This window comes from Pseudomonas sp. KD5, from assembly GCF_012932895.1.
GTDB lineage: Bacteria > Pseudomonadota > Gammaproteobacteria > Pseudomonadales > Pseudomonadaceae > Aquipseudomonas.
On sequence record NZ_JDWJ01000016.1, the window covers coordinates 57,672 to 108,538 of the forward strand.

At 59.8% G+C, this 50,867-nt stretch carries 48 protein-coding genes (1 of these 48 only partly in view); 25 read left to right on the top strand and 23 right to left on the bottom strand.

The features are described from left to right. Positions 1 to 208, top strand: the 3' end of a protein-coding gene (locus tag AF70_RS27060; protein WP_007937731.1) for a DUF1289 domain-containing protein. It extends 263 nt beyond the left edge of the window; the window shows 208 of its 471 coding nt (coding positions 264–471); the start codon falls outside the window, past its left edge; it ends in the stop codon at positions 206 to 208. Positions 209 to 312: 104 nt separating this feature from the next. Here AF70_RS27060 and AF70_RS27065 read toward each other — a convergent pair whose 3' ends face one another. After that, on the bottom strand, positions 313 to 1,176 hold the full coding sequence (locus tag AF70_RS27065) for a universal stress protein (RefSeq protein ID WP_018929653.1): 864 nt from the start codon (positions 1,174 to 1,176) through the stop codon (positions 313 to 315). A gap of 159 nt (positions 1,177 to 1,335) precedes the next feature. Between AF70_RS27065 and AF70_RS27070 the strand changes: the two genes are divergently transcribed. From AF70_RS27070 to AF70_RS27080, 3 genes are all read left to right on the top strand, one after another. Then, complete coding sequence (locus tag AF70_RS27070; RefSeq protein ID WP_008010271.1) at positions 1,336 to 1,944, top strand: tRNA-(ms[2]io[6]A)-hydroxylase; 609 nt, start codon at positions 1,336 to 1,338, stop codon at positions 1,942 to 1,944. Between the two features lie 160 nt (positions 1,945 to 2,104). Then, positions 2,105 to 2,812 carry a winged helix-turn-helix domain-containing protein gene (locus AF70_RS27075; RefSeq protein WP_028940441.1) on the top strand — a complete coding sequence of 236 codons (708 nt, stop codon included), beginning with the start codon at positions 2,105 to 2,107 and terminating at the stop codon, positions 2,810 to 2,812. Further along, positions 2,813 to 4,099, top strand: a complete 1,287-nt coding sequence (locus tag AF70_RS27080; RefSeq protein ID WP_019579349.1) for an ATP-binding protein — start codon at positions 2,813 to 2,815, stop codon at positions 4,097 to 4,099. A 120-nt stretch (positions 4,100 to 4,219) separates the two neighbouring features. On the opposite strand, the gene AF70_RS27085 is transcribed toward AF70_RS27080, so the two are convergent. The 4 genes from AF70_RS27085 to AF70_RS27100 all read right to left on the bottom strand — a co-directional run bounded on the left by AF70_RS27085 (position 4,220) and on the right by AF70_RS27100 (position 7,455). Next, entirely contained in the window at positions 4,220 to 4,708 is a 489-nt protein-coding gene (locus tag AF70_RS27085) for a GFA family protein (RefSeq protein ID WP_019579348.1), read from the bottom strand. 98 nt (positions 4,709 to 4,806) lie between these two features. Continuing rightward, positions 4,807 to 5,424: a DNA-3-methyladenine glycosylase gene (locus AF70_RS27090; RefSeq protein WP_028940442.1), complete on the bottom strand. Its 618-nt coding sequence runs from the start codon at positions 5,422 to 5,424 to the stop codon at positions 4,807 to 4,809. A gap of 75 nt (positions 5,425 to 5,499) precedes the next feature. Beyond that, positions 5,500 to 6,312 carry an isocitrate lyase/phosphoenolpyruvate mutase family protein gene (locus AF70_RS27095; RefSeq protein ID WP_019579343.1) on the bottom strand — a complete coding sequence of 271 codons (813 nt, stop codon included), beginning with the start codon at positions 6,310 to 6,312 and terminating at the stop codon, positions 5,500 to 5,502. A gap of 60 nt (positions 6,313 to 6,372) precedes the next feature. Beyond that, positions 6,373 to 7,455 carry a bifunctional transcriptional activator/DNA repair enzyme AdaA gene (locus AF70_RS27100; protein ID WP_028940443.1) on the bottom strand — a complete coding sequence of 361 codons (1,083 nt, stop codon included), beginning with the start codon at positions 7,453 to 7,455 and terminating at the stop codon, positions 6,373 to 6,375. Between the two features lie 126 nt (positions 7,456 to 7,581). Here AF70_RS27100 and AF70_RS27105 point away from each other — a divergent pair, with 126 nt between their 5' ends. Further along, positions 7,582 to 7,995, top strand: coding sequence for a VOC family protein (locus tag AF70_RS27105; RefSeq protein WP_028940444.1), 414 nt, complete (start codon positions 7,582 to 7,584; stop codon positions 7,993 to 7,995). 3 nt (positions 7,996 to 7,998) lie between these two features. On the opposite strand, the gene AF70_RS27110 is transcribed toward AF70_RS27105, so the two are convergent. Further along, positions 7,999 to 8,619 (bottom strand): LysE family translocator, encoded by a 621-nt coding sequence (locus AF70_RS27110; RefSeq protein ID WP_028940445.1) that lies wholly within the window; start codon positions 8,617 to 8,619, stop codon positions 7,999 to 8,001. Positions 8,620 to 8,791: 172 nt separating this feature from the next. Further along, positions 8,792 to 9,004, bottom strand: coding sequence for a DUF1059 domain-containing protein (locus tag AF70_RS27115; protein WP_007937743.1), 213 nt, complete (start codon positions 9,002 to 9,004; stop codon positions 8,792 to 8,794). A 241-nt stretch (positions 9,005 to 9,245) separates the two neighbouring features. On the opposite strand from AF70_RS27115, the gene AF70_RS27120 reads away from it, so the two are divergent. Continuing rightward, positions 9,246 to 9,833, top strand: coding sequence for a LysE family translocator (locus AF70_RS27120; RefSeq protein WP_019579339.1), 588 nt, complete (start codon positions 9,246 to 9,248; stop codon positions 9,831 to 9,833). 24 nt (positions 9,834 to 9,857) lie between these two features. On the opposite strand, the gene AF70_RS27125 is transcribed toward AF70_RS27120, so the two are convergent. The 3 genes from AF70_RS27125 to AF70_RS27135 all read right to left on the bottom strand — a co-directional run bounded on the left by AF70_RS27125 (position 9,858) and on the right by AF70_RS27135 (position 15,084). Further along, positions 9,858 to 13,541 carry a hypothetical protein gene (locus AF70_RS27125; RefSeq protein ID WP_028940446.1) on the bottom strand — a complete coding sequence of 1,228 codons (3,684 nt, stop codon included), beginning with the start codon at positions 13,539 to 13,541 and terminating at the stop codon, positions 9,858 to 9,860. Between the two features lie 171 nt (positions 13,542 to 13,712). Further along, positions 13,713 to 14,546: an AraC family transcriptional regulator gene (locus AF70_RS27130; protein WP_028940447.1), complete on the bottom strand. Its 834-nt coding sequence runs from the start codon at positions 14,544 to 14,546 to the stop codon at positions 13,713 to 13,715. Positions 14,547 to 14,580: 34 nt separating this feature from the next. After that, on the bottom strand, positions 14,581 to 15,084 hold the full coding sequence (locus AF70_RS27135; protein ID WP_018929635.1) for a VOC family protein: 504 nt from the start codon (positions 15,082 to 15,084) through the stop codon (positions 14,581 to 14,583). Positions 15,085 to 15,336: 252 nt separating this feature from the next. Here AF70_RS27135 and AF70_RS27140 point away from each other — a divergent pair, with 252 nt between their 5' ends. From AF70_RS27140 to AF70_RS27155, 4 genes are all read left to right on the top strand, one after another. Then, on the top strand, positions 15,337 to 15,792 hold the full coding sequence (locus tag AF70_RS27140) for a (2Fe-2S)-binding protein (RefSeq protein ID WP_007937751.1): 456 nt from the start codon (positions 15,337 to 15,339) through the stop codon (positions 15,790 to 15,792). A gap of 36 nt (positions 15,793 to 15,828) precedes the next feature. After that, the gene (locus tag AF70_RS27145; protein WP_028940448.1) at positions 15,829 to 17,997 is read left to right on the top strand and encodes a xanthine dehydrogenase family protein molybdopterin-binding subunit; all 2,169 of its coding nucleotides are present in this window, start codon (positions 15,829 to 15,831) and stop codon (positions 17,995 to 17,997) included. Position 17,998: 1 nt separating this feature from the next. Further along, a complete protein-coding gene (locus AF70_RS27150) occupies positions 17,999 to 18,577 on the top strand; it encodes a hypothetical protein (RefSeq protein WP_028940449.1) in 579 nt (192 codons plus the stop codon). 74 nt (positions 18,578 to 18,651) lie between these two features. Beyond that, positions 18,652 to 19,260 carry a GGDEF domain-containing protein gene (locus AF70_RS27155; protein WP_028940450.1) on the top strand — a complete coding sequence of 203 codons (609 nt, stop codon included), beginning with the start codon at positions 18,652 to 18,654 and terminating at the stop codon, positions 19,258 to 19,260. Here the strand turns inward: AF70_RS27155 and AF70_RS27160 are convergent. Both AF70_RS27160 and AF70_RS27165 read right to left on the bottom strand, forming a co-directional pair. Next, positions 19,251 to 20,528, bottom strand: coding sequence for an amidase (locus AF70_RS27160; protein WP_028940451.1), 1,278 nt, complete (start codon positions 20,526 to 20,528; stop codon positions 19,251 to 19,253). The genes AF70_RS27155 and AF70_RS27160 overlap by 10 nt on opposite strands. Beyond that, on the bottom strand, positions 20,525 to 20,950 hold the full coding sequence (locus AF70_RS27165; RefSeq protein ID WP_019579332.1) for a VOC family protein: 426 nt from the start codon (positions 20,948 to 20,950) through the stop codon (positions 20,525 to 20,527). The genes AF70_RS27160 and AF70_RS27165 overlap by 4 nt, the downstream gene beginning before the upstream one ends. 113 nt (positions 20,951 to 21,063) lie before the next feature. On the opposite strand from AF70_RS27165, the gene AF70_RS27170 reads away from it, so the two are divergent. Together AF70_RS27170 and AF70_RS27175 are read left to right on the top strand one after the other, a co-directional pair. Further along, positions 21,064 to 21,930 (top strand): LysR family transcriptional regulator, encoded by an 867-nt coding sequence (locus tag AF70_RS27170; protein ID WP_028940452.1) that lies wholly within the window; start codon positions 21,064 to 21,066, stop codon positions 21,928 to 21,930. Positions 21,931 to 22,124: 194 nt separating this feature from the next. Then, entirely contained in the window at positions 22,125 to 23,354 is a 1,230-nt protein-coding gene (locus AF70_RS27175) for a hypothetical protein (RefSeq protein WP_028940453.1), read from the top strand. A gap of 72 nt (positions 23,355 to 23,426) precedes the next feature. Here the strand turns inward: AF70_RS27175 and fabI are convergent, their stop codons facing one another. The 8 genes from fabI to gloB all read right to left on the bottom strand — a co-directional run bounded on the left by fabI (position 23,427) and on the right by gloB (position 34,248). Next, complete coding sequence (gene fabI / locus AF70_RS27180; RefSeq protein ID WP_007937760.1) at positions 23,427 to 24,221, bottom strand: enoyl-ACP reductase FabI; 795 nt, start codon at positions 24,219 to 24,221, stop codon at positions 23,427 to 23,429. 22 nt (positions 24,222 to 24,243) lie between these two features. After that, the gene (locus tag AF70_RS27185; RefSeq protein WP_018929627.1) at positions 24,244 to 25,854 is read right to left on the bottom strand and encodes an ABC transporter ATP-binding protein; all 1,611 of its coding nucleotides are present in this window, start codon (positions 25,852 to 25,854) and stop codon (positions 24,244 to 24,246) included. Position 25,855: 1 nt separating this feature from the next. Further along, positions 25,856 to 26,875 carry an ABC transporter permease gene (locus AF70_RS27190; protein ID WP_007906755.1) on the bottom strand — a complete coding sequence of 340 codons (1,020 nt, stop codon included), beginning with the start codon at positions 26,873 to 26,875 and terminating at the stop codon, positions 25,856 to 25,858. 1 nt (position 26,876) lies between these two features. After that, positions 26,877 to 27,950, bottom strand: a complete 1,074-nt coding sequence (locus AF70_RS27195; protein ID WP_018929626.1) for a microcin C ABC transporter permease YejB — start codon at positions 27,948 to 27,950, stop codon at positions 26,877 to 26,879. Between the two features lie 4 nt (positions 27,951 to 27,954). Next, entirely contained in the window at positions 27,955 to 29,796 is a 1,842-nt protein-coding gene (locus tag AF70_RS27200; protein ID WP_028940454.1) for an extracellular solute-binding protein, read from the bottom strand. Continuing rightward, positions 29,793 to 31,625, bottom strand: a complete 1,833-nt coding sequence (locus tag AF70_RS27205; RefSeq protein ID WP_019579328.1) for an extracellular solute-binding protein — start codon at positions 31,623 to 31,625, stop codon at positions 29,793 to 29,795. Before AF70_RS27205 ends, AF70_RS27200 begins: the two co-directional genes overlap by 4 nt. A gap of 301 nt (positions 31,626 to 31,926) precedes the next feature. Further along, the gene (locus AF70_RS27210; RefSeq protein WP_019579327.1) at positions 31,927 to 33,381 is read right to left on the bottom strand and encodes a transglycosylase SLT domain-containing protein; all 1,455 of its coding nucleotides are present in this window, start codon (positions 33,379 to 33,381) and stop codon (positions 31,927 to 31,929) included. A gap of 99 nt (positions 33,382 to 33,480) precedes the next feature. Continuing rightward, a complete protein-coding gene (gloB, locus tag AF70_RS27215; protein WP_019579326.1) occupies positions 33,481 to 34,248 on the bottom strand; it encodes a hydroxyacylglutathione hydrolase in 768 nt (255 codons plus the stop codon). Between the two features lie 65 nt (positions 34,249 to 34,313). Here gloB and AF70_RS27220 point away from each other — a divergent pair, with 65 nt between their 5' ends. The 5 genes from AF70_RS27220 to AF70_RS27240 all read left to right on the top strand — a co-directional run bounded on the left by AF70_RS27220 (position 34,314) and on the right by AF70_RS27240 (position 39,541). After that, a complete protein-coding gene (locus tag AF70_RS27220) occupies positions 34,314 to 35,072 on the top strand; it encodes a methyltransferase domain-containing protein (RefSeq protein WP_019579325.1) in 759 nt (252 codons plus the stop codon). Between the two features lie 93 nt (positions 35,073 to 35,165). Further along, positions 35,166 to 35,618 carry a ribonuclease HI gene (rnhA, locus tag AF70_RS27225; protein WP_003180633.1) on the top strand — a complete coding sequence of 151 codons (453 nt, stop codon included), beginning with the start codon at positions 35,166 to 35,168 and terminating at the stop codon, positions 35,616 to 35,618. Between the two features lie 91 nt (positions 35,619 to 35,709). Beyond that, positions 35,710 to 36,468 (top strand): DNA polymerase III subunit epsilon, encoded by a 759-nt coding sequence (dnaQ, locus tag AF70_RS27230; RefSeq protein ID WP_019579324.1) that lies wholly within the window; start codon positions 35,710 to 35,712, stop codon positions 36,466 to 36,468. A 188-nt stretch (positions 36,469 to 36,656) separates the two neighbouring features. Continuing rightward, positions 36,657 to 38,912 (top strand): Orn/Lys/Arg decarboxylase N-terminal domain-containing protein, encoded by a 2,256-nt coding sequence (locus AF70_RS27235; protein ID WP_018929620.1) that lies wholly within the window; start codon positions 36,657 to 36,659, stop codon positions 38,910 to 38,912. A gap of 14 nt (positions 38,913 to 38,926) precedes the next feature. Then, positions 38,927 to 39,541, top strand: a complete 615-nt coding sequence (locus AF70_RS27240; RefSeq protein WP_028940455.1) for a GNAT family N-acetyltransferase — start codon at positions 38,927 to 38,929, stop codon at positions 39,539 to 39,541. On the opposite strand, the gene AF70_RS27245 is transcribed toward AF70_RS27240, so the two are convergent. Continuing rightward, positions 39,507 to 40,400, bottom strand: a complete 894-nt coding sequence (locus tag AF70_RS27245; protein WP_019579322.1) for a LysR substrate-binding domain-containing protein — start codon at positions 40,398 to 40,400, stop codon at positions 39,507 to 39,509. The genes AF70_RS27240 and AF70_RS27245 overlap by 35 nt on opposite strands. Positions 40,401 to 40,488: 88 nt before the next feature. Further along, complete coding sequence (locus AF70_RS27250; RefSeq protein WP_018929617.1) at positions 40,489 to 40,725, bottom strand: hypothetical protein; 237 nt, start codon at positions 40,723 to 40,725, stop codon at positions 40,489 to 40,491. Positions 40,726 to 40,909: 184 nt separating this feature from the next. On the opposite strand from AF70_RS27250, the gene AF70_RS27255 reads away from it, so the two are divergent. Both AF70_RS27255 and AF70_RS27260 read left to right on the top strand, forming a co-directional pair. Continuing rightward, a complete protein-coding gene (locus AF70_RS27255) occupies positions 40,910 to 41,470 on the top strand; it encodes an NADPH-dependent FMN reductase (protein WP_018929616.1) in 561 nt (186 codons plus the stop codon). A 144-nt stretch (positions 41,471 to 41,614) separates the two neighbouring features. Continuing rightward, a complete protein-coding gene (locus tag AF70_RS27260) occupies positions 41,615 to 42,898 on the top strand; it encodes an arsenic transporter (RefSeq protein ID WP_018929615.1) in 1,284 nt (427 codons plus the stop codon). 22 nt (positions 42,899 to 42,920) lie between these two features. Here AF70_RS27260 and AF70_RS27265 read toward each other — a convergent pair whose 3' ends face one another. Beyond that, positions 42,921 to 43,871 (bottom strand): DUF1853 family protein, encoded by a 951-nt coding sequence (locus AF70_RS27265; protein ID WP_019579320.1) that lies wholly within the window; start codon positions 43,869 to 43,871, stop codon positions 42,921 to 42,923. A gap of 112 nt (positions 43,872 to 43,983) precedes the next feature. Here AF70_RS27265 and AF70_RS27270 point away from each other — a divergent pair, with 112 nt between their 5' ends. Genes AF70_RS27270 through pepN form a run of 6 tightly spaced genes read left to right on the top strand, consistent with a single transcriptional unit; the run spans position 43,984 to position 50,498 of the window. After that, positions 43,984 to 44,874: an NAD(+) kinase gene (locus AF70_RS27270; RefSeq protein ID WP_007906781.1), complete on the top strand. Its 891-nt coding sequence runs from the start codon at positions 43,984 to 43,986 to the stop codon at positions 44,872 to 44,874. Beyond that, a complete protein-coding gene (locus AF70_RS27275; RefSeq protein ID WP_172901237.1) occupies positions 44,871 to 45,845 on the top strand; it encodes a metallophosphoesterase in 975 nt (324 codons plus the stop codon). Before AF70_RS27270 ends, AF70_RS27275 begins: the two co-directional genes overlap by 4 nt. Beyond that, complete coding sequence (locus AF70_RS27280) at positions 45,842 to 46,711, top strand: rhomboid family intramembrane serine protease (protein ID WP_019579319.1); 870 nt, start codon at positions 45,842 to 45,844, stop codon at positions 46,709 to 46,711. Before AF70_RS27275 ends, AF70_RS27280 begins: the two co-directional genes overlap by 4 nt. Before the next feature lie 31 nt (positions 46,712 to 46,742). Continuing rightward, positions 46,743 to 47,003, top strand: coding sequence for a YeaC family protein (locus AF70_RS27285; protein ID WP_019579318.1), 261 nt, complete (start codon positions 46,743 to 46,745; stop codon positions 47,001 to 47,003). Next, positions 47,000 to 47,830, top strand: a complete 831-nt coding sequence (locus tag AF70_RS27290; RefSeq protein ID WP_018929611.1) for a DUF2797 domain-containing protein — start codon at positions 47,000 to 47,002, stop codon at positions 47,828 to 47,830. The genes AF70_RS27285 and AF70_RS27290 overlap by 4 nt, the downstream gene beginning before the upstream one ends. A 10-nt stretch (positions 47,831 to 47,840) precedes the next feature. After that, entirely contained in the window at positions 47,841 to 50,498 is a 2,658-nt protein-coding gene (gene pepN / locus AF70_RS27295; RefSeq protein ID WP_028940456.1) for an aminopeptidase N, read from the top strand. The last annotated feature ends 369 nt before the right edge of the window (positions 50,499 to 50,867 follow it).

The following is a 50,867-nucleotide window of genomic DNA, read 5'->3' on the forward strand; positions in this document are numbered from 1 at the left end:
GTATTGCTGGGCTTATCAGCTGATCGCCCGGGGCGCGCGGGTCATCAATAATCTGGAAGCCTACGGAATGGTGCTGCTGCCGGAGTTCCGCGACTGGAACCTGCCGGAATTGCGCGATGCCATTGATCGGGAATTTTTCCTGCTCTCGGAAGCGCATTACCAGCGCTACATTGCGCCGGGGTTCCTAAAAGACGCCTTCGGCGGCTGATTTTTAAAAGCTTCGCGGGCAAGCCTCGCTCCTACAGTCTTGCGTTGCTTACCCTGTAGGAGCGAGGCTTGCCCGCGAAGGCGATCGACCCGACGCCGAAAATCTCAATGCCGGGTCACGATCTCTTCCAGGTGATCCATGATGTCGTCCGGCTTGAGCACCAGCACATCGCTTTCCAGTGCATCAAGCACCACTTCCGCCGTATTCCCGATCAACGCCCCGGACAACCCGGTCCGCGCCACCGTGCCGATTACCGTCACGGAGGCCCCCAGCTTATGGGCCATGAACGGAATCAATACATCCGCCGGGCCTTCCTCGATGTGCAGGTGGTCGTCGTCGATGTCGAACTCGGCCTGGAACGCCTGGCACTGCTCGCGGTAACGGGCCTCGATGGTTTCCTTGAGCTGCATCGTCGGGTCGGCCGCCGACAGCATCGGCGACGGATGGGCGCTGATCACGTGCAGATGGGCCTTGGCCAAGCTGGCAATGTCGTAGCCATGATCGATGATGCTGGCATGCAAGGTGCGGTGTTCGCCGTCCATGTTGCCGACATCGATGGCCGCCAGGATCACGCCACCGGTCCAGGGTTTGGCGGTTTTCACCAGCAGCACCGGAGTCGGGCAGTAGCGCAGCAGTTTCCAGTCCGCCGGGGTCAGCAGGGCCTTTTTCAGTGGGCTGTCGGGATAATGCTGCTTGACTACCAGCCCGCAACCTTCAGCCTGCTGCACATCGATAATGGTGTCGTGCAGGCTTTCGTTCCAGGCTTGCTCGGTGGTGACGTTGTACCCGTCCGCCAGCAGGGCCGCCTTGAGCACGCCGAGCATCGCGCTGTGATCATGCTTTTTATCGCAGACCAGCAGGTGCAGATGAGCCTGGGTCACGCCAGCGATCAATTTGGCCCGTTTGAGCGCCAGGCTTTCCGAGTGTTCGGGTTCAATGACCACCAGAATGCTGCGAATGGCTTGCATGGTCGGGATCTCCAGGAAGGTAAAAACACTGCGTTGGACAACTATAGTTGCTGGTCGGGCATTCGCGACTTGATGCATATCAACGGTGGCGACTGGTGGTCTGTCGGCAGGCCGGTATAATCGGCGCCCTTCGTTTTGAACCTTTTATCCGTGAGCCCCATGATCCTTCCCGAAATTCACGAGTTCCTCGGCTGCCGCACGCCCGACGGTTGGGTCCAGGCCGCGCTGGCCGATCAGGAAACGCTGCTGATCGACCACAAAAACTGCGAATTCAAGGCGGCCAGCACGGCGTTGAGCCTGATTGCCAAGTATCACTCCCACGTCGATCTGATCAACCTGATGTCGCGTCTGGCCCGGGAAGAGCTGGTGCACCACGAGCAGGTCATGCGCCTGATGAAAAAGCGCAAGATCGAGCTGCGTCAGTTGTCCGCCGGGCGTTACGCCTCGGGGCTGCGCAAAGTGGTGCGCAGCCACGAGCCGGTGAAACTGGTGGATACGCTGGTGGTCGGCGCGTTCATCGAAGCCCGCAGTTGCGAGCGTTTCGAGGCGTTGGTGCCGCATCTGGATGAGGAACTGGGCAAGTTCTATTTCGGCCTGCTGAAAAGCGAGGCCCGGCATTTCCAGGGGTATCTGAAATTGGCCTATCAATACGGTGACGCCAAGGACATCGCCCAGGTGATCGACAAAGTGCGCGACGCCGAACAGGCGTTGATCGAGTCGCCGGATGTGGAGTTCAGGTTTCACAGTGGTGTGCCGGTCGCGGCGTGACAATGTTTCATCTTCAATAATTGTTAAAAACTCTTAAAAGAATGAAACATCGCCAAAAACCGGCCCCCGTGGCCGGTTTTTGCTGTCTGCGATAACCGTCCCTTCACCGATTGGCGCCATAATGCCGGCCATTTCATTCAAGGGTTGGCAGACGGTCATCATGGAGAGTCTGGGTTTTGGCAAAGTATTGCTGGTGGAAGACGACGAGAAGCTCGCCGGGCTGATTGCGCATTTCCTGGCCCAACACGGTTTTGAAGTTCGACAGGTGCACCGCGGAGACCTCGCGGTAGCCGCTTTCCTTGAATTCAAACCGAAAATCGTCGTACTCGACCTGATGTTGCCGGGCCAGAGCGGCCTGCACGTGTGCCGCGAAATCCGCAGTGTGTCCGACACACCCATCGTCATTCTCACCGCCAAGGAAGACGACCTCGATCACATTCTCGGCCTGGAATCCGGTGCCGACGACTACGTGATCAAACCCATCAAGCCCCCCGTGTTGCTCGCTCGTCTGCGTGCCTTGCAACGCCGTCAGCTGCCGGACAGCAGTGTGTGCAGCTCACTGGAATTCGGTCATCTGAGCATCGATCGTAGTTGCCGCGAAGTGCGCCTGGCGGGCGAGGGCATCGAGCTCACCACCATGGAATTCGAACTGCTGTGGTTGCTGGCCAGCGCCGCCGGCAAGACGCTGTCCCGCGACGACATCCTCAACCGCATGCGCGGTATCGCCTTCGACGGCCTCAACCGCAGTGTCGATGTGTACATCAGCAAACTGCGCGGCAAGCTCAAGGACAACCCGCGCGAACCGGTGTGCATCAAGACCGTGTGGGGCAAGGGTTATCTGTTCAATCCGTTTGCGTGGGAGCTGTAAATGCTGCGGTTATTTTTGGGACTGTTTCTGGTGATGACGGTTGGCCTGGTACTGGGGCTGCAAACCGTCGAGCGCACGTTCGATGCGTTGCTCGACGGTCAGATGCGCAGCTACAACCAAGAGGCGGTGCGTGGTCAGGCCTGGTCGCTGGTCGAGCAATTGCGCGGCCTGGACAGTCCGGCCCGGGAGCGCCAGCTGGAAGCCATACGCCCTCACTACGGTTTGGGCCTGGCTCTGGTCGAGACCGATCAATTGTCTCTGACCGATCAGGAACAAGCCGAGTTGGCCCAGGGCCTGCTGGTGATGCGCGACAAGTACACGCAGTTCATTTCGCGCATTGACGACGGTTCGCAACTGCTCAGCATCAAGCTGCCAGCCGAGCCGAGTCTGATGCCGTTCTACATTGCCGCGGCCTATCTGATGATCGCGGTGATGATCGGTTTTGTATTGTTTTTCTGGGTGCGCCCGCATTGGCGCGATCTGGAGACACTGCGCCTGGCCGCCGAGCGCTTTGGCGACAACGACCTGTCGGCGCGTATCCAGCTGTCCAAGCGCTCGAACATTCGTGACCTGGCCGAACACTTCAACCTGATGGCCGCGCGCATCGAGGGGCTGATCGCCAACCAGCGCGAGCTGACCAACGCGGTGTCCCATGAGCTGCGCACACCCATCGCGCGGTTGTCGTTCGAACTCGACCAACTCAAGCAACAGCCCGACCCAACCCAGAACCGCGAGTTGATCGCCGACATGTACGCCGACCTCGGCGAGCTGGAAGAAATGGTTTCCGAGTTGCTGACGTACGCCAGTCTTGAACGCGGCGCCACGGTGATTACCCGGGAGAACATTCAGGCCAGCCATTGGCTAGACAGCGTGGTGGGCAGCGTGACGCTGGAGGCTGAAGCCGCCGGGGTGCAACTGCTGATTGTCGAATGTCAGGTTGACGAAATTCGTATCGAACCGCGCTTCATGGCTCGGGCAGTGATCAATTTGCTGCGCAATGCCATTCGTTATGCCGATCAGCGGGTGGAAGTGTCGTTGGTGCGCACCGGTGATCATTACGAAGTGCAGGTCAACGATGATGGGCCGGGCGTGCCGCTGGACGGGCGGGAGAAAATCTTCGAGCCGTTCTCGCGCCTCGATGCCAGCCGCGACCGCCGCACCGGTGGTTTTGGCCTGGGCCTGGCGCTGGTGCGGCGGGTGTCTCAATCCCATGGCGGGCAAGTGGAAGTGGCGGATTCGCCGTGGGGCGGGGCGTCGTTTCGCATGACCTGGGCGCATTTGGATTAGCTCGGGGTTGCTCTCACTGACGCCATCAACAACACCGCATCATCAAAAGGTATAAACCACCTGACCAGCCAACGACATCTGCATCCGCCGCTCCACAATCGTCAAAGACTGTGAACGGGATTACCGACTTAAGCCCAGGCGAATATGCCACTGGGCAATGGACTCTACGGGGTAGACCTCGAATTGCTGGTCCCCCGGATACACCTCGACTTCCACCCACGGCGCCTTGGAGCCGAGCATCAGATGCGTGTGCTCGGGCGGCACCGGCAACGGGGTGTCGATGGCCGAGGCAAACGGGTGAATCAGCTCCGGCCATTCAGGGCTGAACAGCCATAGCCCCGAACCGCACAGGGAGCAGAAATGTCGCTCGGCGGTGCTGCGCCGGGCGCGTTTATCGCCTTCGTCCTTGAGCCGCGCATGGTAAATCGAGATGTGCTTGCGACCACGCACCTTGAGGCTCTGGGCGTCGCCCGCCAGGTTGATCGCATAACCGCCACCGCCCTGGGTCTTGCGACAGATGGAGCAGTAGCAACGCTGATAAGGGTAGGGGTGGGCGCTGGTCAGGCTGAACGACACCGCGCCGCAATGGCAGGAGCCTTCGAGCTGCATGGGAGCCTCCGATGGGGTTGGGATGACTCAAGACAGACTAGACCGTAAGCGTTTCTGGACAGTTGAATTTATGGTGGTTGTGCTGGCGCCTTCGCGGTCTACCGGTTAGGCACCCGCCACAAATACCACGACGCCACCGTCCGATAAGGGCTCCATGCCAACCCGATATCAATCATCTGCTTGCGACTCGGCTGTTGTTCCAGCCCCTTCAACCGGCGATAACCCTCTCGCACTCCAAAGTCATCGGCCGGCAAAACGTCCGGGCGCTCCAGGCTGTAGATCAGCAGCATTTCCACGGTCCAGCGGCCCACTCCGCGCAAGGTGATCAAACGCTCGATCAACGCTTCATCGTCCATCGCCAGCGCCGTGGCGTAGTCCGGCACCACGCCGTCCAGAGCCGCTTGGGCGATGCCCTGGATGGTCGCGATCTTGCTGGCGGAAAAGCCGCAACCGCGCATCTGCTCGAAGTCAGTCGCCAGGATCTGCTCGGGTCTGGGGAAGGTGCTCGCGGGAAACAACGCCAGTAGCCGACCGACAATCGCATCGCCGGCCTTTGCATGCAGTTGCTGATAGGCAATCGCCCGCACCAGCGATTCATAAGGATCGCGCGCCGCATGGGGCTGATGCAGGCAGGGGCCGATGGCGCTGATGTGGCGCTGCCAGTCGGCATCGAGGGCCGAGAGGAATTGGCTGGCCAGTTGATAGTTGTCGGGCATGGAGCATCCTGAGGGGGCGGGTGGCAGCGGGAAGACTAGTCGTCTCCCCGCAGCGCCGCACTCCATTGCTTGCGGTCAAACTTTCCCGGTCGGGGCCAGCAGGGCGTTCACTTGGCTGTAGGTGAAGGCCTTGAGGTGACTGCTGTCGAGCGTGCCGGTTTGCAGAAAGCTTTTGGCCAGGCCGGCCATGGCGCCGTAGAGGAATTCGGCGATGCCCGAGCCGGCGCTCAAACGGCGTACGCCAAGGGCTTGCAGTTCTTCAGGCGACGGCAGGCCCGGGAAGCCGAGTACGTTCAGCGGCAGCGTCGTGCCGTGGCACAGGGCGTCGATCTCGTACGCCGCCGTGACGCCAGCGGCGAACAGCCCGTCGGCACCGGCCGCCTGATACAACGCGGCGCGTTTGAGCGTCTCGGCGACACGATCTTCAGCCGGCACCAGCCCCCTGAGGTACACGTCAGTGCGGGCATTGATGAACAGCTTCACATCCCGACGATTGGCAACCTGGCGCGCGATTTCGATCTTGCGGGCCAGCAGGTCGGGCGGGGCAGCACCGTCCTCGATATTGATCCCCACGGCACCGGCGGCGATCACCGCGTCGACCACTTGCGCAACTCGCCCCAGGTCATCGGAATAACCCGCCTCGATGTCCACGCTCAACGGCACGCTGATGACCCGGGCGATGGATTCGACGGTGGAAACCAGCCGCTCAAGCGGCAAGGTGTTGCCATCCGGATAACCATGCACCCAGGCCACCGCAGCGCTGCTGGTGGCCACGGCTTTACTGCCCAGCTGTTCCACCAGTCGCGCCCCGGTGGCATCGGCGACGTTGGTCAGAATCAACAGCCCGCTCTGGTGCAGTTGATGGAATTGAGTGTCGAGTGTGTCCATCGAATGTCCTTCCTTATGACTCTTTATTGGAAAACCTTTTTTTGAAAAGCCGTGGAGTGATCAGAATGCCAGTTGTTGGGTGATTTGCACCGCGGCGCTTTCCAGCCTGAGCAGAAACGCTTTACGCGGTTGTCCACCACCATAGCCGGTCAACGAGCCGTCTGCGCCGATCACCCGATGACAGGGCAGCACAATCGCCAGACGGTTTTGTCCGTTGGCCATGCCCACGGCGCGACTGGCGCCGGGCTTGCCCAGTTGCGCGGCAATCGCGCCATAGGTGCTGGTCTGGCCGTAGGGGATCTTCATCAATTCGCTCCACACCTGCTTGGCGAACGCGCTGCCGGGCAGGTGGAGGGGCACGTTGAATTCGCTCCGTTTGCCGGCGAAGTATTGCGCCAGTTCCTCTTCGATCTGCTGCAAATGCCCGTTGTGGCCGGGGGCCACGGCGTAGCCATAATGGTTCTGCAGTTCTTCGATTTCCTTGGTCAATGCCGGTCGGTCGAGAAACTCCAATAGCACCAGCCCACGCTGTTCGGCCATGGCGATCATCGGCCCCAGCGGCGTGGTCAATCGGGTGAACAGCAGCGGCTCGCTGTGGGCGGCGCGACCGGGCGTGATGTGGAATGACTTTTGAAACGCATCGCGAAAACCGCTCAAGGATTCGTAGCCGGAATCGAACGCCGCGTTGTCGATGGATTCGCCTTGCTTGATGCCACCGAGGGCGATGCCCAGGCGTCGGCTGCGCAGCCAGGCGTGAAAGGTCATGCCGAAATGCTGCTTGAACCAGCGCCGCAGTTTCAGCGGCTCGATGCTCTCGGCGAGCAATTGGGCATCGGTCCAGCGCTGGTCGGGGTCGGCGTCGACGGATTTCAGCAGTCGTTGCACCCAATCCGGCGCAATGGCCGCGGCGTCCAGCGGCTTGCACCGCAGGCAAGCCCGATAACCCGCCGACATCGCCTCATCGGCATGGGCGAAGAACTCGACGTTTTCCGGCTTCGGTTTGCGCGCCGTGCAACTGGGGCGGCAGAAGATGCCGGTGGTTTTGACCGCGGTAAAGAACACCCCCTCGTAGGCGGTGTCGCGTTCGAGCATGGCGCGAACCATCTCGGCGTGGGGCGGAAGCACAGCGTTTTGTAGGTTCATGGACTGAGCATAAGCCGCGTTGCCTGGCGCCTCCACCGGAAAATCGACAGAGAATTTTTGTACCCTGAGCTACAGTCATCGGGGCACTGGCAATGCTGTAAACGATATTTTCAGGAATCCATCCCAATGCAAGCATTCAAGATTAAACACATCGATCACATCGTCCTGCGCGTCGAGGATCTCGAACGCAGCATCGCGTTTTACGGCGAGGTTCTCGGCGCCGAACTGGTCAAGCGCCGCGACGATCTGGGCCTGGTGCATTTGCGTGCGGGCACCTCGATGATCGACCTCGTCGACATCCAGGGCGAAATCGGCCGCACGGGCGGTGCTGCCGCTGGTCGCGAACGGCGCAACGTCGACCACTTCTGCCTGCGCATCGAACCGTTTGACGAGGAAGCGCTGGTCAGTCACTTGCAGTCCTTCGGCCTGAAACCCGAGAAAGCCGCCGTGCGTTTCGGTGCCGAGGGCAACGGGTTGTCGATCTATTGCTTCGATCCGGACGGCAACCAGGTCGAACTGAAAGGACCGTCACAAGCGTAAAGGTCAGGCCCGTTTCGCCATCAACAGCACCGAAGCCGCCGCCGACAGCAACCCCGCGCAGCAACGGTTGAACATCCGCTTGCCCCGTGGTTCGGCGAACCAGCGGCGCATGTGCAGGCCCATGTAGGCGTAGGCGCTGATGGCGATCCATTCCAGCAGCAGGAACAACGCGCCGAGCACCGCAAATTGCGGCGCCACCGCCTGGCTCGGGTCGACGAACTGCGGCAGGAAGGCGGTGAACAGCAAAATGGCCTTGGGATTACCCGCTGCCACCAGAAACTCCTGGCGCGCCAGGGCCAGGATCCCCACCGGCATGCCGGTGATGTGCGGCTCGGCCTCGGGATTGGCGCGCCACAGTTGCCATGCCAGGTACAACAGGTAAGCGGCACCGATGATCTTGATCGCGTAGAACAGCCATTCCGAGGTTTTCAGCACCACCGACAATCCGGCGGCGGCCAGGCCAATCATCCCGGCAAACGCGAGCAAACGCCCGACGCCGGCCACACAGGCGCGACGATAGCCATAACGGGTGGCGTTGCTGACCGACAACAGATTGTTTGGGCCGGGGGCCATGTTCAGGGCGAAGCAGGCCGGCAAAAACAGGAGGAGGGTGGCGAGGTCCATGAACGGGGCTCCAGGAACGAGAGCGGTATTTTTATCACGGGTGGTTGGTGATTTGGCCCATACAGCGGTGGATGCAAATAGCCGTACAGAGAAAAACACGGGACAGACCACGATTGTTCGGCATTTGCCTTGAATCGTGGTCTGTCCCTTTTTGCGCGTTCTTTTTGCGTTCCTACGCCGGACGCGGTGCTTCTACGGGCGGGGTCCCGTCGTGGAACATTGTCTTCAGTTGAGCACGCAGTTCTGGTGAATCGGTGTGCTTGTGAACACTGACCGCATGCTGTGCCGCGGCCTCCAGCAGTTCGTTTTCAGAGTCTGCGGACAGGGCGACCGAGCATTTGGAAGCGCTTGGGAACTCGCGGCAGTCGATGTATTTACGCGCCATGATCTTCTCCTCCCTACGATGAAGGCAGGCTGTGGCCTGCGTGAACGATCACTCGACGCGCCCCGCATCGAGTGTGCCGACTCTTGAAGTATAGGCCCGCCATAAGGTGCCTCGTGACAGTCTTGCAACCTACAGGGCGCGACATGCATCGCGGAACAGGCAAGGGTTGTTTTCTTCAATACAGCATTTCCCTGGCTCTTTACCTTGAGCCCTGGTTCAACTGAATTGAAGAAGGTATGCAATGAGTCTGATTCTTTCCATGGCGGCGTTTGCCTTGGTCGCTTCCATTACACCGGGGCCGGTGAACATTGTGGCGTTGAGTTCGGGGGCGCAGTTCGGTTTTCGCGCCAGTCAGCGACATGTCGCCGGAGCAACGCTGGGTTTCGTTTTATTGCTGGTATTGATGGGAATGGGGTTGCATGAGGTATTGCGGTTGTGGCCGGCGCTGACGCAAGTGGTGCAACTGGCGGGTGTTGCGTTTCTGTTGTTCATGGCCTGGAAACTGGCGGCGGACGATGGCCGCATCGATGCGGATAAATCGCGCCGGGCGCCGTCGATGTTATATGGCGCGATGATGCAATGGCTCAATCCGAAAGCCTGGCTGGCCTGCGTAGCGGGCATGGGCGCGTTCGTCGCGGACGGCGAGGCGCGGCTGGTCTGGCAGTTCGCGGCGGTGTATCTGGTGATCTGCTATGTGTCTGTCGGCTGTTGGGCGTATGCCGGGACATGCCTGCAGGGTTATCTGAATAATCCTGTAGGCATGCGATTGTTCAACCGGCTCATGGCATTGTTGCTAGGGCTGAGTGCGGTGTATTTGTTGCTTTCCTAAGCCACACACCCTCAGGCATTCACCTTAATCGAGTCCGTGCAGCAAACTGAACTCTTGTTTTGTCAGCGGTGTGAACCGGTTGTTTCGAAGCTGACTGATGGCATACAGGGCACGACCCGTACGGCCATTACCGTCGCCTAGACCGTGGAAACCTACGACGGTCGCCAGCAACTGTTTGTCGAAATGCTCATGACTGGAATTCAGTGTTTTCAGATGTTGTTCCATCGCGGCGAATCCACTGATGTTGCTGGCGTATTTCTTGTCATTGACGCCCACGCGCACGACGTCCGAGGTGGCTGGCGCGATACGGGCATGCAGCTGTTTGATCACGGTCGGATCAGTCAGTGTTTTTTGATTGCCGGCGTACTCGCGCAGTACCGAAACGATGCTGTCGAGGTCGTTGCCAGGGGAGGTAGAACCATTGACGATCCAGGCGCCGGCCCTTTGCGAGTTATCGGTAAAGCCCATTGGATTGAAGGCTGACTCTGGCATGACCTGATTAAACGGTGTCTTGCCCAGGTCTTGCTGTAATACGTTTTGTTGGTAATTCTTCATGTAGGTGACGTTTTTCGTTTCGACCTGGGCAAAGGTTGCCAGCGTATCGGCGTAACTTTGGGCAGCGGATGCGGAGCGGGCGCTGGTGTAGCTGTATTGAGCTTTTTCCAGGACGGCCTTGAAAAGATCATCAACAGCCGTTCGGCCGATCAATGCCTGCAGATCTTGTGTTTGCCTGAGTCCGGTCGCCGATTCAACAAGCGCATTGTTGAACAGATGCTCCAGTTCGGACGGCAGAGCGCCATCTGGCAGTCGACTGTGCTTGTTGCCCAGGCGGGTCACAATCTGTTCAACGGTTTGAATGCCGTCGTCCTTGAACAGCGCACGACCATGGGCAACCGTGTCCAGCGACATTCGAATCCGTGGGGCCGCGCCGGAATGGTTGATGGCCTTGATCAAGTCGTAGCCGTTTGCACCGGACATAAAACGCAATTGCTGTCTGGCCAGGTGAGAAGCGGAGCGGGCGTGGCCGCTCAACTTCATTACACCTCGAGCCAGCAGCTTGCTGCCATCGGTGAGTAACTTTGCAGGATCGTCGATGGGAGTGAAGAGGCTGATGACGGTACTGCCAACCACTTTGGAAGTGGAAAGCAGTTTCGAGACCAGGGTTGTGGCCTTCGCGCTGATAGCGGCCACTTTAATGCCGATGACGGCAACGGAAACAGCGAGGGCCGCGGCATCCATGATACAGCCGAAAATGGCGCGGTTTTGTCGGGCAGGAACCCCCGAGGAAAGCTCCTCGACGCACTCCTTGAACGGAATGATCAGGTTCAGAATGAACGTGTATATAGCTTCGGTCTTTTCAATCGCTTTTTCACGTTTGGTCTGATCGAAGCCCAGTTGCATCAGTTCATCTTCAGTGAAATAAGGATTCTCTTTTGCAATAAGATTGCTGATTGCTTCTTTTCGCGTCGAACGAAAGTAGGGGTTCGGTGTGGTGGTGTCTGCACTTGCTGATGGGTTGAATTCACCGATCTTGTGGATGAAAAAAGCGGATTTTGAATAGCTGCGGGGGGCCGTGTTCGCTCGATAAGCCTGTATATCCAGACGGCCTTCCAAATGTTGTTGGTGGTCCACAAATGTTGCGCCGGCTATGGGCCCGTTGGCCATTACCAGAGGACGAAACACTTCGCTGAGTTCTTCGCTGAATACACATTCCGTCCTCATCGGGAACAGTTGATAACAACGAAGCTCCGAATGGAGCACCGCACAGATGAGAACGCCGTAACGAGCGGTCTTTCCGGGGGTGGGCGTTGCCGGTCTTACGACGCCCGGCCAGCCGGGAATATAAGGAGCTCGGGTGGTTGTGTACTCCTGAACACAATAGATACCCAGGTGGCCGTCCTCAATGAACGACCTGTCCGTCAGGCTTAGTTGCGAAAATGTAACATTGATAATGGCCGACAACGCTTCGGTCATTGAGTTGTAATGATTGTGGATCGCTTGCTGAAATAAATCTGCAACGGGGTACATGTCAGCCAGATCAGGGAAGGACTGGTAAATGCTGGTCCCTTTGGCTCGATCCCAATCCTGGGTGTGAAGCTCGTCGCCCAGGTAAAGATCGACAACCGATACCCGCCTTCCTGCGCCGCCGCCCGTTCCGCGATGTTTGACCAACAGTTCCTCGGGGTCACAATCCGGCACCTGGGATTTCAGTTCTTTAAGCGCGAGCGCCTTGCGATGGGGCAGCGGTTTGCCCAGATCAATCAAGGCGCTCGTCATCATGTCCGCATGTTGCTTGTACTCATCCATCGCCACCGTAACGGCTTGCTGATTGAGGTTGCCCTCTGAATTCCGGGAGATCAGGTCGTTCATCAGCGCCCAGGTGATCACCGGGTCAGCCGAGTGTGCGGTAAACACTGCTTTGAGCTCGGGTGTCAATTGCGATGCGCGGGCGAACCCCAGCAGGTGTTGGTAGGCCATGTTCCGGGAAACACCGGGGGTGATCGCTTCGGCAAAGTGTACGGCCTGGGTGAAGACGACCCATGCCGGTGTGCCGATACGCAGATTGGACGGCAGTTCATCGGCAAGATACTCCGGCGCCATGCCACCCAAGACCAGTTCCGCGACGAGCGGGGCAACCATGGCGTCGAGCTTGAGTTGGCTGACCAGATGCTGTTCAAGTTGCGTGCGGACCGCTGAGGGGGGAAGCAGCAAATAACGCTTCGAGTAGAGGTCAAAACCTGCAAACGAGGTATTGGCGCTGTCCAGTTCCGGATCAAGGTCAAGCAGCATCACCGCAATCATCAGCTGTTCGATGAACTGCTCGGTGGGCTTGGGGCCGTTTTCATCAGCGAACCAGCCTAATGCCGTCATGAACGCATGCCCATTATTCGCGCTCGACACTGCAATATCGATCAGCCGTGCCAGACGGTAACCTTGGCTGGTGGGCAGTTTGTCGGCGGAAAAGCTTTCAAGTTTCAGCGCATGGCCATAAATCGAAACCAAAGGAAGTTCGCCTCCGGTTTCTTCCTCGATCACATCGCGAATGAGGGCGCGATTTTTCTCCGTGAGTTCGAACGGTGAGTCTTTGGGAGGGCTCAGCAACTCCCAGTAGTTCCCATAGGGCGACGGTGCTGGAAGTGTGGTGACATTCAGTAAATCAATTAACTCTTTTGCACTTTCCACGCTGGCCGGAAGTGGCATGCCGTGAAAACGCAACCACTGGCTTATTGTGATTTTTTCGGTGGACGTCACCCATCCGCCGGTCAGCTTGGCACTGTCTGAAAGGAGGCCTAGCTGTTCATCGATATCGGCAACGCCGGTGTAGTGATGGGCGATGTCGTTACGCTCGGAGAAGAAACCAACGGTGACCAGCTCGCCGTTGACTTCACGGGTACTGATATTGTCATAGGCGTAAAAGAGTTGGCCGTGTTCATTGACATGAAAGATGTTTGTTTGGGGGATGCCTTGTTCGCCGCCGATTTTTTTGAAGTCGGGTTGCCGGGTGAGCCTCGCCAGGCAGGTAGTAGCTGGACGATGTAACTGGGAGAAGTCGGAATTCGGGTCACAGGTAACGGATACACGATCCCACGACCATCCAACGGTTGCCATGACGTCTTCATCGCTGAGGAAGTTGGCGATGGCTTCAATGACTGATTGTTTCTCGCGTTGGTTGCTGGAATGAAGTACGTGGTTATTCGACGTGTTCAAGTAAGAAGCTCCATCTTCTGATATTGGGTTGTCGCGTGGGAAGGGAGCTTAAATAATAGTTTTGAGTGTTGTCATGTTAGTTATATGACTTTGTATGACTTTTGTCGGTATGGCTCGTGGGTTGATATTAACTAATCTGTTTTTAACAGGGGCGTTTGTCGGCGTATTAACTTACCCGCGATATTGCCCCGGTGTCGCCGCCAGATGTTGCTTGAACGCCCGCTGAAAATGCGCCTGATCGGCAAACCCGGCTTCCAGTGCTACATCGGCGATCAGCCTGCCGCTGCGCAGTCGATCCCGGGCGAACTGGATGCGCCGGTTGACCAGAAATGCATGGGGCGTCATGCCGTAATGCTGTTTGAACGCGCGGATAAGGTAGGACGGCGACAGTTGCGCCGCTTCGCAAATGTCTTCGAGCTTGAGCTGATGCGTGCAGTTATCGCGGATGTAGTCGGCGGCCCGTTCCAGCTTGAAGTTAGGCTCGCGCAACGGTTGATCTACAGGGTTGAGCCGCTGTTGCACCTCGGTGAAAAACTCCACCGCCGCGCTGTGCTTGCGCAGCACGTCTTGCTGCTGATCGATCAACACCTCGTATACGTTCTTCAGGCCGGCAAACAGCTCGACATCGCGATTGTGGGTGATGGAAAACCGGCGAAACGCCGAATCCTGGCTGAAGCCGAGCTGATGCTGCAAGTCGGTCAGCCAAGGCGTCTCGACGTACAGCATCAGGTACGACCAGGGCTGGTCGTCGATCGGATTGCAGGCATGCACATCGCCGGGGTTCATCAACACCACGGTGCCGGAGCTGACCTGAAACTCCGATTGCTCATGGATGTAGGTGCTGCGCCCGGCGGTGATTGCACCGATGGAAAAGTGTTCGTGGGAATGCCGTGCGTAGCAGACCTCGCGGCCGTCGGCGATGGAGCGGGCTTCGATGAAGGGCAGGGCGTCGTCGCGCCAGAAACGCGGGGCTTTGTCTGCATCTTTGGCGACGGTGTGCTTCATCTCGATGTCCTCGGCGGGCCAGTGCCTGAGTGTATTAGCTCTGGCCGGCAAAGGCTCGTTCCAGTTCGGCTATGTCGAGCTTTTTCATTTGCAGCATCGCTTGCATCGCGCGCTGGGACTTGTGCGTATCGGGGTCTTGCATCATGTGCATCAGCGCGATCGGCACGATCTGCCATGACACGCCGAATTTATCCTTGAGCCAGCCACATTGCTGCGCCTGCACAGGCCCGCCGGCGGACAGGTTGCCCCAGAAGTGGTCGACTTCCTCCTGATTCTGACAATTGACCTGGAACGACACCGCTTCGTTGAAGGTGAACACTGGCCCGCCATTGAGACCGGTGAAGGTCTGGCCATCGAGCTCGAAGCTGACCGTCATCACCGAACCTTCCGGGCGGCCGTGGATTTCCTGACCGGCTTTGCCGTAATGGGTGATGGCGGTGATTTTCGAGTGATCGAAGATCGAGCAATAAAATTTCGCCGCCGTTTCGGCCTGATCGTCAAACCACAGGCAGGGCGTGATTTTTGGAAAGCGTTGCATGGCGGTTGTCCTCGGCAGGTTAAACACACTGGATTATCAGATTAGCCAGTCCGCAGTAGACGGGTGGCGCCGTAGATCGACAAGTCCGTAGCAGCTGCCGAGCTGCTACGGGACGGGAGCGACCGGTGGTCGATGAACATGGCTTGTGGGTGAAATTGCGCTTAGCTGTAGGGATGACCCAAGGCGCCGCGTAGGTATTTCGCTGCCACAGCGGCGCCCCTTCAGAACACCGTGAGTCTGAGGAAATCAGCCATGCTGACCCTGAATATCAATGGCAAGGACCAGGAACTGGATGTCCCCGCGGACATGCCGTTGCTCTGGGTTCTGCGCGATGTCGCGCACCTGACGGGCACCAAATTCGGTTGCGGCATGGCCCAGTGTGGCGCCTGCACCGTACACGTCGACGGCGCGCCGCTGCGCTCTTGCATCACGCCCGCTACGGCGGTGGCCCACGGGCAGAAAATTCTCACCATCGAAGGCCTGTCCAGCGACGGCTCGCACCCGGTGCAACAGGCCTGGGCCGAACTCGATGTGGTTCAGTGCGGTTATTGCCAGTCCGGGCAGATCATGTCGGCGGCCGCGTTGCTGGCGAAGATCCCCAAGCCTACCGACAGCGACATCGACCAGGCGTTGTCCGGCAACATTTGCCGCTGCGGCACCTACCCAAGAATCCGCGCCGCGGTCAAACGCGCCGCCGAGATCGGGTGAGGCGACGTTGAAGCCACGTTGAAGGGAGTCTGAGCAATGAACAGCATCAACCCTGTCTCGCGTCGCGGTTTTCTCAAGGGCAGTGCCGTGTTGGGTGGCGGTCTGGTGGTGGCGTTTGTCATTCCTGGCGGCCATCGCTTCGCCTTCGGTGCCGAGAATCAAGGAGAGGTGTTCGCGCCCAATGCCTTTTTACGCATAGGCAACGACAACAGCGTCACTGTGCTGCTCGGCCATTCGGAAATGGGCCAGGGCATCTGGACCGGCCTGACCATGTTGATCGCCGAAGAACTGGACGCCGACTGGTCGAAAATACGCGTCGAACACGCGCCAGCCTCGGCCGCCGAGTATGGCCTGCCGGCGTTTGGCGGGATGCAAATCACCGGCGGTTCGACCTCGACCTGGATGGAGTTCGATCGCTATCGTCAGGCCGGCGCAGCGGCGCGCTTGATGCTGATCGACGCTGCGGCCAAGCGATTCGACATGGCGCCTTCGCAGATCCACACCGAATCGGGCGTGGTCATTGCCGGCGACAAACGCGTCACTTACGGCGAACTGGCGGATGACGCCGGCAAGTTGCCGGTGCCGGATCCAGCCTCGATCAAGTTCAAGGAAGCCAAGGACTGGAAGGTCATCGGCAAACCCACCAAGCGCCTCGATACCCCGGAGAAAATCACCGGGCAGGCCAAGTTCGGCATGGACGTGCAATTCGACGGGCTCATGACTGCGGTGGTCGCTCGGCCGCCAGTGTTCGGTGGCAGCGTCAAATCCTTCGAAGGCGCCGAGGCGCTGGCGGTGCCTGGCGTGCACAAAGTGGTGCAGGTGCCCACGGGGGTCGCGGTGATTGCCGATCATTATTGGGCGGCGAAGCTGGGGCGCGATGCGCTGAAGGTTGTATGGGAACCGGGGCCGAACGCCGGGCTCGACAGCCAGCAACTGCTGGAAAGCTTCCGTAAACTCGCCGCCACCCCCGGCACCTCGGTCAGCCAGGCCGGGGACGCGACGGTGATGTTGGGCAGGGCGGCGAAGACTATCGAGGCCGAATACAGCGTGCCGTACCTGGCCCACGCGCCGATGGAACCCCTCAATTGCACGGTGAAAATCACCAAGGACACATGCGAAATCTGGACCGGCACGCAGTTCCAGACCCTGGATCAGATGATCGCGGGGAAGATCACCGGGCTCAAGCCCGAACAGGTCGAGATCCACACCCAATTCCTCGGTGGCGGCTTCGGGCGTCGGGCCAACCCGACCTCGGATTTTGTCAGCGAGGCGGTGTACGTCGCCAAAGCGGCGGGCGAACCGGTGAAAACCGTCTGGTCCCGAGAGGATGACATTCGCGGCGGTTACTATCGCTCGGCATTCCTGCATCAGGCACGCATCGGGCTGGACGCCGACGGTATGCCGATCGCCTGGAAGCATGTGCTGGTCGGGCAGTCGATCATGGCCGGCACGTCGTTCGAGGCGACCATGGTCAAGGACGGTGTCGACAAAACCTCCGTCGAAGGTGTGGCCGACAGTCCTTATTTTGAGGGGCTGGCCAATCACCTGATCGACCTGCATTCCCCGCAAACCGGCATCAGCGTGTTGTGGTTGCGGTCGGTGGGGCATACCCATACGGCATTCGTCATGGAGTCGTTGATCGATGAGTTGGCCGAGGCGGCCGGCAAGGATCCGGTGGAATACCGACGAACCTTGCTCAAGGCGCATCCACGGCATCTGGGGGTGCTGAATCTGGCGGTGGAGAAAGCCGACTGGAAAGCCCCATTGCCGGACGGCCACGCATTGGGCGTGGCGGTGCATGAGTCTTTCGGCAGCTACGTCGCCCATGTGGCGGAGGTGTCGCAGGACAACCTGGCGATTCGCGTACACCGGGTGGTATGTGCGGTGGATTGCGGCATTGCGGTCAACCCGCAGAGCATCGCCGCGCAGATGGAGTCAGGCATCACCTTCGGTCTCGGATTTACCTTGCACAGCAAACTGACGTTCAAGAACGGCCAGGTGCAGCAATCCAATTTTCACGACTATCAGGTGTTGCGCCTGAACGAAATGCCCGTGGTCGAAGTGCATATCGTCCCCAGCACCGACAAACCCGGCGGCATCGGCGAGGTTGGTGTACCGCCCGTGGCGCCGGCCGTGGCGAACGCGGTGTTTGCCCTGACCGGGCAGCGTCTGCGGGAACTGCCGCTGCAACTGTCGGGGGTGTGACATGAAACGACATCTGTTGCTGGGCGCGGTGGTGCTGATCGGGCTGACTGGCTATGCCTCAGACCTGTTCGCTGATGAAAAAGAGGCGCTGAAGGCGTTCGACACAGTGCAGAAGGTGTTCCAGAGCCCGCGCTGTCAGAACTGCCATATCCCCGGCGATTCGCCTTTACAGTTCGACGCCGGCAATCCTCACGCGATGAGGGTGGTTCGCGGGATGGATGGCAAAGGGTCTGCCGGTCTGCCGTGTGCCAGTTGCCATGCCGACAGCAATCCGCCCGCCAGTTATGGGCCTCACACACCGCCCGGAGCGCCGCATTGGAGCCTGCCGCCGGCCGCGCACAAAATGGCCTGGATCGGCCTGCCGCCCGACAGGTTGTGTGCAATGATCAAGGACCGTTCCAGTAATGGCGATCGTGATTTTGCGGCACTGATCAAACATGTCAGCGAGGACAAACTGGTGCTCTGGGGCTGGCATCCAGGTGAGGGACGGACGCCGGTGCCGGTGCCCCACGACATCTTCGTCACCCAGTTCAAACTCTGGGCGGACGCTGGAGGGCCGTGTCCGGTGGCGGGTAGCTGACCAGCGGCGCGTTTATAGGGAGTCAAACCGGGTGTGAACGACTCTAACGTTTATATCCATCAAGGGAGTGAGTAATGCTAACCCCAGACAAACCGCTCAAACCCGGCGTGGGCACGCCGAACGTCCTCGACGGCGCCGTGCAGGACCGCGATGTACTGCGCGACCTGGCGCGCAAGGCCGAGCAAGAACTGATGGGCGTGCAGATGGCGAGCATGGATGAGTTGACGCTGCTGTCCAATCGTCATGGCTTCGAGGCTCTGGCCCAATTGGCGCTGGAGGCCTGTCGGCAGTTGGGCCAACCTGCGACCTTGTTGTTTTTCGACCTTGACGACTTCAAGCGCATCAACCGGTTGTATGGGCGTGCCGAGGGCGACAACGCCCTGAAAACCTTTGCCGACGTGCTGCGCATCGCTTTTCGTGAAAGCGATGTGATCGGTCGGCTGGGCAGCGATGAGTTTGCCGCCTTATTGACCGGCGCCAACACGGTGGAGATTGCCGCGATCAGGGCGCGCCTCGAAGAAATACTCGATGAGCGTAATGCCACGGTGCATCGTGGCTATGACATTCGCTTCAGTGTCGGGCAGATCGAGTTTGATGCTCAGCTAACCCAAACGGCGCAAGATCTGCTGGCTCTGGTCGATAAGGCGTTGCGTGCCCGACAGTTCGAAGCTCGTCATTCTTGAATGGCGCCTTGCAAAACCGCTGCAACGTGCTCGGCCGTTCGTAACAGCCGACCATCCTCTCTGAACCTTCCGATCATCTGTAGCCCGACAGGCAACATGGCTTGGCCGGGCCTCAGCGGGATGTTCAGTTGCGGCCAGCCAAACGCCCCCCAGAACTTGATGAAATCCGACGGTCCGGTGCTTTCCAGGCCGACCGGCGCGACCATCCCGCAAGAGGCGCCGAGCATGGCGTCGAAGGGTCGGCAAAGCTCGCTCAAGCGTGGGGCAAGATCGGCCAGGCGCGCCTTGGCAGCGGATTCCTGTTGCCAGGTTGTAGTCGCCGCCCGCTCGAACATGGCCAGGGTCGAAGGGCTCAATTGTGTTCGGTGTTGTTGAAACTCCTTCGCCAGCGAGCGGGCACCTTCGCAATCGTTAATCAACTGATGATCGTCGAACACACCGGCAAACTCATCCGGCAGCCGTACATCGCTTACGTGATGGCCGGCGCTGCGCAACTGATCCACCGCCTGTTCCAGGGCAAGGACCACGTCGGGGTCCACTTGATCCCAGCGTGACGTGCGGCAGAACCCCAATTGCAGTGGACGCCGCTCGATGTCAGGCACCACGAACCCGGGAATCAACACGCGCGCTACCAGGTGCAGGTCGCGCACTGACTGGCCATACCAACCCACGGTGTCGAAGCTCGGCGCCAACGGTTTTACCCCTTCCAGCGACACCAGCCCCAGCGACGGTTTGAAGGCGAAGAGGCCGCAGTAAGACGCCGGCTTGAGCAACGAGCCAGCGGTCTGGGTACCCAGCGCCAGGGCAAAGAACCCTGCAGCCATCCCGGCCGCCGAGCCGGCGCTGGAGCTGCCCGGCGTTCGCGTAAGGTCGTGGGGATTGCGGGTTGGACCGGTGTGCATGTACGCAAACTCGGTGGTATGGGTCTTGCCCATGATCAGCGCTCCGGCCTGGCGCAGTAGCGTCACGACGTGGGCGTCCCGGGAGGGTTGATGGTCGGTATAAATGGGCGAATAGAACTGCGTGGGGTAGGCCGCGGTGTCGAAAATGTCCTTGATGCCCACGGGGACGCCGGCCAGCAGGCCACGGCCGTTGTGCTGCGCCGCATCGGCGCGGACCTGCAGGGCGTCGAACGAGACAAAAGCCTGGATATCCGGCTCTTGCGCCTGAATGCGCTGAAGAAATGTTTCGGCGATGATGGCGGCGGTAGTTTCGCCATTGACCACCGCTTCACTGAGGGTGGTGGCGTCAAGGGGCGAGCGGATCATTTGGCGAACAACTGATTGATATTTTTGAACGCCTTGAACTCCAGAGCATTGCCGCAGGGATCGAAAAGAAACATCGTGGCTTGTTCGCCCACCAATCCCTGAAACCGGATGCCCGGCTCGATCACGAAGTGTGTACCCAGGGCTTTCAGGCGTTCGGCCAGCGCCTCCCATTCTTCCATCGGCAATACCACACCGAAATGCGGCACCGGTACGTCGTGGCCATCCACGGCGTTGGTATGGGCGGCCTCCTGAGAAGCGTTTTTCGGGGCCAGATGAATCACCAGTTGATGGCCGAAAAAGTTGAAATCGACCCAGTGATCGCTGGAGCGACCTTCTTCCAGGCCGAACACCTCGCCATAGAAACGCCGGGTAGCGTCCAGATCGTAAACCGGGATGGCCAAATGAAAAGGGGACAGTTGCATCGGATGTGCCTCGACGGGTTGAGCGTTGAGGCTGAGTTTAGTCCTGTGCTTTTTGATTAAAAGACGATAATTTTTGCAGCGAGCTCAAATTATTTCGATCAATTGGGGGCAGTATGCTGCGGGAACTGAAAACCTTCATTGCTGTGACACGCCATGGCACGTTCGCAGCGGCAGGCATGCACATCGGCCTGACTCAGTCGGCGGTCAGCGCGCAGATCCGCAATCTGGAGCAGGCGTTGGGCATACGTCTGTTCGATCGCACCGGGCGTCAGGCGCTCCTCAATGCCGCAGGGCAGCGAGCGTTGCCGATGGCTCAGGAAATGCTCAAGATCTTCAGTCGCATGGCCGTCAGTGATGACATCAGCGAGTTTCGTGGCGAATTGAAGATCGGCGCGGTGGCCACTGTCCAGACCGGTTTGTTGCCACAGGCGTTGTTGCGACTCAGGCAACAGGCGCCATTGCTGGAGGCGAAACTGGTGCCGGGGGTATCCCTGAACTTGCTGAGCCAGGTGGACACTGGCGAAGTGGACCTGGCGATTCTGATCAAGCCGCCGTTTGAATTACCCAAGGAATTATCGGTGCAAGTCATTCGCCGGGAGCCGTTTGTGCTGATCGTGCCGGCCGACCTTGAGGGGGATGACCCGCTGCAGTTACTCGCCAGCCATCCCCATGTACGCTACGACCGCAATTCATTCGGTGGGCGATTGGTGACGCGTTTTTTGCGCGAGCAGCAGATTGATGTGCAAGTAGCGCTGGAGCTCGACGAGCTGGAAGCGATCGTGAAGATGGTTGAATGTGGACTCGGCGTTTCACTGCTGCCCGAGGCGGGGCTGTGGCTTGAGCATGGGGCGAAGGTCCGGATCATCCAGTTGGGTAAGTTGACGTTTTATCGCGATATCGTCCTTTTACAGCGCTACAGCCAGCGCACACAGCCGATCCAGCAGCTATTCGCCAACTGCCTCACACAAATCGCTGGCTAAAGCAGATGTAGCAGGTATGTGCTGTAAAGAATGTATTTTGGCTCTTGACGACACTAAAACTGTTATTTCTGGCAGTGATGCTTTTTTCAGTTTTCGCACTATCGTGGCCCTATCAAACGGACTCGGCCGTCTGTAGGAATGGTTTGTGGCATTCCTCGGATTGCATGAAACCAACAATTCAGGAGGATGACCGCATGACAGCACAAGCCAGCATGGAGCAAACACCAGGTGATCTGGATTTGGGATTTGCTGAAGTAGGCATGATCAATATTCCGCAAGATTCGTCTCAATGTGTCGTTGAAACAACTGCAGAAAAACTTCTTTACGCGGCTCAAAAAGGCAATTCCCAATGGGTGTATCGTGCCGCGTCTGGTGGCACTCCCGATCGTGATTTCACAACGTTTGAGTGGAGCTTCGCCAAAGGCCAGTTCGAAAAGCCTACACGCTTACTGGCTCGAGAAGACGGCAAATTCCTGTTGATTGGTTACACAGGTAGTGACCCCTTTATCAGGCAGGCTGCGATTACGCAATTCAATGAAGAAGGAAGTCCTAATTTAGTCTTTGGTACAAGAATTTTCCCTTTGCCCGTTGATCCTGTCCCTCCGGGGCAGGGTTTGCAGACCGACGAACCCACGGGATGTCTCACGGCTGACAACCATGTTTTAGTGGGTGCAAGTTACCAATTGTCTGACAACGATGGCATCACCATCGATTCGGCAGGTCGCGTATACAGCCTTGATGATCAAGGTAATCCCGATACCGGTTTTAACGAATCGGGAATGATCGAAGTCAGGTTTAAAGGTCCGATAACGAAGATCCTTAGCCTCTCCGTCTTGCCAGATGGGCGTATTGTTGTGTTTGGGATCGTTGATCGCCCGTCTCAAGAACAATCAAACTCAAGGGCAGCCCTGGCTTGCTATAACCGGGACGGCACGTTGCACAAGGCCTTCGGCATTGACGGTTTTTGGGAAAATGATGATTACACCAATTTTGGCGCGATGGTGCTGGACGGCGACAAGATAGTCATTGTTGCTGTCACGTCGATCAACGACGATGGTAAACGTTATATTTCCGTGCAACGCCTACTGGGTAATGCCACCGCGGATCCGTCCTTTAACGGTGGAAATACCCAAGTGGTTGATCTGGATACCAGCTTTTTAAATATCCCCTCCATCGCCGTACAACCGAATAGAAAAATCGTGGTTGGAGGGAGTGAGGATTTTCCTGCGCAGAAGCTGTACTGGCTACGCATCACAGAAGGCGGTGTGCTCGACGTTTCTTTTGGTCGCTCTGGGGTGGTTCGGGCGCAAACAGGTCGCGTGAACGACATTATTGTCCAACGCACCGGAAATCGAATCATCATTGCGGCTGATCTGAACTCAGGTGAACGTCAAGGTCCGAAAGTCCTGGGTATCCAGAGCTGACGGTAACCGCTGCTATTTCAGGCATAAAAAAACCCGCCAGAAATGGCGGGTTTTTTAACGGCTAACCGAAGATCACTCTTCGATGTTGCCCATGGCGGTGGTGTTGAAGCCGCCGTCTACGTACATGATTTCGCCGCTGATGCCGGACGCCAGGTCCGAGCACAGGAAAGCGCCGGCGTTGCCGACTTCTTCGATGGTGACGTTACGACGCAGCGGGGTTTGCGCTTCGTTGGCGGCCAGCATTTTGCGGAAGTTCTTGATGCCGGAAGCGGCGAGGGTGCGGATCGGGCCAGCCGATACGCAGTTGACGCGGGTGCCGTCCGGGCCCAGGGAGCCGGCCAGGTAACGTACGCCGGCTTCCAGGGAAGCCTTGGCCATGCCCATGACGTTGTAGTTCGGCATGGTGCGCTCGGCGCCCAGGTACGACAGGGTCAGCAGACTGCCATTGCGGCCTTTCATCATTTCGCGACCAGCCTTGGCCAGGGCCACGAAGCTGTAGGCGCTGATGTCGTGAGCGATGCGGAAACCTTCACGGGTGGTGGCTTCGGTGAAGTCGCCGTCCAGTTGGTCGCCCGGGGCGAAGCCGACGGAGTGCACGATGCAGTCCAGGCCGTCCCACTTCTTGCTCAACTCTTCGAAGACCTTGGCGATTTCGGCATCGCTGGCCACGTCGCACGGGAAGCACAGCTCAGGGCTCGAACCCCAGCCTTGTGCGAACTCTTCGACACGACCCTTGAGTTTGTCGTTCTGATAAGTGAAGGCAAGCTCAGCGCCCTCGCGATGCATGGCGGCAGCGATGCCGGATGCGATGGACAGCTTGCTGGCGACACCGACGATCAGTACGCGCTTACCGGCGAGAAAACCCATGTGTTGCTCCTCTCTTTCAGGTTTATTGCGCAGTGGCTGGTGCCAGAAAAGCGGCTTCCAGCAACTGCTGTGTATACGGATGTTGGGGGGCGGCAAAGATACTTTGCGCGTCTCCCTGTTCGACCACTTGGCCATGCTTGACCACCATCAGCTGGTGGCTCAGCGCTTTGACGACAGCCAGGTCATGGCTGATAAACAAATACGTCAGGTTGTACTTGGTTTGCAGTGAACGTAGCAGCTCCACCACTTGGCGTTGCACGGTGCGGTCGAGGGCCGAAGTCGGCTCGTCCAGCAGAATCAACGCCGGTTTTAGCACTAAAGCCCGGGCAATGGCGATTCTCTGCCGCTGCCCACCGGAAAATTCATGGGGGTAGCGGTGCCGGGTTTCCGGATCCAGGCCTACCTCCTTGAGTGCCGCAATAATCGCTTGTTCCTGCTCGGCCTCGGTGCCCATCTTGTGGATCCGCAGGCCTTCGCCGACGATCTGGCTCACGCACATCCGTGGGCTCAGGCTGCCGAAAGGGTCCTGGAACACCACCTGCATTTCCCGCCGCAGCGGCCGAACCTGTTGCTGCGTCAGGCAGTCTAGCTGCTTGCCTTCAAAACGGATTGCCCCTTTGCTGCCGATCAGCCGCAAAATCGCCAAACCGAGCGTCGACTTGCCGGAACCGCTTTCTCCCACAATCCCCAGGGTCTGTCCCTGGGGCAGGCTGAAATTGATGCCGTCCACCGCCTTGATGTGGTCGACGGTCTTTTTCAGAAAGCCTTTCTTGATCGGGAACCAGACTTTCAGGTCCTCGACCTGCAGCAATGGCGGGCCAATTACATTGGTCGCAGGCTTGCCGCTGGGCTCCGCTGCCAGCAGTTCCCGGGTGTACGGATGCTGCGGCGCGCGGAACAATTCTTCGCACGATGCCTGTTCGACGATGCAACCGCGCTGCATGACACATACGCGATGCGCAATTCTTCGTACAAGGTTCAAATCGTGACTGATCAGTAACAACGCCATGCCCAGGCGGGCCTGCAATTCCTTGAGCAATTCGAGGATTTTCAGCTGAACAGTCACGTCCAGCGCGGTGGTCGGTTCGTCGGCGATCAGCAGTTCCGGCTCGTTGGCCAGGGCCATGGCGATCATTACCCGTTGGCGCTGGCCACCGGACAATTCGTGGGGCAGGGCCTTGAGACGCTTCTCGGGTTCCGGGATGCCGACCATCTCCAGCAGCTCCAGCGTGCGCCTGGTCGCGACTTTGCCGGTCAGGCCCTTGTGGATGCCCAATACCTCGTTGATCTGCTTCTCGATCGAATGCAGGGGATTGAGCGAGGTCATCGGCTCTTGAAAGATCATCGCGATCCGGTTGCCGCGGATGTGGCGGATGGTTTTCTCTTTCAGCTCCAACAAGTTCCGGTCGGAATAGGTGATGGTGCCGGACGGATGCCGGGCCAGCGGATAGGGCAGCAGCCGCAGGATCGAGTGGGCGGTCACCGATTTGCCGGAGCCGCTTTCACCCACCAGCGCCAGGGTTTCGCCGCGCTTGATGTCGAAGCTGACGCCTTCGACCACCCGCTGAACGTGCTCGCCAACGACAAATTCGACGGCCAGGTCGCGCACTTCGATCAGATTGTCCTGATTCATTTCACTTCCTCGGGTCGAAGGCATCGCGAGCGGACTCGCCGATGAATACCAGCAAACTCAACATCAACGCCAGCACCGCAAACGCACTCATGCCGAGCCACGGCGCTTGCAGGTTGGATTTGCCCTGGGCCACCAACTCACCCAGCGACGGGGCGCCCGGCGGCAAACCGAAGCCGAGGAAGTCGAGGGCGGTCAGCGTGCCGATGGCGCCGGTCAGGATGAACGGCATGAAGGTCATGGTCGAGACCATGGCGTTGGGCAAAATGTGGCGGAACATGATCGCACCATTCTGCATGCCCAGCGCCCGGGCCGCGCGCACGTATTCCAGATTCCGCCCGCGCAGGAACTCGGCGCGCACCACATCCACCAGGCTCATCCACGAGAACAGCAGCATGATCCCCAGCAGCCACCAGAAGTTCGGCTGCACGAAACTGGCAAGGATGATCAGCAGGTACAGCACCGGCAGCCCGGACCAGATCTCCAGGAAACGCTGCCCGGCCAGGTCGACCCAGCCGCCATAAAAGCCCTGCAAGGCGCCGGCGATCACGCCGATGATCGAGCTGAGAATGGTCAGCGTCAAAGCGAACAGCACCGAAATCCGGAAACCGTAAATCACCCGGGCCAACACATCACGGCCCTGATCGTCGGTGCCCAGCAGGTTATCGGCGGACGGCGGCGCGGGGGCCGGGACTTTCAGGTCGTAGTTGATGCTCTGGTAGCTGTAGGGGATTGGCGCCCACACCACCCAGGCGTCCTTGGCCTTGAGCAGTTCGCGGATGTACGGGCTCTTGTAGTTGGCTTCCAGCGGGAATTCGCCGCCGAACGCGGTTTCCGGATAGCGCTTGAGCGCCGGGAAGTACCAGGCGTTGTCGTAATGCACCACCAGTGGTTTGTCGTTGGCGATCAGCTCGGCGCCGAGGCTTGCGCCGAACAGAATCAGAAACAGCCACAACGACCACCAGCCACGCTTGTTGGCCTTGAACAGCTCGAAACGTCGGCGATTGAGAGGGGACAGGTTCATCTCAATGCTCCCGGCTTTCGAAGTCGATGCGCGGATCGACAAGGGTGTACGTGAGGTCGCCGATCAGCTTCAGCACCAGCCCCAGCAGCGTGAAGATGAACAGCGTGCCGAAGACGATCGGGTAGTCGCGGTTGATCGCTGCTTCGAAACTCATCAGGCCGAGGCCGTCGAGGGAGAAGATCACTTCCACCAGCAATGAGCCGGTGAAGAAGATCCCGATGAGCGCTGAAGGGAAACCGGCGATCACCAACAGCATCGCGTTGCGAAACACATGGCCGTAGAGCACGCGGTGACGGGTCAGGCCCTTGGCTTTGGCGGTGACCACGTATTGCTTGTTGATTTCGTCGAGGAAGCTGTTTTTGGTCAGCAGGGTCATGGTCGCGAAGTGGCCGATCACCAGTGCAGTGACCGGCAGAGCCAGGTGCCAGAAATAATCGAGGATCTTGCCGCCGGTGCTGAGCTCATCAAAGTTGTTCGAGGTCAGGCCCCGTAGCGGGAACCAGTCGAAATAGCTGCCGCCGGCGAACACCACAATCAGCAGGATGGCGAACAGGAACGCCGGGATCGCGTAACCGACGATGATCGCCGAACTGGTCCACACATCGAAGTGACTGCCGTGTCGCGTCGCCTTGGCGATCCCCAACGGGATCGACACCAGGTACATGATCAGCGTGCTCCACAGCCCGAGGGAGATCGACACCGGCATCTTTTCCTTGATCAGGTCGATGACCTTGGCGTCGCGGAAGAAGCTGTCGCCGAAATCCAGGGTGGCGTAGTTCTTGATCATGATCCACAAGCGTTCCGGCGCCGATTTGTCGAAGCCGTACATGTGCTCGATTTCCTTGACCAGCGCCGGGTCCAGGCCTTGCGCCCCACGATAGGCCGAGCCGGCTACCGACACTTCGGCTCCGCCGCCGGCAATGCGGCTGGTGGCGCCTTCGAAGCCTTCGAGTTTGGCGATCATCTGTTCCACCGGCCCACCGGGGGCGGCCTGGATGATCACGAAGTTGATCAGCAGAATGCCAAACAGGGTCGGGATGATCAGCAGCAGTCGCCGAAAAATATACGCCAGCATCTGATTACTCCGTGCCCGCAGGGTCGGCTTGCAGTTTGGTTTCGACTTCTATCGCAGGTGTCGCGTCGGGCTTGACCCACCAGGTATTGATGCCGATGTCATATTTGGGCGAAACCTTCGGGTGGCCGATGTGGTTCCAGTACGCCACGCGCCAGGTCTTGATGTGCCAGTTGGGGATCACGTAATAGCCCCATTGCAGCACCCGGTCCAGCGCCCGGGCGTGGGCCACCAGGCTTTTGCGCGAATCGGCGTTGATCAGTTGCTCGACCAATTGGTCCACCACCGGGTCTTTAAGGCCCATGGAATTGCGGCTGCCGGGTTTGTCGGCGGCGGCGGTCATCCAGAACTCGCGCTGTTCGTTACCCGGCGAGTTGGATTGCGGGAAACTGCCGACGATCATGTCGAAGTCCCGGGAGCGTACGCGGCTGATGTATTGCGAAACGTCGACCCGACGGATCACCAGATCGATGCCCAGGTCGCTGAGGTTGCGCTTGAACGGCAGCAGCACCCGCTCGAACTCGGTCTGGGCCAGCAGGAATTCGATGGTCACCGGTTTGCCGGTGGCGTCGACCATCTTGTCGTCGACGATCCGCCAGCCGGCCTCTTGCAGCAGTTGATAGGCTTTGCGCTGCTGGGTGCGGATCATGCCGCTGGCGTCGGTCAGCGGGTTCTGGAACGCCTCGCTGAACACTTGCTCGGGAATCTTGCCGCGGAACGGGTCGAGAATCGCCAGTTGATCGGCGTCCGGCAGGCCGGTGGCGGCCATTTCCGAGTTTTCGAAGTAACTGCGGGTACGCACGTAGGCGCCGTTGAACAGTTGCTTGTTGGTCCACTCGAAGTCCAGCAACAGGGTCAGCGCCTGGCGCACGCGCACATCCTGGAACACCGGACGACGCAGGTTGAACACGAAGCCTTGCATGCCGGTGGGGTTGCCGTTGGGGATTTCTTCCTTGATCAGCCGCCCTTCGGTCACCGCCGGAATGTTGTAGGCCTTGGCCCAGTTTTTCGCGGACATTTCCAGCCAGTAGTCGAACTGACCGGCCTTGAGTGCTTCCAGTGCAACGGTGTTGTCGCGGTAATAGTCAGTGGTCATCACGTCGAAGTTGTAGAACCCGCGATTGACCGGCAGGTCCTTGCCCCAGTAATCCTTGACCCGTTCATAGCGTACCGAACGCCCGGCTTTCACTTCGGTGACTTTGTATGGGCCGCTGCCCAGCGGCAGTTCCAGGTTGCCCTTGTTGAAGTCGCGGGTGGCCCACCAATGTTTGGGCAATACCGGCAATTGGCCGAGGATCAGCGGCAGTTCGCGGTTGTTGGTGTGTTTGAACTTGAACAGCACGGTGAGCGGGTCTTCGGCGATCGCTTCTTCCACGTCGCTGTAATAGCCACGGTAGAGCGGGGCGCCGTCCTTGATCAGGGTCTGGAAGCTGAACACCACATCTTCGGCGCGCACCGGGTGGCCGTCGTGAAAACGCGCTTCGGGGCGCAGGTAGAAACGCACCCAGCTGTTGTCCGGGGCTTTCTCGATCTTGCCGGCGATCAGGCCGTATTCAGTGAAGGGTTCATCCAGACCCTGTTTGGCCAGGGTGTCGTAGATCATGCCGATGTCATCGGCCGGCACGCCTTTGCTGATGAACGGGTTGAGGCTGTCGAAGCCTCCGAACCCGGCCTGACGGAAGATCCCGCCCTTGGGTGCGTCAGGGTTTACGTAGTCGAAATGCTTGAAGTCGGCCGGGTATTTCGGCGGCTCGTTGTACAGGGTCAAGGCATGTTGCGGGGCGGCGCAGGCCAGCCCGGCGAACAACAGACCGCTGGCCTGCAAGAGCAGGGCGCGTAAGGGAGTCATTGATCTTTCTCCGAAGATTTCAGCCACCACGCGCTCAGGCCCAGGGTGTAGGGCGGCGTGGTGACGAAGGCGAACCGGTTGCGGTAGGCCAAACGGTGATAATTGAGGTACCAGTTGGGAATGATGTAGTGCTGCCATAGCAGCACCCGGTCGAGCGCCTTGCCGGCGGCGACTTGTTCATCCCGGGTCTGGGCGCCGAGCAGTTGTTCGAGCAAATGGTCGACCACCGGGTCGGCGATGCCTGCGTAGTTCTTGCTGCCCTTGATCCCGACCTGGCTGGAGTGGAAGTACTGCCATTGCTCCAGGCCCGGGCTGAGGGTCTGGTTGAGGGTCATCAGGATCATGTCGAAATCGAATTGATCGAGGCGCTGTTTGTACTGGGCGCGATCGACCGTGCGCAGCCGTGCGTCGATACCGATGCTGGCGAGGTTCTCGACGTAAGGCTGAAGGATCCGCTCCAGGTTCGGGTTGACCAGCAGGATCTCGAAGCGTAGCGGTTGGCCGATGCTGTTCTGCAGCCGCTGGCCATTGAGCTTCCAGCCGGCTTCGGCGAGCAGGCCCAAGGCCTTGCGCATGGTTTCGCGCGGAATGCCGCGGCCTTCGGTCTGCGGCAGGCTGAACGGCTCGGTGAGCAGCTTGGCGGGCAACTGATCGCGATAGGGCTTGAGCAACAGCCACTCGTGGCCGACCGGCAGTCCCGTGGCAGAGAACTCGCTGTTGGGGTAGTAACTCATGGCGCGTGTGTAGGCGCCACTGAACAGCGTGCGGTTGGTCCACTCGAAATCGAACATCAGCCCCAGCGCTTCACGGACCTTGATCTGGGCGAAGGTCGACCGCCGAGTGTTCATGAACAGGCCCTGGCTCTGGGTCGGGATCTGGTGCGGGATCTGCGCCTTGATCACCTCGCCACGGCGCACGGCCGGGAAGTCGTAGCCGTTGTCCCAGTTTTTCGCCTGATGCTCGATGTAGATGTCGAACTCGCCGGCCTTGAATGCTTCGAAGGCCACATCGCTGTCACGGTAGAACTCGACTTCCATGCGGTCGACGTTGTACTTGCCGCGATTGACCGGCAGGTCCTTGCCCCAGTAATCCTTGACCCGTTCGAAGACGATCTGCCGCCCAGGGGTTACCGAAGTGATGCGATACGGCCCGCTGCCCAATGGCGGTTCGAAGGTGGTGGCCTTGAAATCGCGATCTTTCCAGTAATGCTGGGGCAGCACCGGCAACTCGCCCAGGCGCAGGATCAGCAACGGATTGCCGGAGCGCTTGAAGACGAAGCGAATGCGCCGCGGGTTGAGGATGTCGACCCGCGACACTTCCTGGAGGTTGGTGCGGTATTGCGGATGACCTTCCTTGAGCAGCAGACGGTAAGAAAACGCGACATCGTAAGCGGTGATCGGCGTGCCATCGTGGAAGCGCGCTTCGGGGCGCAGGTTGAACACCACCCAGCTGCGGTCCTCGCTGTATTCCACCGATTGGGCGATCAGGCCATAACTGGACGTTGGCTCATCGCCCGACGGCGCGTACTGGCCGGTGCCGACCATCAGCGGTTCGTTGAGTTCGTTGATGCCGTATTGCAGGAAGTTGGCCGTGGAAACCGGGCTCGAACCTTTGAAGGTGTAAGGGTTGAGCGTATCGAAGGTGCCAAACGCCATCACCCGCAACGTACCGCCCTTGGGCGCTTGCGGGTTGACCCAGTCGAAGTGGGTAAATCTGGCCGGGTACTTGAGCGTGCCGAACTGCGCATAACCGTGGCTTTCGCTGATCGTCGCGCTTGCGGGGGAGCTCAAGGCCAGGCTGATCAGGAGCAGGAGGAGGGGACGCTTCAAGTCAGAGATCCGATCCAGGCGGCTTGGGCTTTGTGGGCCGTACAGTAACAGCTTGTATCGACAGGAAAAAGACGGGGCTTAATGTGCGATTAATTGTTAGGGGATTGGCCTGCAAGCGCGATACCTGTGGCGAGGGGGCTTGCCCCCGTTCGGCTGCGAAGCAGTCGTGAAACCGGTGCGCGCTGTCTGTCAGAAGAAACCCGTTGCAGGTTGAGGGGGCTGCTTCGCATCCCAACGGGGGCAAGCCCCCTCGTCACAGCAAGCTCCCTCGCCACAAAAGCCCCTAGGCAGGGCGTGCTGTTTAATGCGGGGAAGAAACCGTCAGCATCTGACCCGGCTTCAGCGCCTGGCCTACCCGAGGGTTCCAGCGCTTGAGGTGTTGCATTTCGACATTGAAACGTTTGGCAACCATGTACAACGAGTCGCCTTGCTGGACCTTGTACTGGGTCTGCGGCTTCTGTTTGTCCGACTTGCCGCTGGTTTTGCTGTTCGCCGCCACGACAGTGTTGATGCGACCGCCGCTGCGCTTGGTGGTGTCCTGCATCACAAGGGTCTGGCCGACCTTGAGGTTCTTGCCGTTCAGCTTGTTCCAGCGTTGCAGGTCCTTGACGTCGACCTTGTTGGCCCTGGCAATGGAGGCCAGATTTTCTCCGCGCTTGACCCGGTAGGCGCGCTTGATGCTGGCGATTTCGCTGTCGTCGGCACCTTCGAACACCGGCTTGAGCGGCCGCTGGCTGATCAGCTCTTCAGGACGCATGGTCGACAGGCTGGCAGTCAGCAGTTGCGCCTTGGACGTCGGCACCAGCAGATGCTGGGGGCCGTCGATGGTAGTGCGTTGCTTGAAGGCCGGGTTGAGCTGGAATAGTTCGTCTTCGTCGATGTTGGCCACCGCGGCAACCTTGGACAGGTCCATGCGCTGGTTGATTTCGACGACCTGGAAGTACGGTTCGTTGGCGATCGACTTGAGGTTCACACCATAGGCATCGGGCGCCAACACCACTTGCGACAAAGCCAGCAGCTTCGGCACATAGGCCTGGGTTTCCGCTGGCAGCGGCAGGTTCCAATAATCGGTTGGAAGACCGAGCTTCTCGTTGCGCTCGATGGCCCGGCTGACCGTGCCTTCGCCGGCGTTGTAGGCCGCCAGGGCCAGTAGCCAGTCACCGTTGAACATGTCGTGCAGGCGGGTCAGGTAATCCATGGCCGCGGTGGTCGAGGCGGTGATATCGCGACGGCCATCATAGAAACGGGTTTGACGCAGGTTGAAGTAACGCCCGGTGGAAGGAATGAATTGCCAAAGACCCACCGCGTCGGCCCGGGAATAGGCCATCGGGTTGTAGGCGCTTTCAATCACTGGCAACAGCGCCAGTTCCAGCGGCATGTTGCGCTCTTCAAGGCGTTCGACGATGTAGTGAATGTAGAGGCTGCCGCGTTCGCCGGCGTTTTCGAGGAAGGACGGGTTGCTGGCGAACCACAGGCGCTGCTGCTCGATGCGCGGGTTGACGCCCAGGTTGTCCTGCAACTGGAAGCCCTGGCGCATGCGCTCCCAGACGTCCTGGGGAACTTGCGGTGTTGGTTTTTCGCTGAGCCAGATTGGTTTTTGCTTGGCTCGCGCGGCGATATTCGGTGTGTGTGTCGCTTCGGTCTGCGGCACATGGCTTGAACAGCCCGCCAAAGTGGCGGACACAGCCACCGCGATGGCTTGAGCCAAGCGGGTCAATGCGTCTGAATTGGTGGCTTTACGAATAGGTGACGACATTGGCTGGAAGTAAGTTCCGGGCGAAAATGTCGGGCGATTCTAGAAAGCACACCCCCTGCGGTCAACCATTCAGAATTTTTGTACCATTGCGCAGGCAGCTTAGAACGTATCTTTCCAAGCCCGCAATGCAGCAAAGACCGCACTCGGCGCCCGGTTTTCGGTTCCATTCCGTTCGTCCACTTTTTCTTTAACGGATGTTTCGCCGGTACGCAAAAACGGATTGGTGAGCTTTTCCAGCGCCAGGGTCGAAGGCAGCGTCATGATTCCGGCTTCCCGTTGACGGGTGACTTTGGCCAGTCGTTCGAGGGTGTCGGGATTGCCCGGTTCGACCGCCACGGCAAACTTCAGATTGCTCAGGGTGTACTCGTGGGTGCAGTAGACCAGCGTGTCTTCGGGAAGCGCCGCGAGGCGGCTCAGCGAGTGATGCATTTGCTCGGGCGTGCCTTCGAACAAGCGTCCGCAACCGGCAGCGAACAGGGTGTCGCCGCAAAACAAATGACCACGGTGGTAATAGGCGATATGCCCCAGGGTATGACCCGGTACTGTGATGACATCGAGGTCCCAGCCCAGCACGTTGATCCGGTCGCTGTCCTTGAGGGCCACGTCCCGTGCCGGGATGGTCTCGCTAGCCGGGCCATAGACGGTTGCGTCTGTCGCTTTTTTCAGCCGCTCGACGCCGCCGACATGGTCATGATGGTGATGAGTGATCAGAATATCGCTTAACACCCAACCCGGGTGCGCCGCGAGCCACGCCTCTACGGGCGCGGCATCGCCCGGATCGACTACGGCGCAGCGCTGGGTGCTGTGGTCTTGTAACAACCAGATGTAGTTGTCGGTGAAGGCGGGCAGGGCACTGATCTGTATCATCGTCGGATTCGCCAAGCGGAAAACATTGGCGCATCTTAGAGCTTCCTGGCGCGTTGGAGAATGCAATGACCGATAAAGCGTTCGCTCAGGCTGATCCTGACTGGCTGGCATTGATCAGCGCGGCTCGTGACTGGCTGTCCGGTCCCATCGGGCAATTTTTGCTGGACGAAGAACGACGCATGCTCGAAGACGAGTTGGGGCGCTTCTTCGGCGGCTATCTGGTGCATTACGGTCCCTCGGCACAGACGCCACCGTCGGCGCCGCAGGTGCAGCGCAATGTGCGACTCGGCGCGCCGTTGCCGGGGGTCGAGATCGTCTGCGAAGAGCAGGCCTGGCCCTTGAGCGAGCATGCCGCCGATGTGGTGGTGTTGCAGCATGGGCTGGATTTCTGCCTGTCGCCCCACGGCTTGTTGCGCGAAGCGGCGAGCAGTGTGCGCCCCGGCGGGCATCTGCTGATTATCGGGATCAACCCCTGGAGCAGTTGGGGCCTGCGTCATGTGTTCGCCCATGACGCCTTGCGCAAGGCGCGCTGCATTTCGCCGTCGCGGGTCAGCGACTGGCTGAACCTGCTGGGCTTCGCGCTGGAGAAACGCCGCTTCGGGTGCTATCGTCCGCCGCTTGCGTCACCTGCCTGGCAAGCTCGTCTGGCCGGTTGGGAGCGCAAGGCCGGTGACTGGCAATTGTCGGGTGGCGGCTTCTATTTATTAGTCGCGCGCAAGATCGTGGTGGGGCTGCGGCCGGTGCGCCAGGTACGGCGCGAACCGATGGGCAAGCTGATTCCGTTGCCGATGGCCAAGGTCAATCGTCGTCACATCGAACCGTAATACACTTTTTTATATTCCCGGCCGGGTATGCCCCGGCCTCGGGCATCGTCGGTCACCGATCGGCGAGCCAGCGCATTTTCTGGATAGATTGGCATGAGCGATAGCGTAGAACTCTTCACCGATGGCGCCTGCAAGGGCAATCCTGGCCCAGGCGGCTGGGGCGCGTTGCTGGTGTGCAAGGGCGTCGAAAAAGAACTCTGGGGCGGCGAAGCCAACACCACCAACAACCGCATGGAGCTGATGGGGGCGATCCGTGGCCTGGAAGAGCTCAAGCGTTCTTGCGACGTGCTGCTGGTGACCGACTCCCAGTACGTGATGAAAGGCATCAACGAGTGGATGGCCAACTGGAAGAAACGCGGCTGGAAAACCGCCGCGAAGGAACCAGTGAAAAACGCCGACCTGTGGAAACTGCTCGACGAGCAGGTCAACCGCCACAACGTCACCTGGAAATGGGTGCGCGGGCACATCGGCCATCATGGCAACGAACGGGCCGACCAACTGGCCAACCGTGGCGTGGATGAAGTGCGCGGGTACAAGCAGGCTTGATTCCGGCGTAACGCGGTCTATCTGAAAGACCCACGCGAGCGTGTTAACATCGCCGCTTTTGCACGATTGACCCGTTGAGAGCTGAGCACTGATGGCCACCAGATCCGTTGTACTCGATACCGAAACCACCGGCATGCCGGTGACCGACGGCCACCGGATTATCGAAATCGGTTGTGTCGAGTTGCTCGGTCGGCGCCTGACCGGCCGGCATTTTCACGTTTACCTGCAACCGGATCGCGAGAGTGATGAAGGCGCCATTGGCGTCCACGGCATCACTAACGAATTTCTGGTGGGCAAGCCGCGTTTCACTGAAGTGGCCGATGAATTTTTCGAGTTCATCAAGGGCGCACAGCTGATCATCCATAACGCGGCGTTCGACGTTGGCTTCATCAACAACGAATTTGCCCTGATGGGCCAGCACGATCGCGCGGACATCACACAGCACTGCACGATCCTCGACACCCTGATAATGGCCCGGGAACGTCACCCGGGGCAGCGCAACAGCCTCGACGCCTTGTGCAAACGCTATGGCGTCGACAACTCCGGCCGTGAACTGCACGGCGCCTTGCTCGACTCCGAGATTCTCGCCGACGTTTACCTGACCATGACCGGCGGCCAGACCAGCCTGTCGCTGGCCGGTAACGCGTCCGATGGCAACGGTTCGGGCGAAGGTGCCGATAATTCCGCCACGGAAATCCGTCGTCTGCCGGCCGATCGTCAGCCGACCCGGATCATCCGCGCCAGTGAAGAGGATCTGGCTCAGCACGTTGCGCGCCTGGAAGCCATTGCCAAATCCGCCGGCGCGCCGTCGCTGTGGCAGCAATTGGCCGAGGCCAAGGCTCAGGCGTAATTCATCGCGCGTTCCCTGTAGCAGCCTTCGGCAGCTGCTACGGGTGGAGTGTCCGAACCGCTGCCCTTGCCACAAAAGAGTGCGTCAGCCGACCCGCCACGGGGCATCCCCCTCGCCACATGCGCTCCAACCCTCTACCCTGAGGTGATTGGCAGGCCACGATCTGCCGCTTCAGGACGCCGAGCCTCATGTATAAAGATTTGAAATTCCCGGTCCTGATCGTCCACCGCGACATCAAGGCCGACACCGTTGCCGGTGATCGTGTGCGTGGCATTGCCCGGGAGCTGGAGCAGGAAGGTTTCAGTATCGTTTCAGCAGTCGATTACACCGAGGGGCGTCTGGTCGCCTCGACCCATCACGGCCTTGCCTGCATGTTGATTGCCGCCGAAGACGCCAGCACCCACGCGCATCTTCTGCACAACATGGCCGAACTGATCCGCCTGGCGCGGGTTCGGGCGCCGGACCTGCCGATCTTCGCCCTGGGTGAACAGGTCACCCTGGAAAACGCCCCGGCTGACGCCATGGCCGAGCTCAATCAGCTGCGCGGCATTCTCTATTTGTTCGAAGACACCGTGCCATTCCTTGCCCGTCAGGTTGCCCGTGCGGCGCGCAAGTACCTGGACGGTCTGTTGCCGCCGTTCTTCAAGGCGCTGGTGCAGCACACCGCCGACTCCAATTATTCCTGGCACACGCCGGGGCATGGCGGCGGCGTGGCGTATCACAAGAGCCCGGTGGGGCAGGCGTTTCACCAGTTTTTCGGGGAAAACACCCTGCGTTCGGACTTATCGGTGTCGGTGCCGGAACTCGGTTCGCTGCTCGATCACACTGGCCCGCTGGCTGAGGCGGAAGCGCGAGCGGCCCGCAACTTCGGCGCCGATCACACCTTTTTCGTGATCAATGGCACCTCGACCGCCAACAAGATCGTCTGGCATTCCATGGTGGCACGCGATGATCTGGTGCTGGTGGATCGCAACTGCCACAAGTCAGTGTTGCACGCGATCATCATGACCGGCGCGATTCCGCTGTACCTGTGCCCGGAGCGCAATGAGCTGGGGATCATTGGCCCGATTCCGTTGAGTGAGTTCAGCCGCGAATCAATCCAGGCCAAGATCGACGCGAGCCCGCTGACCCAGGGCCGCGAGCCCAAGGTCAAGTTGGCGGTGGTGACCAACTCGACTTACGACGGCCTCTGTTACAACGCTGAACTGATCAAGCAGAGCCTGGGCAACAGCGTCGAGGTGCTGCATTTCGACGAGGCCTGGTTCGCCTACGCGGCATTCCACGAGTTCTTCGCCGGCCGTTATGGCATGGGCACGTCCCGCAGCGAAGACAGCCCCTTGGTGTTTACCACCCATTCCACGCACAAACTGCTGGCGGCGTTCAGCCAGGCGTCGATGATTCACGTTCAGGACGGCGGTGCACGGCAGCTGGATCGCGATCGTTTCAACGAAGCGTTCATGATGCACATCTCGACCTCGCCGCAGTACAGCATCATCGCCTCGCTGGACGTGGCCTCGGCGATGATGGAAGGGCCGGCCGGTCGTTCGCTGCTACAGGAAATGTTCGACGAAGCGCTGAGTTTTCGCCGGGCGCTGGCCAATCTGCGCCAGCATATCGCCGCCGATGACTGGTGGTTTTCCATCTGGCAGCCGCCCTCGGTCGAAGCCATCGAGCAAGTGGCCGCCGAAGACTGGCTGCTGCAACCCGACGCCGATTGGCACGGCTTTGGCGGCGTGACCGACGACTATGTGCTGCTCGACCCAATCAAGGTCACGCTGGTGATGCCGGGGCTGACGGCGGGCGGCGCGCTGAGTGCGCGGGGGATTCCGGCGGCGGTAGTCAGCAAGTTCCTCTGGGAGCGTGGGCTGGTCGTGGAAAAGACCGGGCTGTATTCATTCCTGGTGCTGTTCTCGATGGGCATTACCAAGGGCAAATGGAGCACGCTGCTGACCGAATTGCTGGAGTTCAAGCGCAGTTACGACGCCAACGTCAGCCTGGCCACCTGCCTGCCGTGCGTGGCGCAACAGAACATGGCCCGATATCAAGGCATGGGGTTGCGCGATCTGTGCGATCAATTGCACGCCTGTTATCGCAGCAACGCCACGGCTAAACACCTCAAACGCATGTACACGGTGTTGCCGGAAGTCGCGATGAAGCCAGCGGATGCCTATGATCAATTGGTACGCGGGGAAGTGGAGGCCGTTTCGATCGATGCCCTGGACGGGCGGATCGCGGCAGTGATGCTGGTGCCATACCCGCCAGGGATCCCGTTGATCATGCCCGGTGAGCGTTTCACCGAGTCGACCCGCTCGATCATCGATTACCTGAAGTTTGCCCGGGCGTTCGACAGCAGCTTCCCCGGGTTTGTCGCCGATGTGCATGGCTTGCAACATGAAGACGAGGGCAATGGACGGCACTACACCGTCGATTGCATCAAGGAATGAGGACCTTTGCGAGTATGCAGCCTGTCATGAATCCCAAATACCCGGGCCTCTCGGTGCGTGTCGCCGATGAGGGTTTTGCGGCTTATATCTGGGGCAGTGATTTCAGTTTTGAAGTCGCCGCCTATGGCGCAGCAGAAATCGGCAGGCCGGTGGCGCAGTGGCCGGTGACGCCAATCACCCCGTATCGCAAGTGCTACGGCATCGATCCCGAAGAGTTCAGCAGTTTTCGCGATGCCGCCGACAGTGCGATTTTCATGGCTTATCTGGATGATGAGCCGGTGGGCCACCTGGTGGTCAGCACCAACTGGAACGGTTTCGCCCATATCGATGAATTGGCGGTGCATGCACCGGCGCGTCGCCATGGCGTGGCCAAGGCGTTGCTGGACGTAGCGCAGTTCTGGAGCCGCAAGAAAAAGCTGCCGGGCATCATGCTGGAAACCCAGAACAATAATCTTGGGGCCTGCCGGCTGTATGAACGCTGTGGCTACGTGGTTGGCGGGATCGATCATCTGCGCTATCGCGGGATCGACCCGAACACCGCCGAAGTCGCATTGTTCTGGTATCGATTGTTCGATAACCCGCTGGAAAAACCGATCAGCTCGCCAGCATCGCCACGGCTTGTTCCGTGATGATGTCCAGCAGCGTCTGGACCGCTGGAGAGGGCTCGGCGTTTTTCAGGCGCAAGGCATAGACGCTGACCGGCACCGCAGGCGCCAGCGGGCAGGCATCGAGCCCGGCCGATTTGGCGCCGAGGGCGGTAAACGGATCGACAATCGCCAGGCCTTCACCGGCCTCGACCATGCTGCGCATCATTTGATGCGTCTGCACCCGGGTCTGGATGACCGGGGCAGGGCGCAGCGCATGCAGCTTGTTGTCCAGCGCCGGGCTGAGCGGGTCGTGACCTTCAAGGCCGACCATTGACTGGCCGGCCAGGTCTTGCAGCGAGATGTACTTTTGTTTCGGTTGCAGCCAGCCATGGGGTGCCAATAGCTGGAGCTTGCCCTGGGCGATGACCTGGCAATCGATATCGGCGTGGTCCGGGTCGTGCAGGCTCAGGCCCAGATCGCTTTCGCGCAGCAGCAGGCTTCTGACAATCTCGCGGGTCGGTTGGCTCAGGAGGGTGCAAGGTGCATCGGGGAGGCGTCGGCGCAGCGCCGCGATGCTCTGCGGCAACAGTTGTTGCGCCAGCGGCGGGGTGCAGATGATTCGCAGGGGCGGGGCCAGATATTGCTTGAGGCTGCTGGCCAGTCGCTGGACCGGCTCAAGGGCCTCGTAGACGCGGGCGATCTCGACCTGCAACTCCCGCGCCTCGCGCGTGGCTTGCAGACGGCCACGCACGCTGGCAAACAGCATGAAACCCAACTGATCCTCGGCATCGCGCAGCGTGCGTTCAACCTCGGTCACGGGCAACTGCAACCATTCGGCGGCGGTGCCCAGGTGACCGGTCTGCAGGAGCGCCTGGATCACTTCGATATGACGTAAACGCATGCGTGAAGTCCATGTTCAGCAGGTGAGGGAGTCAGTGACTGAATCCTAACTCAAGTGCGCGCATATGACTTCTGCTCATAACAGCGGGTTATGAAGCGACGTTCGTTTCAGGTTCGCGAATGAGGGTGACACCGGTTTGCACCAGCACAAACGCGTTGTCGTCGAGTTTGTTGACCCGATCGCCAATGGCCAGTTTATAGGTGGTGACAGGCGCAGAGCCGGCGAGGCCGTCGTGCGACAGGGTGGATTCCTGGAACTCATGCACGGAATAAACACGGCCTTCCGCGTCTCTTGCATGGAACTGACCGACGAGTACTGCTGCCATCTGCTTAGAACCTCTGGAGATAAATCACTCAATTTGCGGTTCTGTAGACCGTGGTTGGGCGAGGTAAGTTTTCCTACAGGAAAAAAATAGTCAGGGGCGGCGATTTTCCGTCGCCCGCTGGTTGAATCGTCATTTGATCATCTATAACTAGAAGCTCTTTCCATCGAACAGTCGAGTATCTTCCATGAGCAACGTCTACGAGATCGCCGTTCTGGTCGGCAGCCTGAGAAAAGCATCGATCAACCGCAAGGTCGCGCTGGCGCTGGCCGAGCTGGCGCCTGCCAATCTGAAGCTGACGATCGTCGAAATCGGCGATTTGCCGCTGTACAACGAAGACATCGATGGCGATTCACCGCCGGCAGCCTACAGCACTTTCCGACAACAGGTGCGTTCATCCGACGCGGTGCTGTTCGTGACCCCGGAATACAACCGTTCGGTGCCGGCGCCGTTGAAGAATGCGATTGACGTCGGTTCGCGTCCCTATGGCCAGAGTGTCTGGGACGGCAAGCCGGGTGCGGTGATCAGCGCTTCACCGGGCGCCGTCGGCGGATTTGGCGCCAACCACAATGTGCGCCAGTCGATGGTGTTTCTCAATGTACCGTGCATGCAGCAGCCGGAAGCTTATCTGGGCGGCGCGGGTTCAGCGTTCGACGAGGCGGGCAAGTTGTCGGAGTCGCTCAAGCCGTTCCTGCAGAAATTCATCAATGCGTATGCGCAGTGGGTCGAGCAGCATAAAAAGCCATGACCGCTTCCTTTTAGCTCGTAGCGGCTGCCTCGCAGGCTCGGCAGCTGCTACATCAGGCATTTCATCCCACCTTCACTTTACGGCCTATTCAAACCTCCCTATATTCCGCGCTTCGTTTTTCCGTCGGGCTGGAACCGGGTTTATATGCTCATCGCATCGTTGATTTTTTTGCTGACCATCACCCTGGTGATCTGGCAACCCAAAGGCCTGGGCGTCGGCTGGAGTGCAGTATTCGGCGCGGTACTGGCGCTGCTGTCCGGGGTGGTGCACCTGAGCGATATTCCGCTGGTATGGCAGATCATCTGGAATGCCACCGGCACCTTCGTTGCGCTGATTATCATCAGCCTGCTGCTGGATGAGGCGGGGTTCTTTGCCTGGGCCGCGTTGCATGTGGCTCGTTGGGGGCGGGGCAGCGGGCGCAAGCTTTTTGCTTATATGGTGCTGCTCGGCGCACTGGTGTCGGCGTTGTTCGCCAATGACGGCGCGGCGCTGATTCTCACGCCGATCGTGATTTCCATGCTGCTGGCGCTGCGTTTTTCCCCGGCGGCGACACTGGCGTTCGTGATGGGCGCCGGTTTCATCGCCGACACCGCGAGCCTGCCGCTGGTGGTGTCGAACCTGGTGAACATCGTTTCCGCGGACTTCTTCAAGATCAGTTTCAACCGCTACGCTGCGGTGATGATTCCGGTCAATCTGGTAAGCGTGGCGGCGACCCTGGCGATGTTGATGGTGTTTTTCCGTCGCGACATCCCCCGTGATTACCATCCCGAGCAATTGGCAGACCCGGCCACCGCGATTCACGACACCGCGACGTTTTATGCCGGTTGGGTCGTGCTGGTGATTCTGCTGCTCGGCTGCTTTGCCCTCGAGCCGCTGGGCATTCCGATCAGCGCGATTTCCGCGGTGTGCGCCGCGTTACTGCTGGCCATTGCCGCCCGTGGCCACAAGATTTCCACGCGCAAAGTCATGAAAGAAGCGCCGTGGCAGATCGTGATTTTTTCCTTAGGGATGTACCTCGTGGTGTATGGCCTGCGCAACGCCGGGCTCACCGGGTATCTGGCCGGTTGGCTGGATGGCTTCGCCGGTTACGGCGTGTGGGGCGCGGCCATGGGCACCGGGGTGCTGACGGCGTTGCTGTCGTCAGTGATGAACAATCTGCCGACCGTGCTGATCGGCTTGCTCTCGATCGATGCCAGTCAGGCGACCGGCGTGGCGAAAGAGGCGATGATCTACGCCAACGTCATCGGCAGCGACCTGGGGCCGAAAATCACCCCGATCGGCAGTCTGGCGACCTTGCTGTGGCTGCATGTGCTGCAGCGCAAGAATATCCGGATTGGCTGGGGCTACTACTTCAAGGTCGGGGTTGTGCTGACGGTGCCGGTGTTGTTGGTGACGTTGGCGGCCTTGGCGTTGCGGTTATCCATTTAGACCGGGCGGACACTGCAAGCGCTCAACCACTGCCCGGCACATTCGGCCAAAGATCGGACACCAGAAACAGCCGCTCGGCCTCTTCCCAATCCCCTTTGGCATTCTCTGTCAGCCGCACCATCAATTGGGCGGGTGCCAGCGGGTCCAGATCGCTCAGCCACGTGTCCAGCTGTTCAGCGCTCCAGGTCTGCTCCTTGGGATAGTGCGCCGGCGCCAGCCAGGCGTGGCGGGGCAGAGGTTGCCAGCGACCGAACGGACGCTGCACGACAAACTCCGCCCAGTCCTTCTGGTGCAGCCAGCTACCGCGCAGATGCTGAGGGTGTGCGCCACTCGGTGGTTCGGCCTGCCCTGGCCACGGATAGAGCAGATAACCGCCCAGCCATAGATGCGCGCTGAACTGCTGGATATCCAGCGACGCCAGCACCTCACGGCTCTCCGCCCGCGCGGAAATCGGTAATTGATGCCGGCTCAGGTGTTCCAGTTTGCGGTCCAGCCGATCATGACAACCCGGTCCGAGCCACTGCGCGGTGTCATGGCCGTCACCGTTCTGCGGGCCGAGGTAGAGCTTGATCGCCAGTTCCAGATGATGCACGCCATCGCGATCGCGCAGCAGCATGTCCAGCTCACCGAGGGTATGGCCTTCGCGACGGATCGGCATGTTGGCGGCGATCAGCTCGATCCCCGGCGCGTGCCGCACGGCGTACTGCCACAGCCGTTCGTAATACAAACCCAGGCGCCGGGTCCTGGCCTGGGCCAGCCAGTGCAGCAAATCGTAACTGTCACGATCCAGTTGCCTGAGCCAGTGTTCCAGGCGCTCCGGCGCCTGCACCCAATCACTGCCGGCCAGGGGGTGACGCTGCGGCCACGGGGTGGCGTCGAGCATCGGCGGCGCGAGGATGACCCAAGCCAGGTCGCGCACTTCAGGGTGGCGCAACTGGTGAGGTAACTGGAGCAAGTCTGGAAATAGGATCATCTTGCGAGCATAGCCCGAAACTAGAGCACACCGTTGTAGCTGAAAGGGTTTTGTCTACGCCGCGCTTTCGCCCATAATCGTGTTTTTCGCCGCCACACGCGTTAGGGGCCTCATGGAGCAATTTCGTAATATCGGCATCATCGGTCGCCTGGGCAGTTCTCAGGTGCTGGATACCGTCCGCCGACTGAAACGGTTTCTGCTCGATCGTCACCTGCACGTGATCCTCGAAGACACCATCGCCGAAGTCCTGCCAGGCCATGGCCTGCAAACTTCGTCGCGCAAGATGCTCGGTGAAGTCTGTGACATGGTGATTGTGGTCGGTGGTGACGGCAGCCTGCTGGGCGCTGCCCGGGCGCTGGCCCGGCACAACATCCCGGTGCTCGGCATCAACCGTGGCAGCCTGGGATTCCTCACCGATATTCGCCCCGATGAGCTGGAAGTCAAAGTCGCCGAAGTGCTCGACGGCCATTACCTGGTGGAAAACCGCTTCCTGTTGCAAGCCGAAGTCCGGCGCCACGCCGAGGCCATCGGCCAAGGCGATGCGCTGAACGATGTAGTGCTGCACCCCGGCAAGTCGACGCGGATGATCGAGTTCGAGCTGTACATCGATGGCCAGTTCGTTTGCAGCCAGAAGGCCGACGGCCTGATCGTTGCCACGCCGACCGGTTCGACCGCTTACGCGCTGTCTGCGGGCGGCCCGATCATGCATCCCAAGCTCGACGCTATTGTGATTGTGCCGATGTACCCCCATACCTTGTCGGGTAGGCCGATTGTGGTCGATGGCAACAGTGAGCTGAAAATCGTCGTGTCCAAAGATATGCAGATTTACCCGCAAGTCTCCTGTGACGGGCAGAACCACTTCACCTGCGCGCCCGGTGACACCATCACCATCAGCAAGAAAGCGCAGAAGCTGCGGCTGATTCACCCACTCGACCACAACTACTACGAAGTCTGCCGGACCAAGCTCGGCTGGGGCAGCAAGTTGGGTGGTGGAGGCGACTGATGCTCGATCCCGCGCGTAGCTACGACCTGATCGGTGACGTGCACGGTTGCGCTCTGACCCTTGAGCACTTGCTGGACCGGCTCGGTTACCACAAACAGGCGGGTGTCTGGCGACATCCGTCGCGCATGGCGGTGTTCCTCGGCGACATCATCGACCGCGGCCCGCGGATTCGCGAGGCGCTGCACATCGTCCATGACATGGTCGAGGCTGGCCAGGCGCTGTGCATCATGGGCAACCACGAATTCAACGCCCTCGGCTGGAGCACGCCGGCGCTGCCGGGCAGCGGCAAACAGTTCGTGCGCGAGCACACCCCGCGCCACGCCCGCCTGCTTCAGGAAACCCTGACCCAGTTCGAAGATCACCCCCAGGATTGGCACGACTTCCTGCAATGGTTCTACAAGCTGCCATTGTTCGTCGATGCCGAGCGTTTCCGCGTGGTGCACGCCTGTTGGGATGCCAGCCTGATCGAGCCGTTGCGCGGGTTGTTCCCCGACGGTTGCATCGACGAACACTTCCTCCAGGCCTCCGCGGTGCCGGGCAGTTTCGCCTGCACCGTGTTCGATCGTCTGCTGCGCGGCACCGACATGCGCTTGCCCCACGGCTTGACCATGACCAGCGGCGACGGCCTGACGCGCTCGTTCTTCCGCACTAAATTCTGGGAAGACGACCCGCAAACCTACGGAGACATTGTGTTCCAGCCCGACGCCTTGCCCGAGCCGGTGGCCCGCACGCCGCTGTCGTCCAGCGAAAAAGACAACTTGCTGCGCTACGGCATCGATGAGCCGATGCTGTTCGTCGGCCACTACTGGCGCAGCGGCAAACCGGCGCCGATCCGCCCGAACCTGGCGTGCCTGGATTACAGCGCGGTGCTCTACGGCAAACTGGTCGCTTATCGTCTGGATCAGGAAACCCGTCTCGACCCGCATAAATTTGTCTGGGTCGATGTCGAGCGGCCGGAGGTGTTGCAATGACGGCGGTGGCGGTATTGCGTCTACCACTGGCGGTAGATTTGAGCGGGTTCGTCAAACTGCTGCAGCGCATGCAAGTGCCCCATCGGGTCAGCGAAGAGGCGGGTGAGCAGGTACTGTGGGTACCGGCCAGCATCAGCGAAGACGTGCGCTCGTTGTACGAACGCTTTCCGGCCGGCGACCCCGATCAGCAACTGGATATCCCGGTGGCGCCGACCCTGCAACGTCCGGGTTTTGTCGAGCAGTTGCGCCACAGCAAGGCCACGGCATTCGTGCTGTTGCTGAGCCTGATCGTCGGCGTGGTGACGCTGCTGGGCGAAAACCTCGAGACGATGCGCTGGCTGACCTTCCTCGATTTCCGCGTGGTCGGCGAATACATCCATTTCACGCCACTGGCCGATAGCCTGGCGGCGGGGCAGTGGTGGCGTCTGGTGACGCCGATGCTGATCCATTTCGGCATCCTGCACCTGGCCATGAACGGCATGTGGTATTGGGAACTGGGGCGGCGCATCGAGTCACGGCAGGGCAGCATCAACCTGATCGGCCTGACGTTGCTGTTCAGCCTGGTATCCAACTATGCCCAGTTCCTTTTCAGCGGCCCGACCCTGTTTGGCGGGTTGTCCGGGGTGCTGTACGGCCTGCTCGGGCATTGCTGGATCTTCCAGCTGTTGTCGCCGAACCCGGCTTATCGCCTGCCCCGAGGGGTGTTGGTGATGATGCTGGTGTGGCTGTTGTTGTGCCTGTCGGGGCTGGTCTCGATGATCGGCTTCGGCGAGATTGCCAACGCGGCCCACGTCGGCGGGTTACTCATCGGATGCTTCACCGGTTTGTTGGGCGGTTTGTACAACCGCCGTAAACTGGCCGTCTAAACAGTTATGAATAAAGAGCGCGGAGCCCTTGATGTCCTCTTTTAACGAAATGATCAAAAACATCACCCCGGATATCTACCAGAGCCTGAAACTGGCGGTGGAAATCGGCAAATGGTCCGACGGCGGCAAACTCACCGCCGAGCAGCGCGAACTGTCCCTGCAAGCGATGATCGCCTGGGAAATCCAGAACCTGCCCGAGGAAGAGCGCACCGGCTACATGGGCCCGCAGGAGTGCGCGTCGAAGTCGATCGAAGTGCCGAATATCCTGTTCAAGTCGGATGCCATCCATTGATCGAGATTGGCCGCGGTGCAATCAGCAAAATGTCGGCGCGCCTTGACGGGCCGAACGTGCAGTACGCTTTTCGTCTGGGCGACGCCGAGGTACCGGTCAATCCGTTGATCGGCACCACGGTGCGCCTGGAGTACCTGGGGGCGATCCACTGCACCCATTGCGGACGCAAGACCAAAACCAGTTTCAGCCAGGGTTACTGCTACCCGTGCATGACCAAACTGGCCCAGTGCGACATCTGCATCATGAGCCCGGAGCGTTGCCACTACGACGCTGGCACCTGTCGGGAGCCTGAGTGGGGCGAAAAGTTCTGCATGACCGACCATGTGGTTTACCTGGCCAATTCGTCGGGGATCAAGGTCGGCATTACCCGCGCCACCCAACTGCCGACCCGTTGGCTCGATCAGGGTGCCAGCCAGGCCTTGCCGATCGTGCGCGTCTCGACCCGCCAGCAGTCGGGCTTCGTCGAAGACCTGTTCCGCAGTCAGGTCGCTGACAAGACCAACTGGCGTGCTTTGCTCAAGGGCGATGCGGTGTCGGTGGACCTGGCGCAGGTTCGCGATCAGTTGTTTGAAAGCTGCGCCGAAGGTTTGCACAGTTTGCAGGAACGATTCGGCCTACAAGCAATCCAGACGATTACCGATGTCGAACCTCTGGAAATCCGCTATCCGGTCGAGCAGTACCCGGCCAAAATCGTCAGCTTCAACCTGGACAAGAACCCGATTGCCGAAGGCACACTGTTGGGGATCAAGGGTCAATACCTGATTTTCGACACCGGCGTGATCAATATTCGTAAATACACGGCCTACCAACTCGCCGTGCATCAGTAAGGACTCCAGCATGCGCACCGAACAACCGAAGATGATCTACCTGAAGGACTATCAGGCGCCTGAGTACCTGATCGACGAGACGCACCTGACCTTCGAGTTGTTCGAGGACCACAGCCTGGTCCATGCGCAACTGGTGATGCGCCGCAACCCTGAGCGTGGCCCGGGCCTGCCGCCATTGGTGCTCGACGGCCAGCAACTCGAGCTGTTGTCGGTGACCCTGGCCGACCAGGAGCTGAGCGCCGCCGACTACCAACTGACCGAGAACCATCTGACCCTGCACCCGACCGCAACAAGCTTCACGGTCGACACCAGCGTCCGGATCCACCCGGAAACCAACACCGCTCTGGAAGGCCTGTACAAATCTGGCACCATGTTCTGCACCCAGTGCGAGGCCGAAGGTTTCCGCAAGATCACCTATTACCTCGACCGCCCGGATGTGATGAGCACGTTCACCACCACGGTGGTCGCCGAGCAGCACAGCTATCCGGTGCTGCTGTCCAACGGCAACCCGATTGCCTCCGGTCCCGGCGAAGACGGCCGCCACTGGGCGACCTGGGAAGACCCATTCAAGAAGCCTGCCTATCTGTTCGCGTTGGTGGCCGGTGACTTGTGGTGTGTCGAAGACACTTTCACCACCATGACCGAGCGCTCCGTGGCGCTGCGCATTTACGTCGAGCCGGAAAACATCGACAAGTGCCAGCACGCCATGAACAGCCTGAAGAAGTCCATGCGTTGGGACGAAGAAGTCTACGGTCGCGAGTACGACCTGGACATCTTCATGATCGTTGCGGTCAACGACTTCAACATGGGCGCCATGGAAAACAAAGGCCTCAACATCTTCAACTCCAGCGCCGTGCTGGCCCGCGCCGAAACCGCTACCGACGCCGCCCACCAGCGGGTCGAGGCGATTGTCGCTCACGAATACTTCCACAACTGGTCGGGCAACCGCGTGACCTGCCGCGACTGGTTCCAGCTGTCGCTCAAGGAAGGCTTCACCGTGTTCCGCGATTCGGAATTCTCGGCCGACATGAACTCGGCCACGGTCAAGCGTATCCAGGACGTGGCGTACCTGCGCACCCACCAGTTCGCCGAAGACGCCGGCCCCATGGCCCACGCCGTGCGCCCGGACAGCTTCATCGAGATTTCCAACTTCTACACCCTGACCGTGTACGAAAAGGGTTCGGAAGTGGTCGGCATGATCCACACCTTGCTCGGGGCCGACGGTTTCCGCAAAGGCAGCGACCTGTACTTCGAGCGCCATGACGGCCAGGCCGTGACCTGCGATGACTTCATCAAGGCCATGGAAGATGCCAATGGCGTCGATCTGACCCAGTTCAAACGCTGGTACAGCCAGGCCGGCACACCGCGTCTGGCGGTGAGCGAGTCCTACGATGCCGCAGCGAAAACCTACAGCCTGACCTTCCGCCAGAGCTGCCCGCAAACCCCGGACAAGGTTGAGAAGCTGCCGTTCGTGATTCCGGTGGAGCTGGGTCTGCTTGATTCGAAAGGCGCGGCGATTGCATTGCGTCTGTCCGGTGAAGCCAGTGCTCAAGGCACTTCGCGGGTGATCTCGGTGACTGAAGCCGAGCAGACTTTCACTTTCGTCGACATTGCTGAAAAACCACTGCCGTCGTTGCTGCGCGGCTTCTCGGCGCCGGTGAAACTGAGCTTCCCGTACGACCGCGATCAACTGATGTTCCTGATGCAGCACGACAGCGACGGTTTCAACCGTTGGGATGCCGGCCAGCAGTTGTCGGTGCAGGTGCTGCAAGAGTTGATCGCCCAGCAGCAGAAGGGCGAGGCGCTGGTGCTGGATCAGCGTCTGGTTGCAGCGCTGCGTACCGTGCTGTCCGACGAGACGCTGGATCAGGCGATGGTTGCGGAAATGCTCTCGCTGCCGAGCGAAGCGTACCTGACCGAAATCAGCGAAGTGGCTGATGTCGAAGCGATCCACACCGCTCGCGAATTTGTGCGCAAGCAACTGGCGGACACTTTGTTCGAAGCACTATGGCTGCGTTATCAGGCCAATCGCGATCTGTCGAAGAAGACTCCGTATGTGGCCGAAGCCGAACACTTCGCCCGTCGCGCACTGCAGAACATTGCGTTGTCCTACCTGATGCTCAGCGACAAGCCAGAAGTATTGGCGGCGACCCTTGAGCAGTTCGACAGCTGCGACAACATGACCGAGCGCCTGACCGCGTTGGCCGTGTTGGTGAATTCGCCGTTCGAAGCGCAGAAAGCCAAGGCACTGGCGAGCTTCGCCGAGCACTTCAAGGACAATCCGCTGGTCATGGATCAGTGGTTCAGCGTTCAGGCCGGCGGCACGTTGCCCGGCGGTCTGGCGCGGGTCAAAGCCTTGATGCAACACCCGGCGTTCAACATCAAGAACCCGAACAAGGTGCGGGCACTGGTCGGCGCATTTGCCGGACAGAACCTGATCAACTTCCACGCGGCGGATGGTTCCGGGTATCGGTTCCTGGCGGATCTGGTGATTGAGCTCAACGGCTTCAATCCGCAGATTGCCTCTCGCCAACTGGCGCCGCTGACCCGCTGGCGCAAGTACGACAGCGCCCGTCAGGCGTTGATGAAAGGCGAACTGGAGCGGATTCTCGCTTCGGGGCAGCTGTCCAGCGACGTGTACGAAGTGGTCAGCAAAAGCCTGGCCTGATCTGGTTGCCTGCTCTCTCAAGTGTTCACTCGGACCTTGTGGGGGCGGGCTTGCTCGCGATGGCGGCCTGATAGCCGACCGGGATTTTTGATGGAGTACATATCCATTTCTGCGGTAACGGCTACTTAGGGTTTCGCCCTTACGGCGAGGCACTTTTGGCAAACGCCCCAAAAGTACCCAAAAGGTCTCGCCCCAAGCGTCCGGCCCCTCGCTGAGGCTCGGCGTTCCTTCGCTCCGGTATCCATCTGGGGGCATCGCCCTACGGTCTGCTTCGCTACGACCTACATGCGATGGGTTCGACTGCGTCGAACGGCGCTGCGCGCCAATCCCCAGATGAACACCTGCGCTCAGCCTCCCGAAGGGGCGGGT

Excerpts from the sequence above, each read along its gene's own strand:
- gloB (WP_019579326.1), bottom strand. The coding sequence starts at position 34,248 with ATGATACAGATCAGTGCCCTGCCCGCCTTCACCGACAACTACATCTGG.
- AF70_RS27220 (WP_019579325.1), top strand. The coding sequence starts at position 34,314 with ATGACCGATAAAGCGTTCGCTCAGGCTGATCCTGACTGGCTGGCATTG.
- AF70_RS27285 (WP_019579318.1), top strand. The coding sequence starts at position 46,743 with ATGTCCTCTTTTAACGAAATGATCAAAAACATCACCCCGGATATCTAC.
- AF70_RS27260 (WP_018929615.1), top strand. The coding sequence starts at position 41,615 with ATGCTCATCGCATCGTTGATTTTTTTGCTGACCATCACCCTGGTGATC.
- AF70_RS27140 (WP_007937751.1), top strand. The coding sequence starts at position 15,337 with ATGCTGACCCTGAATATCAATGGCAAGGACCAGGAACTGGATGTCCCC.
- AF70_RS27075 (WP_028940441.1), top strand. The coding sequence starts at position 2,105 with ATGGAGAGTCTGGGTTTTGGCAAAGTATTGCTGGTGGAAGACGACGAG.
- pepN (WP_028940456.1), top strand. The coding sequence starts at position 47,841 with ATGCGCACCGAACAACCGAAGATGATCTACCTGAAGGACTATCAGGCG.
- AF70_RS27150 (WP_028940449.1), top strand. The coding sequence starts at position 17,999 with ATGAAACGACATCTGTTGCTGGGCGCGGTGGTGCTGATCGGGCTGACT.
- AF70_RS27065 (WP_018929653.1), bottom strand. The coding sequence starts at position 1,176 with ATGCAAGCCATTCGCAGCATTCTGGTGGTCATTGAACCCGAACACTCG.
- dnaQ (WP_019579324.1), top strand. The coding sequence starts at position 35,710 with ATGGCCACCAGATCCGTTGTACTCGATACCGAAACCACCGGCATGCCG.
- AF70_RS27245 (WP_019579322.1), bottom strand. The coding sequence starts at position 40,400 with ATGCGTTTACGTCATATCGAAGTGATCCAGGCGCTCCTGCAGACCGGT.
- AF70_RS27195 (WP_018929626.1), bottom strand. The coding sequence starts at position 27,950 with ATGCTGGCGTATATTTTTCGGCGACTGCTGCTGATCATCCCGACCCTG.
- rnhA (WP_003180633.1), top strand. The coding sequence starts at position 35,166 with ATGAGCGATAGCGTAGAACTCTTCACCGATGGCGCCTGCAAGGGCAAT.
- AF70_RS27110 (WP_028940445.1), bottom strand. The coding sequence starts at position 8,619 with ATGGACCTCGCCACCCTCCTCCTGTTTTTGCCGGCCTGCTTCGCCCTG.
- AF70_RS27080 (WP_019579349.1), top strand. The coding sequence starts at position 2,813 with ATGCTGCGGTTATTTTTGGGACTGTTTCTGGTGATGACGGTTGGCCTG.
- AF70_RS27270 (WP_007906781.1), top strand. The coding sequence starts at position 43,984 with ATGGAGCAATTTCGTAATATCGGCATCATCGGTCGCCTGGGCAGTTCT.
- AF70_RS27135 (WP_018929635.1), bottom strand. The coding sequence starts at position 15,084 with ATGCAACGCTTTCCAAAAATCACGCCCTGCCTGTGGTTTGACGATCAG.
- AF70_RS27115 (WP_007937743.1), bottom strand. The coding sequence starts at position 9,004 with ATGGCGCGTAAATACATCGACTGCCGCGAGTTCCCAAGCGCTTCCAAA.
- AF70_RS27100 (WP_028940443.1), bottom strand. The coding sequence starts at position 7,455 with ATGAACCTACAAAACGCTGTGCTTCCGCCCCACGCCGAGATGGTTCGC.
- AF70_RS27185 (WP_018929627.1), bottom strand. The coding sequence starts at position 25,854 with ATGAATCAGGACAATCTGATCGAAGTGCGCGACCTGGCCGTCGAATTT.
- AF70_RS27170 (WP_028940452.1), top strand. The coding sequence starts at position 21,064 with ATGCTGCGGGAACTGAAAACCTTCATTGCTGTGACACGCCATGGCACG.
- AF70_RS27200 (WP_028940454.1), bottom strand. The coding sequence starts at position 29,796 with ATGACTCCCTTACGCGCCCTGCTCTTGCAGGCCAGCGGTCTGTTGTTC.
- AF70_RS27155 (WP_028940450.1), top strand. The coding sequence starts at position 18,652 with ATGCTAACCCCAGACAAACCGCTCAAACCCGGCGTGGGCACGCCGAAC.
- AF70_RS27145 (WP_028940448.1), top strand. The coding sequence starts at position 15,829 with ATGAACAGCATCAACCCTGTCTCGCGTCGCGGTTTTCTCAAGGGCAGT.
- AF70_RS27120 (WP_019579339.1), top strand. The coding sequence starts at position 9,246 with ATGAGTCTGATTCTTTCCATGGCGGCGTTTGCCTTGGTCGCTTCCATT.
- AF70_RS27235 (WP_018929620.1), top strand. The coding sequence starts at position 36,657 with ATGTATAAAGATTTGAAATTCCCGGTCCTGATCGTCCACCGCGACATC.
- AF70_RS27240 (WP_028940455.1), top strand. The coding sequence starts at position 38,927 with ATGCAGCCTGTCATGAATCCCAAATACCCGGGCCTCTCGGTGCGTGTC.
- AF70_RS27210 (WP_019579327.1), bottom strand. The coding sequence starts at position 33,381 with ATGTCGTCACCTATTCGTAAAGCCACCAATTCAGACGCATTGACCCGC.
- AF70_RS27160 (WP_028940451.1), bottom strand. The coding sequence starts at position 20,528 with ATGATCCGCTCGCCCCTTGACGCCACCACCCTCAGTGAAGCGGTGGTC.
- AF70_RS27070 (WP_008010271.1), top strand. The coding sequence starts at position 1,336 with ATGATCCTTCCCGAAATTCACGAGTTCCTCGGCTGCCGCACGCCCGAC.
- fabI (WP_007937760.1), bottom strand. The coding sequence starts at position 24,221 with ATGGGTTTTCTCGCCGGTAAGCGCGTACTGATCGTCGGTGTCGCCAGC.
- AF70_RS27175 (WP_028940453.1), top strand. The coding sequence starts at position 22,125 with ATGACAGCACAAGCCAGCATGGAGCAAACACCAGGTGATCTGGATTTG.
- AF70_RS27105 (WP_028940444.1), top strand. The coding sequence starts at position 7,582 with ATGCAAGCATTCAAGATTAAACACATCGATCACATCGTCCTGCGCGTC.
- AF70_RS27095 (WP_019579343.1), bottom strand. The coding sequence starts at position 6,312 with ATGGACACACTCGACACTCAATTCCATCAACTGCACCAGAGCGGGCTG.
- AF70_RS27255 (WP_018929616.1), top strand. The coding sequence starts at position 40,910 with ATGAGCAACGTCTACGAGATCGCCGTTCTGGTCGGCAGCCTGAGAAAA.
- AF70_RS27250 (WP_018929617.1), bottom strand. The coding sequence starts at position 40,725 with ATGGCAGCAGTACTCGTCGGTCAGTTCCATGCAAGAGACGCGGAAGGC.
- AF70_RS27130 (WP_028940447.1), bottom strand. The coding sequence starts at position 14,546 with ATGAAGCACACCGTCGCCAAAGATGCAGACAAAGCCCCGCGTTTCTGG.
- AF70_RS27165 (WP_019579332.1), bottom strand. The coding sequence starts at position 20,950 with ATGCAACTGTCCCCTTTTCATTTGGCCATCCCGGTTTACGATCTGGAC.
- AF70_RS27280 (WP_019579319.1), top strand. The coding sequence starts at position 45,842 with ATGACGGCGGTGGCGGTATTGCGTCTACCACTGGCGGTAGATTTGAGC.
- AF70_RS27090 (WP_028940442.1), bottom strand. The coding sequence starts at position 5,424 with ATGCCCGACAACTATCAACTGGCCAGCCAATTCCTCTCGGCCCTCGAT.
- AF70_RS27190 (WP_007906755.1), bottom strand. The coding sequence starts at position 26,875 with ATGAACCTGTCCCCTCTCAATCGCCGACGTTTCGAGCTGTTCAAGGCC.
- AF70_RS27085 (WP_019579348.1), bottom strand. The coding sequence starts at position 4,708 with ATGCAGCTCGAAGGCTCCTGCCATTGCGGCGCGGTGTCGTTCAGCCTG.
- AF70_RS27265 (WP_019579320.1), bottom strand. The coding sequence starts at position 43,871 with ATGATCCTATTTCCAGACTTGCTCCAGTTACCTCACCAGTTGCGCCAC.